Genomic DNA, 56,123 nt, shown 5'->3' with positions numbered 1-56,123 from the left:
CCGCGGCCGGGATGGAGGCGGCCGCCCCGCGTGGCTCCCGGATCCGGCGGGCCAACTCCCCCGCGTCGCAGGGCCGTTCCTCGGGCCGTTTGGCCAGCAGGTCGAGGATGATCCGCTCGAGGCGGCCGGGCAGCTCCGGGCGCACCTCGCGTGGGGGCCGGGGCGGGGTGTCGCGGTGGCCGACGAGGATCGCCCAGGCGTCCTCCAGGTCGAACGGCGGTGCGCCGGTGGCGATTTCGTACAGCACGCAGCCCAGCGAGTACAGGTCGCTGCGCCGGTCCACCGCATCGCCGCCGATCTGTTCCGGAGACATGTAGTGCGGGGTGCCCAGCGCGACCCCGGTGCCGGTCAGCCGGGTGGTGAAGCCGATGTCGTGGCCGAGGCGGGCGATACCGAAGTCGCAGATCTTCACCGTTCCGTCGGTGAGCCGGACGATGTTGGCCGGTTTCAAGTCGCGGTGGACTATGCCCTGTTGATGGGTGTAGGCGAGAGCGGCGGCGACCTGGGCGGCGATGTCCTCCACGTCGTCCACCGGCAGCGGATGACCCTTGTTGTCCTGCAGCAGCCGGCTCAGATCGCGGCCCTCGAGGAGTTCCATCACCAGATACGGGACCCCGTCGGACTCGCCGAAGTCGTGGACGACGGTCACCCCGCGGTGCGAGAGGCCGGCGGCCACCCGGGCCTCTCGGCGGAAGCGCTCGCGCAGGACCTGGGCGAGGGACGGGTCGTGGTGCGGGCCGAGCGGCTTGAGGCACTTGACCGCGACCTGCCGGCCCAGGGATTCGTCCCGGGCCCGCCACACCTCGCCCATACCGCCCCGCCCGATCAGGTCGAGCAGCCGGTACCGGCCCTGAACCAGCCTGTTCTCCCCCATAGCGATCCGCCGCCCCCGTCGCCGTCCGCCCCGCCGCCAGGAGGCCGGCCCCGAGCCGCGCCCCACGCACCGGCCCGATCCGCGCAACACCCCCCTGCTCGTCCAGTATGGCGGCCTATCGTCCGACTTTGTACGGTGCCGGACGCGCCGCCGGTCCGAGCCGCGCCATGGCCCGCAGGATGTGTTTGGGCGGCAGCTGCCAGCGCAGACGTGCGGGAATGCCGCGCAGCAGCGCGCCCATGGCCCGCAGCCGGCGGGTGACGACGGTGGGTGCGGGGGCCGGTCTGCCGTACAGCTCATGGGCGTACGGCGGCAGTGCGGCGTACGCCAGTTGGGCCACGCGCCGCCACAGCACCTCGCGCGCCGGGATGAGAAGGGGATGCGTCGGCGGCCGGAGGAGGAAGTCGTCCACCTCGCGTGCCTCGGGTCCCGCCGCCAGTTGTGGCCGCACCTTCTCGAAGTACGCGGCGAGTTCGGCCCGGCTCGCCGGTACGGTCTCCGGCTCGAGGCCCACCAGGCGGGCGCTGACCCGGTGTTCGGCCATGTACCGGTCGGCCTGGGCGTCGGTGAGCGGGAAGCCGGAGCGCCGCAGGACGTGCAGATAGGAGTCGATCTCCGCGCAGTGCACCCAGAGCAGCAGCCCGGGTTCGTCGACGCCGTACCGCTCGCCGGTCTCCGGGTCGGTCGCCGTCAGCATGCGGTGGATCTTCCGCACCCGTGCGCCGGCCCGTTCGGCGGCCTCTGTGGTGCCGTACGTCGTCGTCCCGACGAAGTTCGCGGTGCGCATCAGCCGGCCCCACGCGTCGCGCCGGAAGTCGGAGTTCTGCAGGACGCCGCGCACCGCGCGCGGGTGCAGGGCCTGGAGGTAGAGCGCGCGGATGCCGGCGACCCACATCATCGGGTCGCCGTGCATCTGCCAGGTCACCGAGTTCGGCGTGAACAGCCCGGGGTCGCCCATGCCCAAAGGTGTGATCACAGCCATTGGTTGTCACCTCGTGTCGCCGTCGACCTGAGTATCTGCCCGGTTTGCCAGTGGATCATTCACTCGCCGCGAAGGGTGAGACGGCAGGAGGGAAGAGCCCGGACGTGGCCTGCCCGGCGCCCACACGCAGACCAGCAGGCAGCGACCCGGCGGAGCGACAAGGGCGCCGGTCACGACCGTCTGCAAGGGCGCCGCGGTCCCGGTGACGGGCGCGGGCTCGTCTCCCGTGTGCGCCGAGCCGTCCGCGTCGGTCCGGCGAACGGCAGCCGGGACCCTCGCCGCTTGAACGGTGAGGACGGCGTGCACGGCGAGAACCCCTGGCGAGTAGAGCGATCACCCGGGGGACGAGCAGGATCCAGGCCTCGGCCACATCGCTGTGCCGCCGCAGCGGGTTCCGCCGGCGCACAGACGCACCGGGGTGACCGTCGCGGGACGTGTCCGTGTCATCGTCACCTCTCCTGACCTCTCGGCCGGGTCCGAGGAGCCGGCGCCCGACCTGCTGCCATGACTGGAGATGAGCCCCGTGCGCCGCGCGGTGGTTCTCGACGAGGGAGGTGTCATCGGCATCCTCGCCGTCGCCGGCGTCACCCGCGACCTGGCCTGGCCGGGGGCCCGCCGAGACCCCGCCGCGCCCCACCACCCCGCACCGCGCGAAGGAGCCCAACAGCCGCGCGTGGCGGCGGACTTCACGGTGGCCGACGACCGGCCTGCCCGCGCGGGCAGCCCGTCGGGTCACAACCGGGGACGGAGCACGTCGTAGGCCCAGGCCGCCAGCGTGGTGGGCGTGGTGGTGTACGGAGTTCGCGGCTGTTCCGGGACGAAGCCGTCCCGCAGGCCGGTCGACATCCCGATGACCGCCTCGACCAGGCCGTCGGTCATCCCGGATGCGCGCAGCAGGTTCCGCATCGCGTCGTCGCTGATCCGCTCGACGCGCAGCGGACGACCGATGGCGGCGGACACGATCTCGGCGGCCTGCGGCCAGGTGAGGTCGGCCGGACCGTGCACGGCCTGGACACAGCGTCCGGACCAGTCGGTCGACAGCAGCCGTGTCACGGCGACCTCCGCTATGTCGCGCGGCGCCACCCAGGCGAGAGGCTGGTCCAGGGGCAGGATCACGGGTATGACGCCGGAGCGTACGGCCTGGAGCTGGAGCTCCAGGTTGGTGAAGAAGTAGCCGCAGCGCAGGTGTGTGACGGTGGCACCGAGGGCGTCGAGGGCGAGCTCGGTGCCCGCGAGGCCGTCGATCTCGCCGGCTCCGTCGCGCTTTTCGGCGCCGACGCTGCTCTGGAAGACCGTCCGCTCGATGCCGTTCGTCCTGACGGCGCTCACCAGAGCCTCCGTGGCCAACTCGTAGTCCGCGAGCGGATCTTCGCCCGACGACGGGGGATCCACCCAGAACAGCGCGTCGACCCCGGCAGTGGCGGCGACGACCGCCTCGGCGTCGCGCTGGTCCACCTGGACCGCGTCGACCTCGTGGCGCATGTCGGGGGCGAGCCGGCCGGGTTCGCGCGCGAGTACCCGTGGGCGGACTCCGGCTCGCAGGAGCATGGCGACCACGTGCCGTCCCACGTTGCCGGTGGGCGTCGTGACTGCGATGCGCATGGCTTGGTCTCCTTTCGGCGGGTTCCGGCATCACGACGCTAGAGGCCAATCCGGACACCTCCTGTCTCCTTGGCTCACCGTGTGTGCGGCGGCCGCCGTACGTGCGGGGATCAGCCGGGCTCAGGTACGACCGCCACCGGGGAGGCCGCGTGGTGGAGCACGCCGTGGGCGACACGACCCAGTTGGAGCCCGAAGTGGCCCTGGCGCCGCCGGGCACCGACGACGAGCAGGTCGGCCTCATGGGACACGGCCGGCAGGACGTCGCGCGCGTGGCCCTCGACCGCACGCCGTGCCACCTGCAAGTCGGAGGGGGCGTCCCGCAGCGCCTCCTCCACCATTTCCACAGCCCGCTGCTCCTGCAAGTGGGCCGGCTCGCCGACCAACAGCGGCGGGCTCGTGCAGGGGCCGGCGCCAGGCCCGTACGGCCTCGATCGGGACCCCGCGCAGCAGGGCCTCTTCGCACGCGAACCGTGCCACGGCCGAACCCGGGGACCTCTCCCCCACACCCAGAACGATGCGACCGCGCGCCCCAGAGCCTGCCCGGTTGTCGTGGCTCCCGCGCAGCACGATCACGGGACAGTGCGCGTGCCCTGCTACAGCGACGCTGACCGAGCCGAGGAATGCCCCGGTCACGCCGCTGCGACCGCGCCGGCCCAGCACCATCACCACAGCGTTGCGGCTCTCCCGCACCAGTGCGTACCCCGGCTCCTCGGGCAGCACGTCGGTGGTCACCTCCACACCCGGCTGCCGGCGGCGAGCACGCCGCTCCGCAGTTCCGACGATGTCCTCGGCCATCACCTCCTCCGACGGCGCACCGAGGTCGGAGGCCACGGAAACGCCGACCGCGACCTCGCCGTCCGTGGCCTGGGAGGCGGCCTGGGCCCGAGGGCCCGGGCCGATGCCGTCATGTCGCCGCGCGTCGTCACGGTTGAGGCCGTCGACGACCTCCAGGTGGCCTACCGGACGTTCCGCCGCACCGGGGTCCGTCGCCTTCCGGTCCTGGACGCGGGCCGGGTGGTGGGCGTGCTGACGGTCGACGACCTGTTCCTCGATCTCTTCCGCCGGTTCGCCGACCTGCTGGGTCCGGTCGCCTGGAGCGTGCTGCAGGAGCCGCCGGGGCCGCCTCCTGAGGCCGGAGCCGAGCATGGGCCCTCAGCGGCATGGGGCAAAGCCCGGGGCAGCCGCCACGAGAGACACCGGAGGAGATCCTCGACCGCCGCTTCGCCTCGGGCGAGATCGACGCGGACACCTACACCGAGGCGCACGAACGGCTCGCCGCCCACAGGCCGAAACCCCGGTGACCGTGTCCTGCGACACAGTGGACTCACGGTGAGACGGCGTACCACGTCTGCCAGGACAGACGACTGCTCGCACCGGTGCCCGGACCTCACTCGCGGCGCAGAACGACTTTGAGGGCGCCCGTGGCGATGCCCTGTGCGAACACCACGGTGTGGAGATCGGGGACGGTGTCCCAGGAGGTCCCCCTCGTTCCCCCCACCTCCACGGTCGTCCTCGCCGTGCCCCTGGGCAACGCGGCCACCCGCACGCCTCAGTCCGGTCCCCTGTACGGGCGGCGGAAGACCGGTGCCTGACCGGTGCCCCACGGGCGTACGGCCGCCAGCGCCTGAGCGACGGCGGACTCCAGCGCACCGCTGGTGTCGACCGGTACGGCTTCGGGCCACGGCGGTTCCCTCGCGGCCATGGCGCTGACGATCTCGGGGCCGGCGTCGGACGGGCCGGGGGCGCGCGTGCGCAGCCGGGCCGCCGACACGTCGCCCGGCACGTGGCAGTGCAGCGCGACCAGGTCGGCGTCGGCGCGTTCGGCCGCGCGGACAGCGGCTTCGCGCTGTGCGGCATCGGACCAGGTGGCGTCGAGGACCACCGATTCGCCGGAGGCGAGCAGTACGGCTGCGCGGTCGAGCAGTGCGGCGTACGTCCGGGCCGTCCACTCGGGCGTGTACAGCCCCTCGCCGTAGCCCGCCGCGGCGGACTGCTCCGCCGGGATGCCCGCCAGCTCCTTGCGGACGCGGTCGCTGCTGAGCAGGGTGACCCCCAGCCGGTCGGCCAGGGCTCCCGAGAGCGTCGACTTCCCGCTGCCCGGCAGTCCGCCGACAAGGGTGAGGCCGACGGCGGAGGTACGCAGGTGGCGCAACGCCATGGAAGCGAGCCGCCGCGACGCCGTTTCGGAACCGGCGGCGCCCTGGCGCGTCTGGATCGCAGAGACCTTGGCACGGACGAAGGCGCGGTAGGCGACGTAGTGGTGCCACAGGGAAGGGGGCGCGGGATCCCCTGAGTACTCGCCGTACCGGGCAAGGAAAAACGTCGCCGCCTGAGGGGCTCCGAGCTGCTCCAGATCCATGGCGAGGAAGGCGGCGTCGTCCAGGCCGTCGACATAGCGGAGACGGTCGTCGAACTCCAGGCAGTCCAGGACGCGTGGACCGTCGTCGAGACAGAAGACGTCCTCGGCGAGCAGGTCGCCGTGACCGTCGACGACCCGTCCTTGCTCGATGCGGGTGTCGAACAGCCGCTCGCGACCGGCGAGATAGCGCCGCACCAGCTGTTCGGTCTCCGTCAGGCAGTCGAGCACGACGCCCTCCGCCGCCAGCGCGTGAACCTGCGCGAAACTCGCCTCCCAACGTGCCGACAGCGCATCGCGCGTGCCCTGTTCGTCCACGTCGCGGCCGCGGGGGGCAGCCGCGTGCCACGCGGCCAGCTGCCGGGCGACGGTGCGCAGGACGTCGTCGACGGCAACGCCCACCCGCACCAGGCGGGAGAGGCGGCGTTCCTCCGGCATGCGGCGCATCACCACGAGCGGTTCGGGTGTCTTCCCCTCAGGGCTGCGGAATTCGCCCAGACCCACGTAGACGTCGGGGGCGAACCGGCGGTTGAGGGCTATTTCCCGCTCGCACCCGGCCCGGCGTGCCTCGACCGTGGTGTAGTCCAGGAATCCCAGATCGACCGGCTTCTTCACCTTGTAGGCCCGGTCGCCCACGAAGAACAGCGTCGCGGTGTGGGTCTCACACACCCCGGCGCGCGACAGGGCCACGCCGTCGTCCCGGCCACCCGACGTGGGGGCGGGCGTGCCGGCCCGCGGCTGGTGGAGGCTTGGCTCAGTCATGAGCACCGACAGCGACCGGGCAGCGCCCGTGATGGACGGCGGCCCGCGCCAACCGGGCGAGTTCGCGCCTCTCGGCCTCGTCGGCGGTCCGAGGTGCGGCGGCCGGACTTTCGGGCGAGCCGTCGAGGCCCACGGTGACGACTGGTTGCATGGCGGCGGCCTCCGTCTCGTAAGAAGCTGGAGGGGACGGTGGACGAGTCCGACCGTGTGGATGGTCCGGACGTCGCCTGCATACCGGGCGCGACGCGTTCTCCCATTCGAGGATCCCCCTCGCTTGGCCACGGCGCATGTGGACCCGTGGAGAGGCGGGCCGCGGCCGTGGCAGGCGGCGGAGAGGAGGTGTCGCACGGTGACGCGGCGACCGCCCTTGGGCGACAGGGGGCTCGGAGGTCTTTCCGGACGTGACCGCATCGCGAAGGCAAGGAGAGGGCGATGTCGCACACAGGACAGTGGAAGGTACGTCTCGACCTCTTCGAGGACGACGACGGAACGACGAAGGCGCACCTGGTGCTGGACACCGGCACCACGGCGCTCACCGGCCGCGGAACCGCGCACTGCCATCCGGCGGACATGAACGTGCCGGAGATCGGCGACGAGCTGGCGGCGGGCAGGGCCATGGTCGATCTGGCTCACCAGCTGCTGGAGACCGCCGAGCGCGACATGCAAGGCGTGGCGGCACGCCGGCCCAACAGCCCTCGGACCGCTTGAGGTCCGGCCTCGGACGCCACACCCGACTCCCCCCTACGACGTGCCGGCCCCGGAGGAAACAGCAGGCCGGGCCCGGATGGCGCCCGGCTACCTGGCCCACCTGGAGGAAGGGCCTGCCGACCCGACCTCGGCGACGCTCAACAGGCCGGCGGACGCCCTGGGCACCTCGGTCGCCGGGCAGCAGCTGTTCGAGGCCGCGCACACTGTCCTCGTCATCGACGTGTGTGACCACAGACGCTAGGTGTCTCCGGAGCACTGCGCTGACCTGCACTTTTGCCAACCACATTCAGCAGTATGGGGAGCTGTCTGCCGAGGATTCTTGGCACATCGGTACAGATTCGAAGGCCTCCCTGCCTGCACTGACGACGCCCCTTCCTCCTCCGGTTGCCTCCAATGGCCCATCCCCAACCACGACGTCACGTCGGCATCCTTCCCAGAGGGCCGCTGGATCACTGAGCCTTTTCAACGTTGCCTCTCCAGGGTGAGGACTGCGGCGGCGATGTCCGTCATGCGGTTCGGGCTGCAGCGGCTGCGGCGGAAGATCCGCCAGGACTTCAGGCGGGCGACACCTCGTTCGACGGGAGCGCGGGCCTGGGCGAGTGCCCGGTTCAGCGTCCGCTCGGTCGGTGACAGTTCGCCGTTGGGCGGGCGGCGGATGGCGGTGGTGGCCCAGGAGCCGGCGCCGATGTAGGCGCGGTCGGCGACGATCGGGACGCCCTGGCGTTCGCAGATTCGGATGATGCGGTGGGTGCGTGCGGCGGTCAGATCGTGAGCACGGCCCGGCAAGGCCGGCGAGATCCACAGAAGCTGGCCTACGGGATCGGTGACGACCTGCACGTTCACGCCGTGGCGCCGGTGCTTGTGGGAGTAATCGGCGCGTCCGTCGCCCAGGCGGTCGCACTCGCTGAGGGTGCCGTCCAGGAGTACGTAGTCCGGGTCGTGCTCGCGCAGGGTCTTGAGCAGGCCCGGCGCCCGGTCGGCGAGGAGCCGCACGACGGCGGTGGTGTAGGCGTGGGCGGTGCCGACGGATATGCCGAACCCGGCGGCGATCTGCGCGAGAGTCTCGTGCTTGCGCAGGTAGGCGAGAGCGACGAGGGCGCGCTGGTGCGGCGGGAGCTTGCAGCGGCGGTCACCCTCGCGGGTGACGATAAGCATCGTGACCCACTCGACCAGCGCATGAGGCAGGTCGAGTGCGGCAGGATAGGGAACCAACAGGGCTCCTGGACCGGCAGGTTGAGACTTCGAACACCTCACCCAACGGCACGGGAGCCCTGTCCGTTGCGGGCACCAAGGTCATCACCCGATCGGTGGCCACGCTGAAAAGGCTCACTCCCTCGAAAACGGGGCGGCGGTCTTCTATCTGCCGACGACGCTGCTCGGGTGAGCGTGTCGCGGGGGCCTCCGCTCTTCCCCGCTCAGATCACTGCCATATGGCGACTCACCTCCGGCCTACGCGCCCCCTGGTTGGACCGTCAGCCTTTGCTGGACTTGATCAGTGGGGGGCTCAGCACCTCGGGACATCTCCCTGAGACCGCCCAGCAAGGGTGCTGCGTGATGACCGTGGGAGGCGCACCCCTGGTATCCCGGTGCGATGAGGCGGCGTTACGAAGATCCAGAGGCCCTTAAGATGATCTTCGTAATCCATCGCACTCTTGGCATGTAAGGCGGAGACGTGGCTCCCCAGCCCCCGCTGCTCGATCACTCGCCAGTTGGCGCATCGAGCGCTACTGTCCCCTGGTCGGACACATCGACATTGCGCGATCTCGCCCGAATGCATGCCATCTCAGCTGACGCCGTCAGTCAACTGGCCATGCCGTCGGACTGGACTGCCCGGTGGACTACGGCGTGGCGTTTCGGACGGACGCTCGTCGGTTGCACCGTCAGGAACCTGGGCGAGGTCGACGTGCTCTCAAGTGTTCCTGTGCGCCGCTTCACTTGGCGTACCGATCAGTGGCATCGCCCCGGCCTTGGATATCTGGTCAGTACCGACCGTCACCACGGTTTCGAGAGTTTCGAGGAGGAACTCCTCCTTCTGGCAGCTGACTTCTCAGGATCTCTTGTGGAGGCGCTGACTCAACCGTTCCGTCTGCGCTTCCAGAGCGTCAACGGCAGCGTCGAGCACATCCCGGACTATCTTCTGCTGACCGACGACACGCCGTGGCTCATCGATGTGCGGCCTTCAGCACGGATAGAACCTGAGGACGAGGTCAAGTTCGCCGCTGCGGCCGAGGTCGCCCTGGTTGCTGGGTGGAACTACGCGGTGGTTGCTGGTTGGCACGACCATGTAGTAGGCCTGATCGATACGCTGTCCGCCGGACGAAGGCACTTGACCGACCCACTGCGGCTACAGGAGCAGCTGCTTCTGGCGGCAGAAGACGGTCCACAGCCGTTCGGGACCCTGGTAAGGCGCTGCAGCCTGGAAGCCGTTGCCCGGGCTCATGCGATCCATCTGTTGTGGCATCGCCAATTGGGCCTGCAGATTTCTGGCCCTCTGACCGACGCGAGCACGATCCGCCTGTCCCTCTCTCGCCGCCCGGCGAGTGGGAGTTGGTGACAGTGACCGCTGCGGTTGCCTGGGACCTCTCGCCGGGAAACGAGTTCGTCGTGAACGGCGTGCCGTGGACAGTGGAGGCATTTCAACCCCAAGTCGGAAAGGTGGTGCTGGTCCGGCCCGAGCATGAGGCTTGGAAGACGTCGGTGCGGCAGTTGATGCACCATCCGAACATCAGGCCGTCGACACGAACGAGGAAGGACCTTCCGGCCGCCAGCCGCGGGCGGCAGCCAAAGGGCGTTCTCGATCTGCCGCCGAGCAAGCGGCCACTCGTGATGTTGCGGGTGGACCATTTGCGGGAGGTGGAGACCGGGTTTCGCAGCGGTGATCCGCTGAACGCGCTCCCCGGAGAGCCGAAGCCGCAATACGATCCGAACTCCACCACGTTGACCGAGCGCCGTCATGCCAAGGTGCGGGAGCTGCGGCAGGACACGATACGCAACCCGGATCTGGCCGCCGCCCACTGCTTGGACAAGGTCAGCTACCGCACTCTGATCCGCTGGGATCTGGACCGCCGCCGCTTCGGGCCGGTGGGATGTGCGGACGACCGGTGGCTGCGGGAGGCGACCGGCCGTCAGATCTCAGCCGCGGTACGTGAGGCGATCTTTGCGGTACGCCACGAGACCCTGCACCGCTCCAAGCTGACAGCAAAAGACCGTGAACGGCTGATCCATCAGTACGTACGCGAGGAGTTCGGGAAGGACGAGCCGGTACCCAGTTACGAAACCCTCCGGGTCGTGTGGAAGGAGTGGTTCGGATCAACCGGAGCCCGTCAGCGCTATGCCGTTTCAGCTGCACGGGCTCAAGCGGTGGCGACAGGTAGGCACGTGGTGGTCAGTCGGCCCGGGCAAGTAGTGGCGCTCGACACGACGGTACTCCCGGTCAAAGTCCGTGAGCAGGTCTTTGGCGACCCGGTGTCAGTGCATCTGACGCTGGCTCTGGACGTATACACGCATTCGATCGTGGCTTTCCGACTCACGTTGGTCTCGGACACCTCAGTAGACGTCGCCATGATCTTGCGGGACGTCATGATGCCGCTGCCCATGCGCCCGGACTGGGGCGAGGAGATGGCGTGGGCCTATCCCGGGGTCCTCGGCAGCGTGATCGCGGAATTCACTGATGGCAAGGTCGCTGGGCTACCGTTCTTCGCCCCGGAGACCGTGACCACCGACCACGGCTCGGTGTACAAGAATCACCACCTGATCGAGGTTCAGCGGGTGATCGGCGCGACGATCCGGCCGAGTCGGGTGCTGCGGCCGACCGACAAGCAGGCGGTGGAGCGAGCCTTCGGCGCGATCCAGTCCCTGCTGTTCCGGATTCTTCCGGGCTACCAGGGCGTCGACAGCTCAGATCGCGGCATCGATCCGGAAAGTGACGCATGCATCACCGTGGCGGAGATGGAGCACTTGATTGCCACCTGGGTCGTCAGGATCTGGCAGAACCGCAGGTTCGGTTCCTACGCACCCAGTTGGGATCCTGCTGGTGATCACAGTCCGAATACCCTGGTCGCGGCGTCCATGGCCCAGGGCGGCTTTGCACTGCAGATCCCGCCGGCGGAGTTGTACTACCAACTGCTTCCTACTCATCGGGTGATGATTCACGGCCGACGCGGCGTAAAAATCAGAAATCTCTGGTACGACGGGGAGGCACTGAACGAGTGGCGTTTCCGTCCGTCTGGCCGGGGCGGGGCGGCGAAGAACAAGTACGTGTTCCACCGGGATCCACGTGATCCATGTTTCGTTTTCTTCCAAGATCCGCTCACTCATGAATGGCATCAGTTGCGTTGGGTGGGCCTTCCGGACGAGGGCCGAATGCCCGCGTTCAGTGACGCCCGTGTACGGCAGGTAATGCGCGAGCTGCGCAATCAGGGGCTGAAGCCGAAGTCCGACAAAGATCTGCTGCCCCTGTTGCTGGACTTGATCGGGAGCAATGTCCCCGTGGACCAATGGCCCACCCGTATGACCAAGGCCCAGCGAACCGAGCACGCCCGCGAAGAGGCCCAGGCCACAGCGGCGGCAGCCGACCGACCGAAGCCCTCCCCTGCCCCTGCCTGCGCCGACGAGGTGGCACCGTTTGTGCCACGCCAAGGCGGTGAGGTCGACAATGTCGTCACGTTGCGATGGCGTGAGCGGGCCGAGCAGGGCCGGGCTGCGATCGACGGCGAGCGCCGACGCCGACGGGAGGCAGTCTCCGAGGAACCGGCTGCGACGTCCACCCTTGGCCAGCGGTTGCGGGGGCGCAGCCTGATGGACCTGCTCGACGATGAGGACGAATCCGCCGCTGAGCCTGGAGGCCAGCCGTGAGCGAGCCCACCAAGCCGCCCGCCCGGGCCGTCACTTCGTTCCTGCCTGGGCCGCCGATCGACCGGACCCGGGTGGAGGGCTGGCACCGGTGGGTCCGTACCCGCGAGCTTTTCGTGCCGGCGCCCATACTGAGCACGGAGCAATATCTGCAGTTGACGCCCCGCCGACGGCGAATTCACGACCTGCACCGTCTGGCCACCCACAGCAGCCTGCCAGTGCAGTCCACCCCAATGGGCGATGCCGTGGCGTGGCTGGTGAAAGCACGGATCGAGGACGCCGCCTACAGCCACAAGGCCGGAATCCGGACCGGGGTCATGGTCAACGGGGGTGGCGCCCAGGGAAAGACCGAAACGGTCTGCGCGGCGATCGCGGCCTTCGAGGAAGAATGGCTGGAGGTGAACGAGTACATGAATCCGGAGGCCATGGCCGGCACCAGGGATCTCCTCGCTCCTGTTGCGTATGTGCGCTGCCCGGTCAAGGCAACCCCCGTCTCCACCTGCCAGCGCATCCTCGACTTCTACGGCGAGGATTACAAGAACATGCGCCAGGAAGACTTGATCCGGACGGTGAACGCCGCCATCGCCGCGCACGCCACCAAGGCACTCGTGATCGACGACATCACGCGACTCAAACTGCATCGCGAGAGCGACCAGGACGTCTTGGACCTTCTCTTGGAGGTGATGAGCATGTCCGTCACCCTCATTCTGGTGGGTGTCGGTATCCCCACTTCCGGACTATTGCGCCGCGGCAGCTTCGATCCGGTTGCCAAGCAGTGGGTCATTCCTCCAGTGAAAGACCGCGGGCGCAGCCCAAATCCGGACGCTGCGACCCAGCATGAGCGGCGCTTCGAAATGGTCAATTTGCAGCCGTTCGACTACGACACTCCCGGGCAAATCAAGGCCTGGGTCGACCACCTGGCGGCGCTCGAGAAGAGCTTGCGGCTCCTGCACGACACCGAGGGCATGCTCACATCCGGATCCATGCCTGAGTATCTGTTCCAGCGAACGAATGGGGTCGTCGGGCTCCTGGAGAAGCTGGTGCAGCGAGGCTGCCGAGTCGCGATCGAGGACGGCAGCGAGCGGCTGAGCAAAGAGCTACTCAACCGCTGTGCCGTCCTCCCGACCGATTTGCCCGACCTGGACGCCGATTCCGGTGAACAGCCACTGATCCCGCCGGTCGAGTCTCGGCCCCGGAAGAAGCCGAAGGGCAGGAACACCGTGTTCGACGACTCGGGACCGGCAGCGGAGTCCGCCGGATGATCCAACCGACTCTTCGTCCGCTTGCACGCAGCCTCGATCCGCTGCCCGGTGAATCTTTGGCCGGTTTCGTCCTGCGCCTGTCCTATCGAATGGGATGCACCCCTCAGCGCGTGGCAACCCTGTGTGGCCTGACCTGCCGAAGCGACAGCATCCCCCAGGACCAACTTCGCGGACTGAACCCGGAAACCGCCGAACAACTGGCCCGGGCCGCGCACCTGACCATGTCCGAGGTTCAGGCCCTGACCTTGCAGGATCTCGCCACAACCTACACACCGCTTGCCAAGCTTCGCGCCGGCAAGGCAGACGTCGGATCCAAGTCCCACATCAACTGGGCCACGAATCCCGACAGCCGTTACTGCCCCCACTGCCTGCGAGGGGACGGCAGTCCCGTGCAGCAGGCCTTCGGCGGTGCCTGGCAACTGCGCTGGCATCTGCCCGTCACGTTCGCCTGCACGCAGCACTTGTGCCTCCTCGAAAACACCTGCCCCCGATGCACTCAGCCGCTCAGCGGACGCGTTATCCGGCGATACAGCCTTGTCCAGATTCCCCACGTCTCCGGACTACACCCGAGCCAGTGCCGCAACCGGGCTCCCAGACCACTGCCCAAACCGCGGGCCCGCGCCGTGCCGTGCGGCGCACGGCTGGACGCCCCGCGAGACGTTGCCGCCGTGCTGTCGCCACTGGACATGCAGCACATCCTTGACCTCCAGCACAACCTGAACCTGCGGCTGGATCCAGGTCAACTGGTGTGTACTGCCGACAGAAGGACACCGCACACCTACTTTCCCGACCTGATCACGACCGCGCGCCTGATCACGCTGAGCTGGCCGAAGGGCGCCTCGTTCCTCCCCTCCACAGCACTGGCGGACCTCGTGGACGAGTACGCCACGCCCTATCTGCACAATCCGTCTCAACGCGGACTTCAGATCCGGCGTAGCGCACCCCGCGGAACGGCCGAAACCTCGGCCCTTCTGCTCGCAGCCGCGACTGCGCTCGGCGATCGGGCTCTTGTCCCTCTGCGTGAGCGTATCGAGCCCCTCGCTCGCGAGGCGTACCGCCGGTCGGCCTCCATCGGCGACAAGCTCTTCAAGGACAGCAACGTCTCGGCTATCTTGCTGCGCGCCACCGCACAGCGCGTCTACGGATTCCAGAAGCGCTCCATATTGCGTGTCGCCCCGAATTTCTACCGTTTCAGCACTGCCGAAATCCCTCCTCTCCTCCCAAGAGAATGGTTCGACGCGTACTTCCAGCCTCTCGTGCATCGCCTGCCGAAGATGACCACGCTCTTGGAGCGCCATCTGCGTTGGGCTGCCTCATTGAGGCTCGCCGAGTTGGTCTGTGATCAGACATGGCCAGCGTGCGCGCAGGCTCTGGGGATCCCTCAGAATAGCGCTCGCCGGACGATGAATGTGCTGGGTAAGCAGCTGACAACTCCTGGCCTCTGGCCTGTATTTGAGGACGCGGTCGACCTGGTTGCACATCAACTGCATGAACAGGACCGCCGAGTCAACTACGCCCACCGCCGCCGTTCCACAGCCGACTGGTGTCTTTCGCTCGCAGATTGGAAAGCATTGTGCGAGGGCATACCCGGTCTTGAGCAGCGCCAGGCAACGGGGGACCCCCGAGTCGGCGAGGCCGTCGTTTGGTGCATGGTCAACCAGGCCAGCTACCTTCACAGCCCGACGGTGACCCATCGCCGCTCCGCTTCGTACTCTCCCCGCCGACTGACCGAAGAGGCAGCGCTATTCGCAAGCAGGACTCAGCGCAGGCCGTCCTACACGACGCTGAGTCGGTGGCTGGCATCCTACGCTGCCCAGCTCGCCCGAGCCTGCGACGAAGGAACTGACCTGCGAATCGAAGTGCCGAACCCCACCACCCCCACTGGCGCACGACAGCAGGGTCCGGTCCATTGACGACCCGTCCACTGGCACGAAGTCTCGCTCCGCTGCCGGAAGAGTCCCTGCCAGGCCTGCTCCTGCGTCTTGCCTACCGACTGGATCGCTCGCCGGCCAGGATCGCCGCGCTGTGCGGACTGAGCCGTCACCAACACCGATTGCCAGCCGAGTACTTGATCACCTTGTCCGCAGAAGCCACCGAGTCTCTCGAGGCAGCTGCATCCCTCCGCGAAGGCGAAGCCGACGCGCTCACCCTGTCAGCCATGGCCGCGGCCTATCCGCCACTGGCCAACATGCGTCTGGGCGGCAGTCGCAATATGGCCTCCGCCCGACGCACCTGGGCCTTCAGCTTGTCCAGCCGTTACTGCCCCGACTGCCTGGCTGGAGACGGAAGCGCGATTCAGAGCGCGTACGGAGGCCCGTGGAGACTGCGCTGGCATGTCCCGGTCTCCTTCGCGTGCACTGCCCACAGCCGCGTCCTGGAGAGCGGATGTCCACAGTGCGGAGGTCATCCGAACCGGTCCTCGAACACCGAACGGCAAGGGCTCATCACACAGCGCACGATCGGTGGACTACACCCCGCGCAGTGCCGCCATCGCCTCGCGCCCGGCCCTGTCGGTACCAGCGTCCGGATACCGCCGTGTGCAGCGCGACTCGACCAGACGGCCCGGGTAGCCGAGCAACCGGACAGTGACCTGGTCATGATGCTCGCCCTACAGCGACGTATCGACCGGCATTTGACGCCCACTGAACATCCGCCCGCGATCAGCAGCAACTACTCGAATCCAGAGCAGCACTTCTTTTCCGACCTGATAGCAGCCGCTCAACTCATCCGGCTCAGCTGGCCCGACAGTGCACGCTTTGCCCCCTCCAGCGCCGTCGCCGACCTGATTGCCCGCCACGTTGCCGCCTGGACCGCCCTCCGGGAAAACCGCAGCCCGGGCAGGCGCGTCCGTGATGCATGGGCGGCGCCCAAAGACCCGGCCGAGTGCGGAGCACTGCTGCTGGCCGCGGACACCCTGCTCGGCGGCCGGGGCCAGGACGACCTGGCCCTTCGCGAGCGGATCCAGCCGCTCGCGACCGCAGCGTTCACGCGAAACGAAGCGAACACCGGTGCCGCCTTCCGACGCATGGACGTCTCCCCAGACCTGTCAAGAGCCCTGGCCCAGCGGTCCCTTGGCTTCAACCGTGCGGGTGGCCATCACCACGCCAGACAGCACGTTCCCTCACGTCAGGTCCATTTCGGGATCGAGCATGTCCCCGCTCTCTTGCCCGAGGCATGGATCGGTGCGCACTTCGGTGATCTGACGTCCCTGTGGGACTCCGGTGATGTCTGGAAGCCACGGCATCTACGCCGAGTAGCCTCCCTCAAGCTCGTCGAAATGGCTGGCGGCGGAACCTGGCCACAATGCGCCGTCATCCTGGGAGTACCGTGGATCGCCGCCCAACGTAGCCTTGCCGTCCTCAAGCGAAGCCTGCTGCCCGGCGGTCTCTGGCCACTGCTCGACACTGCAGTCGAGACCCTCGCGCAGGAATTGGACGCTGATCCACTGAACGTGAATTTCGCTGCGCGTCGTCGAGCGCTGCGTACCTGGCAGATCCCTGTCAAGGACCTTGCTGCGCTCACGGAAGGCCTGGTCCGCCTTGCCAACGTGGAGTCCCCCTTGACCCGGGCTGCGGTAACCGCGCTCGTGTGGGCTCGAGTCACCCAGGGCGACCATCTGCACAGCCCATCGATCGAAGCACTTCGCAGAGCGAGGCAAAGTACCAAGCCCTTGGTCTCCGCCATCGGACAGTTGCAGACCCCCAGCAACCGCAGAGGCGCCAGACTCCGCATCCTTCAGCGCATCAGCGAATACGCCGATGACTTCGCCCAAGCGCTGAACGAGGGAGCCGATGGAGCTGAGGGACCAGCTACTCGCAAGCGTCCCTGACAACCGACCACCAAGCCTACCTTCAGCCCGGCTGTGCCTCTGCGCCCAGTGTGCGACATCCCGTGAGCTCCCCTATGCCTCGATGAGACCCTGCCCCCGGCCAGCAGACTCCTACAGCGTCGCCGTCACTGACTGCACGGACCCCACCGAAATACGCCCCTAAGGTCACGCGACCGAAGCGTATCTCGTCAAATATCGTCCAGTCGTACGACGCTGGGAAGCTGATCGTCCGGGACGCTTCCGGTTGTCGACGAAATCCGCTCCGCCACCACCGCACTGTTCAGCACCGGCAGTGCAAGGTCAAGGTCACCAGCCCTACGCACAGCCGACCGCTGGCGCAGTCGGCACGGGGCGCGTCGCCAGCCGCTGCAGGCTACTCAGAGGTGCTGCTCACCTTCTTGAAGCTCCTCAACAGACCGAGCAGGGGCCAATGCTGCCGTACGCCATTCGTCGCCCCTGGCGGGGAGGCCGCAGTCAAGGGTCACCGCGGCAACCGACACGCCCTTCATCTGTCGCTGCGTCTCCGCCTCCCTCTCCTGGTGCAACCTCACTTCGGCGAAACTGTGGGCGCGGGCCGGACACTTCCGCTGCTTTGAGTGACCCCCTGGCCATCGCCGAAGAGAGCGGCGCCACGCCCGCCCAGGTGTCGGTCGGCTGGGTCCGTGAGCGTGCTGCCCAGGCGTCCACCTCGTTCGTCCCGATCATCGGCCCGCGCAATCTCGCGCAACTCGACGACAACCTGGGTGCGCTGGACGTCCAACTCACCTCGAAGCAGTTCGCACACCTGTCCGACGTCAGCGCCCTCCCGTTCGGAGTGCCCCACGAAACCTCCGCCGGCATCCGAAACGTCGTACAGGGTGGTGACGCCTCCCTCGTCATCCAGCCCGCCGTGCCTGTGGCCTGAGCCGCGGATCCTGCCGCCGACGGCCCCTGCCGTCGACGCCATTCTCCGTTCCGCTTCGTGTGCCTGGTGCGCGACGGTGCCGTGTGGCGGTCCGTGGCAGATCCCACCCAGCCGTCACAGCCCCATCGTGTCGATCGTTGGCGAAGCAGAGGGACAACGCGCGTCTTCGACCTCCTGGGCAGGAACGGTTGGCCGAGTAGGTGAGGGACTGGGGTATCAGCATTGCTGAACCTAGTCGCCGGACAAAGCGTGAGGGCTCCCGACCACAGCACGCCCGGGTTGATGCACTCGGGGTGGAAACCCGTCATCCCCTCAAAGAACTCCATCGTTGTGGTGGAGTTCTTCGGTTGCCGGTCCGCAGCGTCGAGGTAGCGCCTCGTGCGGCCGATGTGGGCCGCGTCGTCCGGGCGGGCCGGGTCTTGGTGGCCGGCCACCACGAACTCCACTCCGAGCGCCTTCACTTGGCGGGGTGCCCTTCGCGCGTCGCGGCCACCACCCTCGGATTCCGCGAGCGAGAGGTGCACGCCGTTGTAGACGACGTCCCCCCTCGACGGGGACGAGCGCGTGCCCCTCCAGACTCAGTCTGCCGACCGGCGCACTTTTCGTGGAGCCCGGTCGCCCAACCCTCCGAGCCCACCACACAAACCGCTCGGCGAACGTGGTGACGAACCTGCCGGGAACGAACACCTCGATCACGGTCAGCGACTCGGGTGTTGCCCCATGCTCGACCCAATTGACGCATGGCCTACGAACAGGGCGCCCCCTGCCCACCACAACGAGTCCGCCGGAGACCGCCGGATGGCATACGGCCCGGCAAGCCGACTTCGCCAGAACCGGGGCATAGCGCTATACCCCGGGGCGATCCCCTAGAGCCGTTAAGCCCGTTTCCCACCGTTCTGCTCCCGGACGGTGTCGAACAGGGAGGTCAGAGCGGGACTTCCGGCGAGACTGTCCAGCAGGACGTGAAGCGACTGTCGGTCCGCGGTGCCCAGGTCTGCGAGGATTTCGGCGTCGAGATCGACGAGCGTGCGGTTGAGGCGGGCCAGGACCTTGCGCCCTTCGGCGGTGATGTCCACGGCGTAGCGGCGACGATCCTGCGGATCTCGTGTCCGCTCCGCGTATCCGGCGCGCTCCAGGTCGTCGAGACTCGTCACCATCGTCGCGGGGTCGATGCGCAGGAACGAGCCAAGTGCCAGTTGCGGCATGGCACCGTTGTCCGCCAAAGCCTGCAGGACGCTGTAATGCCGCACCCGCAAGCCGGTCCCGCCGATGCCGTCCTCGGCGATCCTGAACGCCACCTGCCCGAGTTTGACCAGCAGGCAGATGGTGTGTTCGGCCACTGTCCCCGGAACCAGCGGAGCCTCGGACATTGTTTATCCCGCCCATGGTTAGTCGTACGTATGGTCCTGTCCATCGTACGAGAACGCCCGAGGCACCAGGACCACTGCAGGCCGGCGGGATTCCCCACCTTCCGCCGGCTTACGGCCGGTGCGTCCTGGGTGGTCAGCCGACGATGGCCCGACCGAAGATCTGCCGGGCTATGACCCACTTCTGGATCTCGTTGGTGCCCTCATAGATTTCGCCGATCTTGCTGTCCCGGTAGATCGCCTCGACGGGTCCGGGGCTGCCGTCGGCACCCAGTTCGCGCGCGAAGCCGAGGCCTCCGAAGGCCTGGACGGCGTCGCGCGCCATGTCCACCGACAGCTTGGTGGCGTAGTACTTCGCCATCGCGGCCTCGGGCTCCGGGGACGGGTTGCCCGCGTCCAGGCGCAGGGCGGCCTTGGTGTAGAGGGTGCGGGCGTTCTCGATCTCGGTGGCCCGTTCGGCGAGCAGGAACTGCCAGTGCTGGTTGGCGGCCACCGGCTTGCCGAAGGCGTGTCGCGTCGACAGGTGGGCCACGGTGTGGTCGAAGGCGGCCTGCGCCATTCCGACCCCGGCAGCCGCGATACCGATCCGGCCGTAGGTCAGAGTGGACAGCGCATGGCGTAGTCCGTGTCCCTCGGCGCCACCGAGAAGGTCGTCGTCGGTCAGGTGCACATCCGTGAAGCGGATGTCCGCGGTGAGCTGGCCGCGGTTGCCCATCTTGCGGTCTGGAAGGCCGACTTCCACTCCGGGAAGTGCCGTGTCGACGATGAACATGCTCAGCCGGGTGCCGGTGCGGGCGAGAACCACCACGAACCCGGCGACGGGCGAGTTGGAGATCCACCGCTTGTGGCCGTTCAGCACCCAGCCGGCCTCGGTGCGTATCGCCTCGGTCTGAACCGCCTGCGGGGACAGGTCACTTGAGGCGTTCGGCTCGGTGGTGGCGAACGCGCCGACCACTGAGCCCTCCGCGACCTTTCGCAGCCATCGCTGCTGCTGCTCCTCGGTGCCCTGCCGCAGGGCGTTGCCCGCCAGGATGCAGTGCACGTCGAAGACGGCCGCGACGCTGCTGGAGTAGTAGGCCAGTTCCTCGATGGCCGCGGCGGTGGCGCTCGCCGGATGGGTCAGACCGTCGCCGCCGACCTCGCTGGGGAAGGGGATCCGGAAGACGCCCGCCGACGCAAGCGCGTCAAACACATGCCGGGGAAAGCCGTCCGTGCGCTCGTCGCCCCCCGCGATCGCCACGGCGTGGGGAGCCACTTCGTGCTCTGCGATCCGGCGCACGGCAGCGCGAACGGACTGTGTCTCTTTGGGGGCGAGGAGCTCGTGGTAGAGCCGGTCGATCTGGCGTGTGGGAGTGGAAGTCATACGGGGAAGATACCATTAGTACCACGTACCATTAGTTCGACAATCTATTTTGGAGGTTCGACCATGACACAGACGCTGGCCGACAAGACCATCCTGATGTCGGGAGGCAGCCGCGGCATCGGACTCGCCATCGCTCTGCGCGCGGCTCGCGACGGTGCGAACGTGGTGATGCTCGCCAAGACCGCCGTGCCGCATCCGAAGCTCGAAGGCACGGTCCACACCGCCGTTGACGAGATTGAGCGCGCGGGCGGCAAGGGGCTGGCCGTCGTCGGTGACGTCCGCGACGAGGACGATGTGCGCACCGCTGTCAACGCGGCGGTCAGCGCCTTCGGTGGCATAGACATCGTGGTGAACAACGCCAGCGCCATCGACCTGTCGTCGTCGGAGCAGCTGGAGATGAAGCGGTACGACCTGATGCAGGACATCAACACGCGCGGCACGTTCCTGCTGAGCAAGGCCGCTATCCCGCACCTGCGCAAAGCGGGCAACCCGCATATCCTCACGCTCTCCCCGCCGTTGAACCTCGCGCCGCACTGGGTGGGGAAGCACCTCGGTTACACGCTGTCGAAGTACGGCATGAGTCTGTGCACCATCGGGCTCGCCGAGGAGCTCGCCGCCGACGGCATCGCCGCCAACTCGTTGTGGCCGCGGACCCTGATCGACACGGCCGCCGTGCGCAACGTGGTCGGCGGCGCCGGACAAGCCCGTAGTCCGCGGATCATGGCGGACGCCGCGTACGCCATCCTCACGCGTGACGCGCGGAAGTGCACCGCCAACCTGTTCATCGACGACGAGGTCCTGTCGGACGAGGGCGTCACCGACCTGTCCGTCTACAGCCCTGCCGACTTCGAAGGCGATCTCGCGCTCGACATATTCGTCGATCCGGCCTGATCCCACACTGCTCAGTCGATGAACGCGAGGGCGTTCTCGATGCCCTTCGCAATGCCCTTCTCGAGGACCTCATCGGCGAGCTTCGAGTCGAAGGCGGCGCGGGACAGCTGCAGCGACCTGGGCCTTCGCAGCGGTCGAACTAGTCGAGCAGGGCCCGGAGGGACATCCGAGGCCGCACTGGTCCCGGTGCTCGGGCGACAGATAGCCGAGAACGAGATCCTCGAAGCTGGGCAGCCGGGCCGCAGAGTGCCGCGCCGCGCCGCCTGCATGCGTAGCTCCTCTACGACGACGTTGGCGACGAGGTCGGCCCCTGATGCCACAGGATCCTCTGACGCCACAGGATCCTCCGTTCATTCCGCAGGGCCATTGCCTTGCACGTCATCCCGAGCCTATGGTCTGTCGAATGTAATGTTATGACTCACATTTGATGGCGCCGTCAGAGTCAGAGATGAGGCATGCCGTGAGTGACGTCCCCTTCCAGCCCGCAGTGGAGCAGTCACGCGCGCTGGCCGCGGGTGAGATCTCGAGCCGAGAACTCGTCGAGCTCTATCTTGAGCGGATCGCCACCCATAGCACCGTGTTGAACGCGGTGGTGACCCTTGACCCCGAGCGGGCCCGTCGCGAGGCCGGGGAAGCGGACGCCGCGCGGGCGGCCGGGCGAGACCTCGGTCCTCTGCACGGTGTGCCCATCACGGTCAAGGACAGCTTCGAGACAGCCGGGATGCGCACCGTCTGCGGGCGAACAGACCTCAAGGACTACGTGCCCGACCAGGACGCCGAGGCGGTCAAGCGGCTGCGTTCGGCCGGTGCCGTGATCATGGGGAAGAGCAACATGCCTCCGGGTAACCAGGACGTCCAGGCCGACAACCCGGTGTTCGGTCCTTCATCGAACCCGTGGGACACGACCCGTACCTCGGGCGGATCCGCCGGGGGCGGCGCCGTCGCCACCGCCGCGGGCCTAACGGCGTTCGACTTCGGCTCGGAAATCGGCGGATCGACCAGGATCCCGTCCCACTTCAACGGCCTGTACGGGCACAAGTCGACCTGGCGGTCCATACCCCTCATCGGGCATGTGCCCTACGGCCCGGGCCCGGGACGATGGACCGAGGCCGACATGGGCTGCGGCGGCGCGCAGGTCCGCGACGCCCGTGACCTCGTCCCGATCTTGCGGGCAACGGTCGGGCCCGCCGACTACGACGGCGGTTTCAGCTACACACTCGCACCGCCGCGCGCGACCAAGCTCGCCGACTTCCGGGTCGCCGTCTGGAGTGAGGATCCCGCGTGTCCCGTCGACAGCGACGTCGCGGCAGCCGTGGACGATGCAGTCACTGTGCTGCGGGCGGCCGGCGCGAAGATCACGGTCCAGCCCGCCGGCCTCCCTGTCGACATCGCGACGAATCACGAGAAGGCCTTCCAGCCCCTGCTCTTCGGCGCGGGCGACCGCACCGGCCTCGCTCCTGCCTCCAGCGCCGCGGTGCTGGCCCGGTTCGTCCAGCACCCGCGGGGTGACGCCGGTCCCGCCCTGCTCGGAACCTTCCAGTCCCACTATCACTGGCTGCAGGCCCACATGGTGCGCAATGAGATCCGGCAGCGATGGTTCGAGTTCTTCCAGGACTTCGACATCGTGCTCATGCCGGTCACCCCGACGGCCGCCCCCGCCCACCACAACAAGCTGATCGACTGGTTCGGGCGGCCATTCGAAGTCGAAGGTGTGCGACGCCCTTACTGGGACCAGGTCAAGTGGAGCGCCGTCGCCAACGTCTCCGGGGGGCCGGCGACGACCATCCCGGTGCGCCGAGGCAGGAGCGGACTGCCCATCGGTCTGCAGGCCATGGGCCCGAGCGGGGGCGATCTCACCACCATCGAGTTCGCCGCCCTGCTGGGCCGGGAAGTAGACGGCTTCGTGCCGCCTCCGGCCTTCGTCCAGACCCCCACCACTGGACCCTGACCACCCGCCCGAAGACCCCGAAGAACGACGATGCACGGCTTGAGCCGCAACGCGTCACGACTGCTGACGGATTCCGCGTCCCGCTACCCGGAACGCACCGCGATCGTCTTCGGCGACGACCGCATCACGTACGAGGCCCTCGACGCCGCGGCCAACCGGGGGGCGAACCTGCTCGTCTCGCGCGGGATCCAGCCCGGGGACAAGGTCGCGCTGTCCTGCCCCGATTCTCCGGCATCTACTTCGGCATCCTCAAGGCCGGCACCGCGGTCGTGCCGCTGAACGCGCTGTTGCAGGGCCGCGAGGTCGCCTACCACCTCACCGACTCCGACGCGAAGGGCGTACTTCGCCTTCGAGGGCACCCCGGAGCTGCCGATCGGAAAGGCCGCCTGGAAGGGATTCCGCGAGAGGGCGGACTGCACCCAGTTCTTCCTGATCGAGAGCGGCGGCGCGCCGTAGTCCGGGAACGAGACGCCGGAGTCCTACACCTCGGTCGTAGCCGAGCAGCCCCTGACGTTCCGGACGGTCGAACGCGACGAAGACGACACAGCGGTAGTCCCCTACACGTCCGGCACCACCGGCCACCCCAAGCGCAGAGCTGCGTCACCGCAACGTGTATGACAACGCGCTCGCCGGCATCGACCTGTTCGTTTTGAGGGGGCAGCGCCCTGTTACATGTTGATCATGTGGCCCGCGAGGCCGTGGACGGCTTCCTTGACCGCCTCGCCCAGGGTGGGGTGGGCGTGGACGTTGCGGGCGACCTCATGGACGGTGAGGTCCCACTGCTGGGCCAGGGTCAGCTCGGGAAGGAGTTCGGTGACGTCGGGGCCGATGAGGTGGCCGCCGAGGAGTTCGCCGTACTTGCCGTCGCTGATCAGCTTCACGAAGCCGCCCGCGTCGCCCAGGCCGTGGGCCTTGGCGTTCGCGGTGAACGGGAACTTGGCGACCTGGACGTCGTACCCCTTCTCCCTCGCCTGCGCCTCGGTGTAGCCGAAGCTGGCGATCTGCGGCTGGCAGAAGGTGGATCGCGGGATCATCACGTAGTCCAGCTCCATGGTCTCCGCGTCCGCGATCGTCTCGGCGGCGACCACGCCCATCGCCTCGGCGGCGTGCGCGAGCATCAGCTTCGCGGTGACGTCGCCGATGGCGTAGATGTGCGGTACGGAGGTGCGGCAGCGGCCGTCCACGTCGATCGCGCCGCGCTCGGTGACGCGGACGCCGGTGTTCTCCAGGCCGTATCCGGTGACGTTCGGGGCGAAGCCGATGGCCTGCAGGACCTTGTCGGCCTCCAGCACCTGCTGGGTGCCGTCCTTGCCGGTGACGGTGACTCGGACCTGCGGGCCGGACTCGTCAATCGACTCGACGCGGGTCGAGGTGAGCACGTCGATGCCCAACTTCCGGTACTGCTTGGCCAGTTCGGCGGAGACCTCGGCGTCCTCCAGCGGGGCGATACGGTCCAGGAACTCGACGACAGTGACCTTGACGCCGTAGTTGTGCAGCACATAGGCGAACTCGACGCCGATGGCCCCGGCGCCGGCGATCACGATCGACTGCGGCAGGTCCTCGGCGAGGATCTGCTCCTCGTACGTCACCACGCGCGCGCTGCGCTTGGTGCCGGGCAGCAGCTTGGGGGTCGCCCCGGCGGCGATGATGCAGTTCTCGAAGCCGATGGTGCGGGTGTTGCCGTCGTAGTCGGCCACCTGGAGTGTGTGCGGGTCGAGGAACGAGCCGCGTCCGCTGATTTCGGTGATCTTGTTCTTTTTCATCAGGTAGTGGACGCCCTTGACCCGGCCGTCCGCGACCTTCCGACTACGGCGGAATGCCTCCCCGTAGTCGAAGGAGACCTCACCATCGACCTTGATGCCAAAGGTCTCCGCCTCGCGCGTGAAGACGTGCGCCAGTTCGGCGTTGCGCAGCAGGGCCTTGGTGGGGATGCAGCCCACGTTCAGGCATACGCCGCCCCAGTACCTCTCCTCGACGACCGCTACGCGCTTGCCCAGTTGGGCGGCCCTGACGGCGGCTACGTACCCGCCCGGGCCCGCGCCGAGTACGACGACGTCGAAGTGCTCACCCTGCTCGTCCATGGACCATTCCTTTCCACTGGGACGGTCGACTCCACGTCGGTGGCCGACTCGCTCCCGATCGCACAACCTGTTCGTCAACTCAGTCGCTGTGATTCAACGCCCCGATGCCGTGATCCATGCCCGCGCAGCGATCACCGACGTGCCGAGGCCCCGTCGACTTCGTGTACTCCCGCCTCGGCGGCGCCGAGCCTGAGGGTGTCGAGCCCGAAGGCCGCGACCGGACCGTGCACACCGGGCTTGAGGACGGCATCCGGCGCCGCCGCATGGACTGCACCCCACGCCAGGAGGGAGCCCGTCATCTCGTAGGGATCGGGTCCGGTGAGGGCCGTCGTGGCCAGGGGACGACCGTGGCCGTCGCGGGCGACCGCGATCACCAGGGAACGGCCGTCGGTGTCCGGCTCACGATGTGCTCCCGGGAGCCTCCCGGACCACCGCGTCAGAGCAGCCCGCACCTTCGCCGACCTCAGCAAGGGCGCCTGGAGCATGGCGGCGATCTGTACCGGACGCGTCCACCGCCCGAGCCAGCCCATCCCCACCTCGACGCTCTCCAGCCGAGGGAAGACCTCGGGCAGGCCGAGATGCTCCGTGCCCGGGACGGTCATGGCCGGGCGTCGCACACCGGCGTAGCGGAAGGTGAGGACACGCTTGGCGGCCCGCTCGTCGACCAGTCGGGAAGAGGCTCCAGGACCTGGGGAGCGGTAGGCGAACCCGTCCTCGGCCACCGCGGCGACCAGCGTCTGGCGCGTGCCACCCGTGGTCAGGTCCCAGGAGTCGCGCAGGGTGCTCCGGTAATGCAGCTCACTCCCGCGCCCCGAACGGGTGATGAAGTAGCCGATCTCGACATGGCATGCGCGCTCGCCCGCCTGTTCCAGGGCCAGGGCGCCGGCGAGGTTGCCGGGCACGTAGTCGTAGCCGAACGCGGGCACGAGAGTCGCTCCCCGGGCGGCCGCGACGGAGTCCAGTTCAAGGAGGACCCGGCGGGCGAAGGGGCCCTCCCCCGTGGAGTCGAAGTAGCGCGCTCCCGCCCGCGCGGCGGCCGTGACCGTGGCCATGCCCAGTTGCATGAACGGCCCGACCGTGGAGACGACCACATCGCTGGGGCCCAGAAGGCGCGTGAGGCGGGCGGAAGAGGTGACGTCCACTTCCGCCACCGGCAGTTCCGCCTCGAAGCGGTCGGCCAGGGTCAGCATCTTCGTTCGGCTTCGCCCGACCAAGGTCGGCTTCTCACCTCGTGCGAGCAGTTCCCTGAGAACTCGCCGCCCGGTGTACCCCGTCGCACCCAGCAACAGGATTCTGCGCTTTTCCACGGCTACGTCTGCCTTCCGGAGGGCACTGTCACGACGACCACTGACCGACCACGAGTCATTCACTGACTTCAGGTCATTGAATATACGATGGTCAACATGAGAGGGCCAAACCGACGACAGTTGTATGCGGAGCAGACCCGGGCGGACCTGGTGGCGGCCGCGCGCAAACTCTTCGTCGACAACGGGTTCGCGGACACGTCGGTGGAGGCCATCACCGCGGCGGCGCAAGTGAGCAAGGGCACCTTCTACCACCACTTCCCGGACAAGAAGGCGATGTTCGCCGAGCTCTACACGCAGTTGCTCCAGCCGGTCGGAGCGCTCGCCGACGCGGCGTCCGAGGCGATCCGTGCGACACCGGGCAAGCCTGCCTTGACCGCCGTGTCGAACCTCACGCACGCCTTCTTGCGGCGGACCATCGACGATCCCCTGCATCGAGAGCTCATGGCCCAGGCGCCCTCGGTGCTGGTGGAGCAGTACCGGCACATCAACGACACGGTGGCCCAGCCGCCGATCGAACGGCTCTTGACTGTCCTGGCCGAACGCGGTGACGTGGAATCGGATGTTCCGGTCGCCACCGTCGCCCGCCTGCTGTTGGCCGTCCTGTGCGAGGGTAACCAGATCATCGCCGCCGCGGCGGACCGGGAGGACGCCCTGGCCAGGACGTTCCACACGATCACCCTGCTGATGTCGGGCCTGGCGGCGGACGGCGTCAGCGCGCCCGGTTGACGTCGACCAACGCCTGCAACAGCACTCCTCGACCGCACCCGGCCGTGCCGCTACCGTGCCGCCTCGTTCTCGATGTCACGGACCAGGTCGATGGCCCGGCCGATAGTGGTGAGCCGAGCGTCGAGGGTCTCTCCGGCCGGATAGAAACGTACGGTGTCCACACCGGCGTCGCGCCACACGCGCAGCCGTTGGCGCACCATGCCCTCGGTTCCGATCAGAGTGGTCGCCAGCACCATTTCGTCGGTGACCAGGCCGGCCGCGCCGTCCCGGTCACCGGCCTGCCAACGTGTGACGACTTCGGCCGCCACCTCGGCCCAACCCTGGCGGCTGTAGGCGTTGTTGTAGAAGTTCGTGGTCGCGGAACCCATGCCGCCGAGGCTGAAGGCAAGTTCCTTCTTGCGTCCGGCCACCATCGCGCTCAGCGCGTCCTCGTCGTCCGCGAAGGCGACCTCGGCGCCTTGGCAGATGTCGAGGTCGGCACGGGCGCGACCGGCGGCGGCAAGGCCCTGGTCCAGGTGGTCGAAGTACGCCTCCTTGGCGCCCTCGGGCACGAAACTGGTGCCCAGCCACCCATCGGCGATCTCACCGGTCAGGTGCAGCATCTTCGGCGAGAGAGTGGCGAGGTAGACCGGAATGTCATGCTCGGCACGCATCGACAGACGCATGGGCTTCGCCTGCCCGCCCGGCAGCGGAATCCGGAACTCCTTTCCTGAGTAGGAGACTTTGCCGCCCGCGGCGGCCTCCCGCACGATCTCGACGGTCTCCCGCATCCGCACCAGCGGCCGGGCGAAGGGCACGCCGTGCAGCCCCTCGATCACCTGCGGCCCGGAGGGGCCCAGGCCGAGAAGGAAGCGCCCCTCGGAGATCTGCGACAGTGTGATCGCGGCGCGGGCGATGGCCATCGGCGTGCGGGTGCCGAGTTGGATGATTCCGGATCCGAGGAGCATGCGCTCGGTCTTCGCCGCGAGGTAGCCCAACGGCGAGGGGGCCTCGGAGCCCCACGCCTCCGCCACCCAGCAGATGTCAAGACCGAGCTTCTCCGCCTCGGTGACATAGGCGACGATCTCCCGCCAGTCGCCCCCGGAAGCCTCGATCGTGGTGGAGGTACGCATCAGAGCCTCGCCTCGCCCGCGGGCCGGGCCCTCTCGGCCAGCTTCTTGATCTCTTCGAGGGTGATGGTCATGTTGGCCTCGAACTCCCGCATGCGCACGAAGACGATCTTCTGCTCCTTCTCCGGCATGCGATCGATGGCGAAGGAGAGGCCCGAACGGGCCGGCCCCATCTGCATCCATTCGCTCAGCAGAGTGCCACCGCCCTGCGGCTCCAACGTGAACCGCCAGATCGCCGTCGGGTTCTGCGGGTTCTCGACGGCCCAGGCAAGCAGCCTCGGCGGCTCGCACTCGACGATGTGGGAGGTGGTGGCCCACTCCCCGAGTGCCTCGTGCTTGCTCCGGCCGATGAACCGGGCTCCCAGGGCAGGGGCGGTCCTGCCGTCCAGCCATTCGACGGACTGCAGTTCGGAGCTCATACGCGGCATCAACTCGATGTCGGACACGAGCGTCCACACCTGTTCGGGCGGGGCCGCGATCCAGGTGCGGACCTCCACCGTCGGCTTGTCCGCATAGCGCGCGCCTGTCCACTCCATGTTTCCTGCAGCCTCCATGCCGATCCGAGAACTCCCATGACCTGACGTGACCAGTAAAGTTGCGTAGATGGACTCACCTGTCAAGGGAAAGCGCAGCCCCGGCAGAGCCGCTGAGTCAGCCGGCGAAACGCTCCCGCACATCCGGCCGTTCGGCCAGGTGTGGCGGATAGCCGGGGCCCATCCGAGGACTGGTGTTCTCCGCGGTCATCTGCTCACCGCAGGAAGAACACACCACCTCGGCGTGGGCTTCCTGTCCGCAGGCCTCGTGACGCATGACTACCGGCGGGCCCTGTTCACCGGACAGCCAGCGGTCCCCCCACCGGTTCATCACCAGCAGCACACCGTAGAAGTCGCGCCCCTTCTCCGTGAGCACGTAGTCGTACCGAACCGGCTCCGTCTGGTACGGCCGTTTCTCCAGCAGCCCCTCGTCCACCAGCCGGCGCAACCGGTCCGTCAATGTGTTGCGCGCGATCCCCAGTGACACCTGGAACGCGTCGAACCGCCGGATTCCGTAGAACGCCTCACGCAGCACCAACGGCGTCCACCAGTCCCCGAGCAGGTCCATGGTGCGTGCGATCGAGCAGGGCCAGTGCGCAAAGGATGTCCGCCTCATGACCGTCAGCTTAGGTTCGTCCAGTCGTAGGACCCAGCAGGTGGAGCGTTGACAATTCATCCGCGCGACATCTTGCGCTCGAAAAATAACGAAGTTATGTTGCGGCCATGAAACGTGACTTGCTGGGCAGAAAGCTGGTTGTCACCGGAGCGGCGCGCGGCATCGGCGAGAAGGTGGCCCGCCTGGCCATCGCCCGAGGCGCTCAGGTGGCCTTGATCGGACTGGAGCCCGATCGGCTCCGTGACCTCGCCCGCGAGCTGGGCCCCGCCGCTTCCTGGCGGGAGGCCGATGTGCGCGACGGCGCCGTCCTGCGGTCAGCGATCGACGAGGCTGCGGGGGTCATGGGCGGCATCGATCTGGTCGTCGCCAATGCCGGCGTCGTGGCGTACGGGACCGTGCGACAGACGGACGAGGCGTCGTTCGAGCGGGTCCTGGACATCAATCTGAACGGTGTCTTCCGGACCCTCAAGTACGTGACGCCCCATCTGGAGCGCAGCCGGGGACACGTGCTGGTCGTGGCGTCCGCGCTGTCCTTCATGCCGCTGGCGGCGATGGCCTCCTACGGCGCCAGCAAGGCTGCGGCCGAGCTGCTCGCCCTGACCTACCGCCAGGAGGTGGCGCACCTCGGCGTCACGGTCGGCCTGGTGCACCCCTCTTGGATCGACACGGATCTCGTCCGGGGCGCCGAGGCGGACCTCCCCTCGTTCCAGGGCCTGCGCAACCGACTTCCCTACCCGGGCAATGTCACCACGAGTGCCGACCGGGCGGCTGCCGCGATCGTCGACGGGCTCGTGCGCCGCCGCAGCCGTGTGTACGTCCCGCGCGCGGTCGTCGTGGCCAACTGGGCCAAGGCAGCGCTGAATTCGCCACTGGCCTGGCCATGGGCGAGGCGCTTCGCGGCCCGTGCCGTTCCGTCCCTCGAACGGGAGGTCGCGGCGCTGGGGAGGCATGACCAACTCACGCCGGGCACCGGTACCTCTGCCGCGGAGACCAAGTCGCCCTAGCCGCACATAAGCAGTCCCGCGCGGGACCGCGACCTGCCCTGCCCTGCCGACTCTCACCGACCTTGAACGATCGAGTCGTAAAGGCGCGCGCCCGCCTCGTGCGAGGCTTCGGCCCGTTCCCGCTCGTCGCCCAGACCGACAGAGAAGTTCACGCCCATCGGCCGCATCACCTGCGCCACGGGGTCCTCGAACTCGCCGAAGTGCTCGGCCAGCTCAAGGGTGATGTACCCGTGGACCAGACTCCACAACTGGGCGGCTATGACTTCAGGTTTCTGCCGCTCGGCCCTGCCCGAGTCCACGAGCCGTTGACATGCCGCGGCGATATGGACGTGGGCATCCCTGAAGGCCGGCGAATGGCCGCTCAAGCGAAGGTCCGCGTCCGACAGCGGCCGGTACGTCGCACGAGTGGACAGGCCGAACATCAGGTCATACAGGTGAGGGTTCTCGTGGGCCACTCGGCGGCAGGTCAAAGCCATGGCGAAGAGATCCGCGATCGGATCATCCGTCACCGGCACCTGGGCGAACGCCCCGGCGAGCTCCCTGAAGCCGTGGTCGGCGACGGCGCGCATCAGCTCGGGGATCCCACCGAAGTGGCCGTAGACGACCATCGTCGACAGCCCGCTCGCGGACGCCACCGTACGCGCCTTGATGGCCGACGGCCCCTGTTCGGCCAGCAGACCGACAGCGGCTCGCACCAGCCGCTCCGGTGCGTCATCGAGCTTCGGCCGCCCTGCCATGCCTCTCGCGCCTCCACCATTGACACTCTTGAAATAACTTGGTTATGTAACTCGTCACGGCAATAGTACACATCTCGAGCGACGTGCCGTTTCGGACACGGGGCGCGCCTCCCCGGACGGGCTTTCACGCACTGTCCCAGATTCCTGGCGCCGGCAGCCCCTCCCTCACTCGCTTTGCACTCCCCCATGAACCCAGCACGGGAGCAGAATCCATGCCATACAAAGACAAGGGTCATCTGGAGATCGAGGACCGCGGAGCCGTCCTTGTCGTCCGGGTCGACGGCGGCCCGCACCAGTTGTTCGGCCTCGACATCGCCCGGCAGCTGGACAAGCTGGTGACCCGGGTCGACCGCGATCCGAGCGTCCGTGCCGTCGTCTTCACCGGGGCACATCCCGAGCGGTTCGTCAGCCATGCCGCGGTCCAGTGGCTGCAGGAAGAGGGCGCCACGAGCCCTACGGTCGGCCGGCGCGGTGCCGCCGCCGTCGTACGCATGGCCAAGCACGTGGACCGGTCCCGTCTCCTCGGGCCCGTGATGCGCAGGACCCCGATGCGCGGAGCCCTCCAGCTGGAGCGCCTGCACACGACCTACCTCCGGATGAACGCCAGCGGTGTCCTCTTCGTCGCCGCCCTCAACGGTTCGGCTCTCGGCCTCGGCGCCGAGTTCGCCTGGGCCTGCGATTTGCGGGTCATGGCCGACGGGGACTTCTTCATCGGCCAGCCCGAAATCCTCCTCGGCATCATCCCGGGCGGAGGCGGCACCCAGCGGCTGACCCGCCTGATCGGCACCCACCGGTCCCTGGCCGCGATCCTCGAAGGCAAGCCGTTCACGCCCGCGGAGGCGCTCGCCAACGGGGCGGTCGACAAGGTCGTACCCCAGGACAAGGTCGTCGCGCAGGCGGTCGAACTCGCGGAGCACTTCGGCCGACGGTCGAAGGGGTCGGTCGCGGCCGCCAAGAGGTCGGTGTACTTCGGCGGCTCGATGTCCCTGGAGGACGGACTCCACGTCGAACGCGCCGAGTTCTTCACCAGAGTCATGTCGAAGGACGGTCAGGAACTGATGCTCGACTACATGAAGACGACGGACGCCACCGGCGAGCTCCCGCTCTACGCCCCGGACACCTACGCCCAGGCGCTCGCCTCGGGCAGCGTGCCCGGGCAGCGCTCGACGAAGTCGACGCGGCGGTGAGCCGACGATGACCACTGCGCACTCCTTCACCCGTCACGACATCACCTTCCCCTCCGGCGACAGCACCTGTGCCGGATGGCTCTACCTCCCGACCGGCGTCACCTCCCCGCCCGTCGTCATCCTCGGGCACGGCCTCGGCGCCACCCGCGAGATGCGCCTGGACGCCTTCGCCGAGCGTTTCGCCCAGGCCGGCATCGCCGCCGTGGCCTTCACCTACCGGCACTTCGGCGACAGCGGCGGCCACCCGCGCCAGCTCCTGTCGATCAAGCGTCAGCTCGCCGACTGGGACGCCGCCATCGCCTACGTCAAGGGCCGCCCCGACGTCGACCGCTCCCGCGTCGCGGTGTGGGGCAGCTCCTTCGGCGGAGGCCATGCCATCACCGTCGCCTCTCGGCATCCCGAACTGCGCGCGGCCGTGTCCCAGTGCCCGTTCACCGATGGTCTCGCCTCCGCGCTCGCGCTCGGCCCGGTCGCCTCGCTCAGGATGACCCCCGTGGTCGCTCGGGACATGGCGGCCAGACTGCGCGGCAAGGCACCCGCGATGGTTCCCATCGCCTCCGCCCCCGGTTCGCCGGCCCTCATGAACGCTCCGGACGCCCTGCCCGGATATCAGGCGCTGCAACCGGCGGGGACGACGTTCCGCAACGAGGTGGCGGCACGGGTCATTCCGACCATCGCCACCTACCGGCCCGGGCGTGCGGCGAAGAAGGTCGCCATGCCGATCCTCTTCTGCGTCAGCAACACCGACTCCGTCACGCCTCCCGCCCAGACCCTCAGGTACGCGCGCACCGCACCCCGGGGAGAGATCAAGAGGTACGACGCCGGCCACTTCGACTTCTACACCGGCGAGACCTTCGAGGCCCTGGTCCGCGACCAGGTCGAGTTCCTCACTCGGCAGTTGCACCCCGCGTCGGCATCGACTCCTTGACCGGACCGCACAACACCGAGACAGGTACGCCCGCCATGAACTTCGCTTCACTGCCCGACCGCCGCGCCGCTCACGACCCCGATGGGGCAGCGGTCTCGGACGGGCGCCAGTCACTCACCAACGCCCAGTTGCTGGACCGCGTCCGTGCCGCAGCGCTTCAGCTCCAGGACCTCGGCATCGGTCCCGGCGATGTCGTGGCCCTCAAGCTGACGAACCGCATCGAGTTCGTGCTGCTGTTGTTCGCCGCCTGGCGGATCGGCGCCACCATCACGCCGGTCAACCCGAGCATGACCGACGTCGAGGTGGACCGACAGGTCAAGGACTCCGGTGCGCGTCTGCTGGTGGTCGAAGACCACGCGGCACCCGTCACAGACGGTACTGCCGTACTCGCCGTCGGCGCACTGTATAAGGAAGGGGCGAGTTCGGATCACGCACCGCATGTGGACTCGTCCGCGCTGGCTCTTCTCATATACACCAGCGGCACCACCGGGACGCCCAAGGGCGTGATGCTGGACCACGCCAACATCGACGCCATGACGGAGATGGGCCGCCTGTCCCTGGACATCGGGCCCGCCGACCGGTGCCTGCTGATCCTGCCGCTCTTCCACGTCAACGGCATCGTGGTCAGCATTCTCACGCCTCTTCTCGCGGGGGCGAGCGTCGTCATCGCGGGCGGCCGGTTCGACCCACACAGCTTCTTCGACCTCGTCGAGCAGGAGCGCCCCACCTTCTTCAGCGCCGTGCCGACGATCTACGGCATGCTCGCTGCGCTCCCGGACGACGTGCGGCCCGACACATCGTCGCTGAGGTTCGGAGTCTGTGGCGCCGCACCTGCCTCCGCCGAACTGCTGAACCGGTTCGAAGCCCGCTACGGGTTCCCTCTTGTCGAGGGGTACGGCCTGTCCGAAGGAACCTGCGGGTCCACCGTCAACCCCGTCGCGGGCCCGCGACGTGCCGGCACCGTGGGACTTCCCTTCCCCGGCCAGCAGATTCGGATCGTCGACGCCGAAGGTACCGAGGTGGGGCCGGGCACGGACGGTGAGGTCCTCGTGAAGGGCCCCAACGTCATGCGTGGCTACCTCGGCCGCCCTGAGGAAACGGCCAGAGTCATCGTCGACGGCTGGTTGCACACGGGCGATGTGGGTCACCTCGACGCCGAGGGCTATCTGACCCTGGTCGGGCGCTCGAAAGACATGATCATCCGCGGCGGGGAGAACATCTACCCCAAGGAAATCGAGGACGTCCTCACAGGCGACCCATCGGTGCTCGAAGCTGCCGTGATCGGCGTACCCGACGAGAAGTGGGGAGAGGTGGTCGTGGCCTACATACAGCCGCGACCAGGCATGACCGTGGATCCGACGGCCCTGCGGGAGCTCTGTGCGCGCAACCTCACCGGCTTCAAGCGTCCGACCGAGTTCTTCGTGGTGGAGGCCATAGCGAAGAACGCGGTCGGGAAGATCGACAAAGCCTCCTTGCGCGCTGCCCACGTCGCGGCTTCCTGAGATTCACCGCGCGCCGAGCCTGGATGCCCAGGCAGCACACATCCGACAGCGCGGCCGCGGGGGACGCTTCGGCGGGTGTCCCGGTCTCGGCCCGGATCTGACTGCGTGGCGGCCCGACCGGAAGCAACTGGGCCGCCCCTCGGTCCGGGAGGCGGCTCGGACGACTTGCCCCGGCCGGCCAGTGAGACTGTGGAACCGCAGGGGCGCCGCTCTCGTCGTGGTGGCTGGGTCACCGACTCGCCTCGTGGGCCAGGAACGACCGCAAATGGCCCAGCAGTGCATCTGGTTGCTCTTCCGGGATGAAGTGGCCGCACTCCGGGATTTCTGCTCCGGTGACGTCGTCCGCGTAGGCGCGCCAGATCTCCAGCGTCGGCAGGCGGGAGGGCAGCCCTGTGGAACCCCAGAGCGCCAGTACCGGCATGGTGAGGCGGCGGCCCTCGGCGGCGTCGATGTCGTCGAGGGCGACGTCCTGCTCCATGGCGCGGTAGTCGTCGAAACTCGCGCGCATGGCACCAGGGCGGGAGAAGGCTCGGACATATCTGTCGACCGCTTCGGGTGTCAGCCCGTGCCGGTTATAGGTCCACCGCTCGAAGAAGTACTCGAGATACCCGCGTACGTCGTGCCCCACGAGCCGCTCGGGAAGGTCCGGCTGCATCTGGAACAGCCAGTGCCAGTACCCGGAGGCGAGCGAGGCGTCCAGCCGGCGGAACATCTCCCGGGTCGGCACGATGTCGAGCACAGCCAGCCGCTCCACCTGATCGGGGCGGTCCAGCGCCCAGCGGTGCCCCACGCGAGCGCCCCGGTCGTGACCCACGACGGCGGTCGTCTCGAAACCGAGTGCTTCGACGAGGCTCGCCATGTCGGCGGCCATCCGCCGCTTGTCGTATCCGGTCGAGGGCTTGTCGCTCAGGCCGTAGCCACGCAGGTCGGGTGCCACAACGGTGTGGTCTGCGGCAAGATCCGCCAGCACCGGCTGCCAGCAGTCGGAGGTCTGCGGCCAGCCGTGGAGCAGGACGAGCAGAGGACCGGATCCCGCTCGGAGGTAGTGCAGGCGGACCCCGTCCACCTGCGTCACGCCTGTGGTCACAGTGGGCTGTCCCATGGATGCGCCTCCCCGGCATGAACTAACCCTCTTAGGGGGTTAAACCTAACGTGCAGAATGAAGGCGTGACAACGGACGACAGGTGGATCTGGGACGGCGGGCGGGTCTGTCTGGACTTCACCAACACCCTCCGCCACCGGTGGCGGCCCACGCCGGGGGAGACGCTCCGGAACCCGGGTGATCTCACCCTCTGGCTTCAGCGGGCCGGACTGCTCACACCGGGCATCCCGGATCCCGTGGATGCCGCCGTCCTGGCATCGGGCCGACGGCTGCGCGAGGCGGTCGACCGGGCCGTACTCGCGGTCTCCGACGGCCGACTGCCCTCCTCCAGCGACGTCGTGCTGCTCAACGAATCGGCAGCACAGGTGCCCCGGCCGGCGCCGCAAATCACCATCAAGGGCGGCCACTTGGAGCCCGCCGGCACCACGACCATGGCACCTGATTCCGCGACCGCGCTGGCACTGATCGCGCAGGACGCCGTAGACCTGCTCCTGTCGACCGAGATCCGGCGCGTACGCGTGTGCGGCGCGGACACGTGCGCCCTACGCTTCCTGGACCGCTCGCCCGCCCACAACCGCCGCTGGTGCTCGATGTCCCGCTGCGGCAACCGCACCAAAGTCCGCCTCCACCAGGCCCGAGCCAGACGGAGTGAGCGCACCCCGGCGGACTGAGCCCACCCGGACTCCTGCCGCCACCGCGCTCAGCTCACTCCGCGGGCCTCAGACGAAATGCGGGGCCGGGGACACTCTCGATGTCCTCCGCCTGCACGGCGTGGCCGCGTTCGCAGCGGATCTGGGCATCGACGTGCGCACCGCATCCGCGGTGTCGCGTCAGTACGGCCGGGCCCTCCGGGTCGGCGCGGTAGCGGTCGCCCCACTGCAGGAGCCCCATCACGGCCGGGACCAGATCCACGCCCTTGGGTGTGATCACGTACTTCGGCCGACTCCGCGAACCCGGCTCCTTGTAGGTCTCGGTGGCCAGGATCCCTTCCTCGACAAGCATCCGGAGCCGGGCAGCGAGAAGGTTGCGGGGACAGCCCAGGACCCGTTCGAAGTCACTGAAGCGGGACGAGCCGTACCAGACCTCGCGCAGGATCAGGATCGTCCACTTCTCCCCCACGACCTCAAGGGTCCGGGCGATCGAGCAGTTCGACATGTCCCGGTCGAGTCGGGTGTCCATGCCGGCGTCCTGAAGAGCTTCCGTCCTCGCATCCATGGGGGTGATTCTAACCCGACCTGAGTTTACTTTTCCATACTCAACAAGTAGCGTCATGACCACACGCAGACGACCGAGAAGATCACATGGAAAGGCGGCCGACATGAAGGCATTCGTCGTCGAAAAGTACGGCAAGGACGGCGTGCGCGCCGCCGAGGTACCCGAGCCCAGCGTCGGTGACCGCGATGTTCTGGTCAGGGTGAGCGCCGCGAGCATCAACCCGCTGGACAAGATGGTCCGCAACGGGGAGTTCAAACAGCTGTTGAAGTACAAGCCTCCGTTCGTGCTCGGTCATGACGTGGCCGGCGTCGTGACGCGGGTCGGTTCCGCCGTGCGCGGCTTCGAAGTCGGCGACGAGGTCTACGCCCGTCCGCGCGACCTGCGGATCGGAGGCTTCGCGGAGTACATCGCGATCGACATGGACGACGTCGCGCCCAAGCCGGTCTCGCTCACCCCGCAGGAGGCGGCCGCGGTGCCGCTGGTGGCCCTGGCCGCCTGGCAGGTCCTCGTGGACCAGGCCCATGTGAAGCCGGGTCAGAAGGTGCTCGTCCACGCCGGTGCCGGCGGACTCGGATCGACGGTCATCCAGCTCGCCAAACACCTCGGTGCCACCGTGGCGACGACCGCGAGCACTGATTCCGAGAAGCTGGTCCGAAGCCTGGGTGCCGACGTCGTCGTCGACTACACCAAAGAGGACTTCTCCAAGGTGCTGTCCGGCTACGACCTGGTGCTGGACGCCGTGGGCGGGGCGAACCTGGAGAAGTCGCTGACCGTGCTGAAGCCCGGCGGCCTGGCTGTGAGCGTCGTGGGCCCGCCGGACGCCGGGTTCGCCAGGCAGCTCGGCGCTCCCTCCTTCCTGGGGCTGGTCATGAACGTGCTCAGTCGCAAGATCCGCAAGCAGGCGAAGGCCCTGGGCGTTCGCTACCAGTTCTTCTTCATGCAGGCCAATGGCTCCCAGTTGCGCGAGCTCGGCGCCCTCTACGACAGCGGGAAGCTCCGCCCGGTCATCGACAGCACCTTCCCGTTCGATCAGACGCTCGAGGCGATGGCTTACGTCGAGCAGGGTCGCACCACGGCCGGCAAGGTCGTGGTCTCGATGACGCCCGACAGCAACTGAGATCAGGCCGGTCACACGGCATCCTCCTGGCATGATCACGCGGGGCCGACGACGCGACGGCAGGGGCGAGAGGCGCTCGCCGCGTCGGGAGGAACACCATCGACGGCTCGCGTGTCCCGACGCTCATGACGGACACGGGAGTTGTCCAACGGCGTCCTCTGCTCCGGCCCCGAATCCGAGGGCTGCCGGCGGCCGCAACAGTCTGCGGAGCCCCGTGCCCCGAGTGCCTTGGATTGCATCCAGGGAAGTGGTGTACGGGTTCGACCTGATCCGGGGTTTGCTCCGGCATCGGGTCGGTGCCCGCATAGATGAACGGCCATCGGCTGATCTTCGAGTTGTCGAAGCCCGAAGGACGTCAGCACGATGACCGCACCTGCCAGTGCGCCCGCACGCCCTCGCCGAGGACAACCTCGCCGCGCCGAGTCCCGATCTGCTGCGCGCGACGGGCTGAACGTTCGCCGACACGCTCATGCCCGGGACCTGCGCACATACGTGGCCTTCCTGTGGTTCACGCGACGCAGGCGGGACCGGCGTGACGCGTCCATGGACCACCGAGCGGCGTTCGAGTGGCGGCGGCGTCGTGATGAGCGTGGCCCTCGTTCGGAAAGGCGAGTTGGGACCGGGAGGTGTCCACGGTCAACGACTTCTACCTGTGGGCAGGACGTCGTCAGGGCCGATCCCATCCGTCAGCGCGCGGGCTTCGGTGTGGTCGCCGTGGCGGGACGGGGCTGGCGGCACGATGGTGCGGCAAGTGCCGGCCGCGGCACTACGCCGCCCTGGTCGACGTGCGCTTCCGGCCCCGCATCCCGGCGCCGGCCCGGCCTGCGACGCCGACGGAACCCTCCGGATCCGACGTACGTACGGAAGCCAACCTGAGCCGGCCACGGAAGGAGAACACCGACCTGCGCGCACTCTGGCTCTGTACGAGGAGGCCATCCGCCGGCCGGCTCTCGAAATCGGCGCACTGCACAGCGGCGGCACCGTTCTTCCACTGCCAACCGCAGCAGGCCCGCGCCGCCCGGGCCCTCCTGAATCCGACACCCCCCAGGCGCCTGGCGTGCGAAAGGACGTCGGGCGTGGCGCGCAGCCGACTACCGATGATCAAGGAATCACCTCCTGGACGGCGGACGAGATCCAGAGGCGTTGCGCTGATGACCGAGCTCGGGCAGTTCGGCGGCGGCGGTCAGGCCCTGTACGACCCCGTCTCGGCGAGCGGAGCCTCAGGGACCGGTCCGGCGACTATCCCCGCCGCCCCCGGGCCGACTCGCCCAGCGGACCGGCCCGGGGCACGCTGGAAGGAGCGGCGTCGCCCACGTCGTCAAGGCCAGCAGCGAGGGCGTCGAGTGGCTCTGCCCGGATACCACGATCGAGCGGATCGCCGCCCAGTGGCTGGACCTCAGGCGCTCCTCGTCGTGGTCACCGACGGCGCGGCCGGCGCCCACGTCTTCGACGCCCGTGCGGCACGTATCAGCCGTCCCGGCCGGAGGGTCGCGGCGGTGGACACCGTGGGAGCGGGCAGGGCAGCCGGGCGACGGCGCACCCCGCCTCGCTCACGGAGGATGCGCCTACCTCGGCCAGCCGCTCCGGCGGCCGGGGTCCGGCCTGCCGGATTCTCGCGCACGGACCAGGCGTCAGCGACTGCACCGAAGCCTTGCAGGCGTTACTCGTCGAGGAACTGAATGGCGTGCTTCAGAAACCGCTCGGGATACTGGAACTGCGCTCCATGCCCGGCATCGGGGTAGATCAGCAGCTGAGCGTTGGGGATGTTCTGGGCGAGGTGCCAGGAGTTGATCGAAGCGATCATCACGTCGTTCTCGCCGTTGAGGACCAGCGTCGGCTGGGTGATCGCGTTCAGGTGGGCGTAGGGGTTCTCGCCCGGCAGCGGTTCCGCGTAGGCCATAGTCGCTTCGAACTGCGCCTGTGCGACCGCGGGCGAGCTCGGCGGGTCCTGGTCGACCCGCTGGTGACGGCGCTCCCAGAAGGCCTTGCCCGCTTGCTTCGCGGCTTCCGAGCGGCCGAAGAACAGGAAGAGGAAGTCCTCCAGGGTGGGGACCGGGTTCAGGGCGTACTGAGGCACCTGGGGGTCACTTGTCGGGTCCCCGCCTCGGAGGCCGGTGCCGAGCAGGAGGAGCTTGCGCACCAGCTGGGGGTGGCGCAGCGTGACTTCCTGCGCCTGGAAACCGCCGAGCGAGAAGCCGAGCAGGTCGACCTGCTCCAGCCCCAGTGCCCGGATGACCGCGGCGATGTCGTCGGCCATGTCCTCGATCCGATTACGGGGCGTGCCCGATGACGAGGCGACGCCGCGGCCGTTGAACAGGACGACCTCACGGCCTTCCGCCAAGCCGTCGGTGAGCAGCGGGTCCCAGTTGTCCATCCCTCCACGGAAGTGCTGGACCAGGAAGATCGGGACGCCCGAGGGCTTGCCCCAGCGCCGGTAGGCGAACCGGTCGCCGTCAACCTCGATGTACTGAGTCGGTGCGGTCACATGCGTGTCACTCATGGCCTGAGCCTTTCTGGAGGGGGTGAGCAATACGATGACGATCGTAATCTAAAAAGTCAACCTCTTCGATGTCGATCGACATCTATGTATGCTGGACCGTCGAGCGCCGATCGACGAAGGGACGGCTGGACATGCGGGTCACCAAGGCACAGGCAGAGCAGAACCGTGCCCACATCGTCGCGACAGCCTCCAGGCTGTTCCGTGAGCGCGGCTATGACGGTGTCGGTGTGGCAGAGCTGATGGCGGCCGCCGGGTTCACCCACGGCGGGTTCTACAAGCACTTCCGCTCCAAGGCCGACCTGATGGCCGAAGCGTCCGCGAGCGGGCTCTCGCAGACCGTGGCACGGGCACAAGGTCTGGACCCCGCCGAGTTCGTCGAGCGCTACGTCTCGCGGGAGCATCGCGACGGGCGCAGCGACGGCTGCACCATCGCGGCCCTCGGCGGCGACGCCGCACGTCAGCCGGCGGACATCAGAACAGAGTTCGCAGCCGGGATCGAGAACCTGCTGACGGCCCTTCAGCCCCAAGGCGATACACCGGGAGATGCGGACCAGCGCGCGGCCCGCATGATGGTGATCGACATGCTCGCCCATTCGGTCGGCGCGATCATGTTGTCGCGGGCATGCCCGGACGGCTCTCCGCTGGCGGACGAGATCCTCGATGTCTGCCGCAAGGAGATTCTCGCGTCACTGGCACAGGTCAACAGCGACCAGCTGGCGGCAAGCAGTCCGGAGACCTGACCGCAGCCGACCGACGCAAGCCCAGCCCAATACCTTGAACAGCACGAGGCCAGCTCCCAATTACCTCAGCACTAACACCGGCAGCACCACCCCGCCGCCCTTTCGGGCGACCATTTTCAACGCGGTCCAGGCGCGGGGTGGGAGTGTGACCCGACGCCGTACAGGTGGGCAATCTCGGGAATCCCAGCAGCACGCGGTGGCGGTAGCCCTCCGGCCGGCCGCCCCAGCCGTCCAGTCGTACCGGTATGGGCAGCAACGTCCGGATGACCTGCCATTCGGGGATTCGGGCCATACCGCAACCGAGGACTGCCCGGATGGTCACCCGGGCCGGAGACCGGGCCGCACTTCAGCGAGGCAGCAGGACCTCGACCTGCCCCCGGATGTCCTGCACGATCTCCTCCACGCTCAAGGCGATGTTCACGCTCACCGCCATGCTGAGGAACATCACGGCGGACACGATGTGTGCCAGCGTCGCGGCGTCGCCCTCGGTGACCCGCTCGTCTCGGCGCAGCACGGCGGCGACGGCCTCCTCGGTCTGCGCGACGATGGCGAGTGCCGCGCCGTGCCGGGGCTCCTCGGGGTCACCGAAGACCATCTCTCGCAGGTAGGTGCGTCCGTTGTCGATCTGGACGCGGTTGCACTCGACGATCGGCCGGACGATCGCCAGCACCGCGTCCAGCACGCCTGGGACGGTCTCGGCGTCCGCCCGGCCCCGCTCAAGTGCTTCGACGTACTTGGCGTTCTGGACAAGGAGGAGGAGTTCGCCCTTGGTCTTGGCATAAAGGAACAGGGTCCCGGTGCCGATGTCGGCCTTGTCCGCGATCTGCTGGGTCGTGACCTCATCGACGCCGTGCTCGGCGAACAGATCACTGGCGGCAGCGACAATGCGGTCGAGTTTCTCCTGCTTGTTCCGCTCGCGCCGTCCGAGAGGCATGGCGGTGTCCTCCAGGAATAGATTCTGACTGTAATCAGTTATGATTGTACTCAATGTCATGTGGGCTCGAATGTGGCTCCGCTCATTCTCCCATCGCGGGGCGATGTGTCCTTGCCCCATCCGTGCGCAGCCACGTACTTCACATCCCCCTCGGAAAGAAGGAACCCATGCCCTCCCTCGATGGAGCAGTCGTCCTCGTCACCGGCGCCAATGGCGGTATCGGCACCCACTTCGTCCACGACGCCCTGGCGCGCGGCGCCGTCAAGGTCTACGCCACCGCCCGCTCCCCCCGCGCCTGGGACGACGACCGCATCGTCCCCCTGACCCTTGACGTGACCGACCGCACGTCGATCGACGCGGCCGTGGCCGCCGCGGCGGATGTCACCGTGCTCGTCAACAACGCGGGCGCCACCCCGCCGAGCGCGAGCCTGCTGGACGTCACCGAGGCAGACATCCGGGCGAACATGGAGACGAACTTCTTCGGACCGGTCTTCCTCGCCCGCGCCTTCGCACCGATCCTCGCCGCCAACAAGGGGTCAGTCCTCATCGACGTGCACTCCGTTGCCAGCTGGTATGCCTTCGGCGGCGCCTACAGCGCCTCCAAGGCCGCACTGTGGTCGGCCACCAACTCGCTGCGCATCGAGTTCGCACCCATGGGCGTCCACGTGACGGGGGTGCACATGGGCTACGTCGACACCGATATGGCCGCGCACGCCGACGGCCCCAAGATGCTGCCGACACAGCTGGTGACGACCGTCTACGACGCCGTCGAGGCCGGAGAATACGAGGTCCTGGCCGACGACTTGACCAAGGGGGTCAAGGCGGCTCTGAGCGGCCCGGTCGAGGCGCTTTACCCGGACCTGCACAGCACGGAAGCCTGAGCTTGTTGTTCGGTCCCGACGCGATCTCTTCACGTCGGGGACCCAGTGATCCATGGCGTGCGAACGGTCGGCCGACCAGTGTCCAGAAGCGGTGCACCGTCGCGGCCATCGAGCGGTGGAGGACATCGGCGGTCGATCCGGCAGCAGCCCGATCCGACCATCGTGCCGAAGACGTCGGAAATCAGGTGGGCCCCGCGGCAAATGAGGACGGACGCAGCATCCGCTGCATCCGTGCTCACTTTCTGATGGGTGTCAGCTTTGCTGGTTGGCGATGCCGATGTAGTGCCCGAGACGGTACTCGAAGTCGATGCCGGCCTGTTCGACGACGGCCTGCGTGCCTGCGGCCCGGGTGAGGAAACCGGGAAGCGTGAGGGAGTGGGCGAACTCGCCGTACGCGGCGACCAGGTCCCCGTCCGGGGGCAGGGTTGCCCGGTTGATCTGGGCTTTGGCCGAGGCGAGTGAGGCGCGGTCGAAGGAGGCGAGTCGGGCGGCGACGGTGCCGACGAAGGCGTCGAGTTCGCTGTCGGGGAGGGCGCGGGTGATCCAGCCCCAGCGTTCGGCGGTGTCGGCGTCGTAGTCGTCGCTGGTGAGGATGGCTTCCAGGGCGCGGTCGCGTCCGATGGCCCGGGGCAGGCGTTCGCTGCCACCACCGCCGGGCAGCAGTCCGCTGCCGACCTCGGGCTGTCCGAAGATCGCCTTCTCACGACTGGCGTAGCGCAGATCGAGAGCGAGGGCGAGCTCGTTCCCGCCGCCGCGGGTGCGTCCACGGATGACCGCGATCGTGATGTACGGCGCTTTGGAGAGTTCCAGGACCAGATTCGTCCAGGCCGGCACCGCGTCCGGGTCCTCGGGGGCGGGGAAGTCGGCAGCGGCGGCCAGGTCGAAGTGGTTGTAGAAGAAGTCGGGGGTGGCGCTGTCGAACAGCACGACCTGGATGTCCGGGTCAGTGGCCAGTTCGGTGACGATCTCGATGAGGCGCAGGACGGTCTCGCCGACGATGAGGTTGACGGGCGGGTTGGCGAAGGTGATCTTCGCGATCTGCGGTGAGGTGCGCTCGTAGTGGATGGTGCTCTGCTGCTCGCTCATGGCTGGCTCCGGATGCGTGGTGGGTATCAGACGGCGATTGGGGTGCGAGGAGGGCAAGGAAGCCGGGGCGGATGGATGTGCCGAGCAGATCCGGCGGTCCCGTTTCCCGTCTGCGCTGCTCACTCCTGGTAGTGCGGGAGGATCTCGCCGTTCTTGACGTAGGTGAGGGCGGCGGCGACGTCGTAGGCGTGGATCGCGGAGACCTGCGGTGCCAGCCGGTCGGACAGGTCCTCGATCGCGTTGCCGCTGAAGAAGGCGTCCCGTGCCGCGGTGTCGGTGAACCCGAGGCTGACCGAGGCGTGGAAGCGCTGGTCGTGGGGGTTGTCGTGGGCGACGTCCGGGGTGTCCCAGAGCTTTTTCGTCCAGGGCAGGAACGTCTGCGTGCGCAGTTCCTTCAGCACTCCGGTGCCGGCGAGCGCGGGGGCGAGCTCCTCGTTGACGAACTTCCGCAAGGCGCCGGCGCCGACCCCGTCCCTGCGGCGCAGGTAGATCAGCGCGCGGGCACCGACCGTCTCTCCGGGGCCCGCGACGTCGTACCACCGGGAGGAGTTCGGCGGGCCGGCGTAGAGCAGGGTGCGGCGGAACACGTTGATCTCGTCGGCGTAGGCCAGCTTCTTCTGCTTGCGCCCTTTCAGGGGTGCAAGCGCCGATTGGAAGGTGACTTCCGCGACGCCGTCGATCTTCCGGTCGGCGGGGATCGCGGTCTGGACCCCGTCGATGGCCGGCCACAGGCCCGTGTTCTGCTCGGCGAGGTGGATCTGCCGGTACTCCTCCAGCCCCGGGGTGGCGGAGATGATCCCTGAGTGCGGGCCCTTCCAGTGGTCCATGCCGGTCTGGCGGGGCTGGTCGGTGCGCACCCACAGCAGGATCGAGGAGGTGAGAGGCTTCTTCACTTCCGGGGGCGCGGCGACCGGCGACGTGCTCATGATGTTGCCCTTTTCCTGGCCAGATGGCGGTCATCGGGCCAGGAACTCGACCGCCACGGGGGCGAACCGGTCGTGGTACTGGAAGATGCCGCCGTGCCCGGAGTCGGGGTAGATGATCAGCTCACTGCCCTTGATGCGCCGGTGCAGGTCCTCCGACAGGACCGACGGCACCATGCGGTCGTTGTCGCCGTTGGCGATCAGGGTGGGCTGCGTGATCGACGACAGGTCGTCGGGGGCGGAGCGCCCCCACTTCTTGATCGCCTTCAGCTGCGTCTGGAACGCCTTGGTCTTGATGTCCGCGTCGCGGTCGACGGTGCGCTCCTTGAGCCGGTTGACGAACGCGCGTGCGGCGGGCTTGCCGGTGGCATTGCGGTTGAAGAACAGGAACTCCTTGGGGTCCGAACGGGTCAACGTGGCACGCAGGATGTCCCAGTAGGTGACTCTGGCGACCTTGTCCATGTCCTTGCCGCCCTTGGGCCCGGTGCCGGTGAGGACCAGCTTGCGGACGAGCTCGGGGTGCTTCACCACCAGGGCCTGGGCGACCATGCCGCCGAGGGAGAACGAGAAGACGTCGATCTTGTCGAACCCGAGGGCCCTGATGAAGGTGTAGGCGTCGTCGGCCATCGCCTCGACACTGTCCGGCACCTGGCCGGTGGACGCCCCGACACCGCGGTTGTCGAAGGCGATGACGTGACGTCCCTTCGCGATGGGGTCGATGATGCGGGGGTCCCAGTTGTCCAGGGTCGCGGCGAGGTGGACGAAGAAGACGACGGGGATGCCGCCCTTCGGTCCCAGCTCGCGGTAGGCGTAGGTGACGCCGCCTGCGCGGACGGTGCGGGCCGGGGCCTTCGCGTAGGAGGTGATGACGGGTTCGTTCGGGGCGTCTGTGCTGCTCATGACCGATTCTCCTTGGGTGTTCTGTGTCGCTGTGTGTTTCGTGTCGCCCGTCGCGGTTGCGGCGGGTCAGCTGTTGCCGATGACGGCCTTGCCGCGGATGCCGCCCTGGGACAGGGACTGCAGCGCGTGCGGGGTCTGGTCGAAGGGGAACACCTTTCCCACGACCGGGCGCACCGCGCCCTGGTCGATGAGGGTGGTGATCTGGCGGAGCTGGTCGCCGCTGGCGTGCATGAACAGGAACTCGTACGTCACGCCGAGCTTCTTCGCCTGCTTGCGGATCTTGCGACTCAGGGCTGTGACCGCGAGGCGCAGCAGCGGGTTCAGGCCGGCCTGGCGGGCGAACGCGGGGTCCGGGGGACCGGCGATCCCGATGGCCTTGCCGCCGGGCTTGAGCACCCGCAGGGACTTCTCGAGGGTCTCTCCACCGAGGCTGTCCAACACCAGGTCGTAGCCGGTCAGGAGCTGCTCGAAGTCCTGGGTGCGGTAATCGATCACCGTGTCCGCGCCGAGCGCGCGCACGTAGGCCGCGTTGGAACCGCTGGCAGTGGTGGCGACACTCGCGCCGAGGTGCGCGGCGAGCTGGATCGCGATCGAACCGACCCCGCCGGCGCCGGCGTGGATGAGCACCTTCTGCCCGGGCCGCAGCTTCCCGCGCTCCACCAGCGCCTGCCATGCCGTGAGCGCCGCCAGCGGCAGCGAGCCGGCCTCTTCCATGCTGATCGAAGCGGGCTTGAGCGCCAAGTCGCCCTCCGCTACGGCGATGCGCTCGGCGAACGTGCCGATGCGGTCCTGGTGGGGCCGGGCGTAGACCTCGTCTCCGGGCTTGAAGCCGCGAACCGCCTTCCCGACGCGGACGACGGTGCCCGCGACGTCGTTGCCCAGGATCAGCGGCAGCTTGTAGGGCAGGATCTGCTTGAACTCACCGGCGCGGATCTTCTCATCCAGCGGGTTCAGCCCGGCGGCCTCCACTCGCACAAGCACGTCGTGCTCCCCCACGGTGGGCTCGGGGACCTCCGCCTCCTGCAGCGGCTCCTTGTACTTGGTGACGACGAACGCTCGCATGGGGCGCCACTCCTGATACTTGTCCTATTTATCCAGTTCTGAGACTGGATCGGTAAACGCGGCGCGACATCCGGGGGCCTCACAACCTCGCCCCATCCGGTCAATCCGAGTACACTCAACTATGAGTCCACTCATAATTATTGTCAAGGGGGTCCCCATGGGAAGCGATCACATGCCGATCGGGCGCCGCGAGAGGGCCAAACAGGACAAGCGCGAGCGCATCATGACCGCCGCCCGCGAGCTGTTCGCCGAACACGGCGTGGACAGGGTCACGACGCAGCAGGTCGCCCGCCGGGCCGATGTCGCCATCGGGACGCTCTACCTGTACGCGTCCACGAAGGCCGAGCTGCTGATCATGGTGCAGAACGAGAAGTTCGCCGCCGCCGTCGATTCCGGCCTCGCCGCCGCCGACGCCGCCGTAGGACAGGGCGCGCTGGAGCGGGTCATCGCTCTCATCCGCCCCCTGGTGGAGTGCGTGCGGGAGCACATCGAGAACGGCCGCACCTATCTGCGCGAACTTGTCTTCGGCGACCCGGCCGAGCCATACCGGCAAGTGGGTCTGACCCTTGCCGGCCGCGTCGAGGACGGCATCACCGGCCTGCTCACGCGCAACGAGGACATCGGCGCCGCCGACGCGGCAACGCTGGCGCGGGTGATCACCGCAATCATCCACATCAGCACCACCGCCACCGTGTGCCCGCACCGCAGCGACGAGGCCGTGCTCGCCGACATCCGCGACCAGGTCCACGCCACCCTTGCGCAGCACATCCGCGCCGCATGACCGCTCGCTCCACGAGCCGACCATGTCCCCGGAACGGGGGCACTTCGTGAGCACGCGCTACGGCGTGGTCACCATCGGCGGCGGAAGCGCGGGCACGTCACCGCGATCCGCGCCGCGCAACTCGGCAAGAACATCCTGTCCGGCAGTGCGGCAGTCCGGTTCGGCAGTCCGGACAACGGACAGCCGCAAACCCTGTCCCTAACCCTGCACTCCCGGTCAGGCCGGCGGCGTCTGTCCGCCCTGCGCCTCACGTTCCCAGATGGGACTGCGGTCCTTGTCGACCAAGGCCGCTCGGACGCCCTCCAGGAAGTCCGGCGTGCGGATGGTCGTGCGCGTGAGAGTGAGCTCGGCGTCAAGGCACTCGCGCAACGTCTGCTGTCTGCCCCGGGCCAGCAGGTTGTGAGTGATCTCCAAGCTCTGCGGCGAGGCGGACTCCAAGGCGATCAACGCGTCTGACGCCCAGGCGGTGTCGAGGTGACGCAGGCGTTTCTCGATCTCACCGAGAGTTGGCGCGCCGAACGCCCAGTCCATCTCCCCGCGTACCTCCGCCAGCCTGCTCGCCCCCACCGGCGAACGGTCGGCAAGGCGGTTCAGGACGACGTCCACCGGGGCGCCTGGGCTGTCCGCCAGGGCGTCTCCGACCGCACCGAGCCCGTCCGTGGGGACGAAGTGCGTGGCCAGCCCCGTGTACAGGGCGTCGGCAGCGTCGAGACGGTGCCCGGTCAGTCCCAGGTACATGCCTATCGCGCCGGGCAGCCGCGGCAGAAAGTAGCTGGCCCCGATGTCGGGGAAGAAACCGATCCCGGTCTCGGGCATCGCCAGCACCGCACGCTCGGTGACGACGCGGAAGGTGCCGTGGACCGACAGACCGAGACCACCGCCCATGCACATGCCGTCGATGAGCGACACGACCGGCACGGGATACTCAGCGATCCGGGCGTTGAGCCGGTACTCGGAGGCGAAGAACCGCTCACTGGCCTCGACATCCCCAGCGAGGCTGTGCTCGCGGATCGTGCGGATGTCGCCGCCGGCGCAGAAGGCCTTCACGCTGGTGCTGGCGATCACCACAGCAGCCAGCGGTGTGTCCTCCCAGGCGGCGAGCGCACCGTCAATGGCCGCGACCATGCCTGTCGTCAGGGCGTTGAGCGCCTTGGGTCGGTTCAGAAGGATCCGGCCGACGCCCCGGTGCACATCGGTGAGAACCTCGCCCTCAGCAATGTCAGTCATGCGTCTCATCTCGTACTCCGCGCGGACCTGGCTGTTGTGCCATCACCGTTCCTCCGTCGCCGAATGTCGCCCCTCATGGCTGAGCAGGCGCTCGTGTCCGGATCCCCCGCCAACAACCCCGTTGTGCCCACCGTGGACGAGATCCAGGACCTCTACCCGCAGATCTACGGCTGAAGGTCAAGATCCTCGCACAGGTCGCGGAGCGCCTCCACGAACCTCCCGGCCGCCAGGGCATCGCCGTCGCCGTCGGCGGCGACTCCGAACGCGCGGGCGCAGTCGGCGTACCGGCTCTCGGCGGCCGGTACGGAGAACGCCGTCACCGCGGGGAAGAGCATCGCGTTCGACAGACCATGAGCGACGTGGAAGTGCGCGCCGATCGGGCGGCTCATGCCGTGCCATGGTCGACTCGCCCCACGCCATCTGCCCCGGCGCGGACGAGAGCGTTCAGCGCAAGGCCGTCGGAGAACGGATTGGCCTTGCGGCTCACGTACGCCTCGACGGCATGAGTGAGCGCGTCAACAACGGCGGCGACCGGCAGGAACGCCGGTCCCGAACAGAGTTGTCTTCTCGTCCGCATCGCTGTCGTGATGCTGAGGTTCGTGCAGAGCCTTGTAGTCCCGCATCCGGCCGCCCTGTACGCCCCACAGGCAGGCCGGCGCCAAGCGAATCGGTCGTCGGATCCGGGACGGTCCCGGCAGACAGACACGGCTGCAGTCCGGCGTCCTCACGCATCACCATCAGGCGTTCCGCCGCACCGGTCCAGGCGACGGGGGGATTACTCCTCCCAGACAGTCGGACCTCAGACCGCTGATCCGCAACGATTCTGGAGCGTTGATCACCCTCGGCCGCCCGCACTGCGCCGCCGCGCCCGCAGCCAGAGGTGCCCCTTACTCTTCTGAGTTTACTTTCTTATACTCAGCCAGTAGCGTCTGGACCAGCACATCAACCTGGCTGCACGCGGGACGTGGGCGTGGCAGCAACCTGCGAAGGAGCACCACCATGGGCGTAAGCCGAGAGGCACACGAGTTCGCGGAGTTCCTCGCGAGCGTGAGCGCGAAGTCGTCGACACCCGGTCTCGACCTGGCCGTCATCCGCGACATCGTGGACTCGAACCACAAGGCGTCGACCGAGCCGGAAGGCGTCACGTACGCCGAGGTGGACGCGGGCGGCGTTCCCGCCCTCTGGGCCATCCCCGAGGGCGCCGACCCCGACAAGGCACTGCTCCACTTCCACTTCGGCGGATCCGTCACCGCCTCCATGCACTCGGACCGCAAGGCCGCCGGCCACATCGCCAAGGCAGCCGGAGCCCGCTCCCTCGTCGTGGACTTCCGCCTGGCGCCCGAACACCCCTACCCGGCGCAGCTCGACGACGCCGAGACGGCGTACCGGTGGCTGCTCTCGCAGGGCTACGAGCCGCGGAACATCGGCAGCACGGGCCACTCGATCGGCGGCACCCTCGCGGTGATGCTCCCGCTGCGCCTGCTCGCGAAGGGCGAGGCGACGCCGGGCGCGATCGTCAGCGTCTCGCCGTGGACCGACCTCACCATCCAGAACGCGTCGGTGGACGAGAACGAGGACAACGACAAGATGCTCAGCAGGAGCACCCTCGAACTCTTCCGAGGAGCCTGGCTGCAGGATCCCGCCGTGGACTTCACCGACCCCGCGATCAGCATCGCAAACGCCGATCTGACCGGCCTGCCGCCCACGACCGTCCACTACGGCGAGTACGAGACCCTCGCCGACGACGGCGCCGAACTCGGCCGACGCCTCGCGGACTTCAAGGTCACCTCAGAGGTCCACCCGATGCCCGAAGGGCAGCACTCGTTCATTTTGGGCGCCGGGCGCGTACCCGAGGTGGACCAGGCGATCCAGCAGATGGGCCAATGGCTGCGCAAGCACCTCGGCGCGTGAGCTGAAGGCACACTGGGCGGAGCGGCCCTTCGGCCGGACCGCCGCACCACCGCGATGCCGGTGACCGGTTCCCGCCGGTCGTCGGCATCCTGCCAGACCATGTCGGCCGGCATGCGGTGCCTGTGTCCGACACAGTTCCCCACCCAGCCACATCACCGTCCCTTGATGCCACAAAGGAGTGCGCGATGGGAACATACGAAGATGTCTTCCGCGCCAGTACCGAGGACCCGGAGAGCTTCTGGCTGAAGGCGGCGGAGGGCATCGACTGGGATGTCGCTCCGCGACGCGCTCTGGACTCCTCGGGCGCACCCTTCTACCGCTGGTTTCCCGACGGACGGCTCAACGTCTGCTTCAACGCGCTCGACCGGCACATCGAAGCCGGCCGGGGCGAGCAACCCGCGCTCGTCCACGACTCCCCCGTGACGGGCACCCGGCGCACCTACACCTACGAACAGCTGAGGGACGAGGTGGCGGCCTTCGCCGGAGCCCTCGCACAGCTCGGCGTGGGACACGGCGACCGCGTGGTCATCTACATGCCAATGGTCCCCGAGGCCGTTGTCGCGATGCTGGCCTGCGCACGCATCGGCGCGGTCCACTCGGTCGTCTTCGGCGGGTTCGCCCCTCGTGAACTCGCCCTTCGCATCGACGACGCCGCCCCCAAAGTGGTCGTCTCCGCCTCCTGCGGCATCGAGGGCAAGCGGGTCATCGCGTACAAGCCCCTGCTCGACGAGGCGATCGAGCTCGCGGGCCACAAGCCGGAGAAGAGCGTGATCCTGCAACGCCCACAGGAGGCGGCCGGGTTGGGGCCTCACGATCTCGACTGGGCCGACCTGGTGGCTACCGCGCCACCGGCCGACTGTGTTCCCGTCCCCGCAACCGACCCCCTCTACATCCTCTACACCTCCGGAACCACCGGAAAGCCCAAGGGAGTCGTGCGTGACTGCGGCGGCTACGCGGTCGCCCTCCACTGGTCGATGGGGGCCGTGTACGACGTGGGCCCGGGCGAGACCATGTTCACCGGCTCCGATGTCGGCTGGGTCGTCGGGCACTCGTACATCGTCTACGCGCCCTTGCTGGTCGGCGCGACCACGGTGCTGTACGAGGGCAAGCCGGTCGGCACCCCGGACGCGGGCCAGTTCTGGCGGGTGGCCGCCGAGTACCGGGTCAAGACCATGTTCACGGCGCCCACCGCCTTCCGGGCGATCAGGAAGGAGGACCCGAAGGGGGCGCTCACCGCCGGCTACGACCTCTCCCACCTGCGCTATCTCTTCCTGGCCGGTGAACGCCTCGACCCCGAGACCTATCACTGGGCGAGCGACCTGCTGGGCGTCCCGGTGATCGACCACTGGTGGCAGACCGAGACCGGCTGGCCCATCGTCGCCAACCCTGTGGGTATCGAAGCCGCTCCCCTCAAGCCCGGCTCCCCGACCCGCCCGCTGCCGGGCTGGGACGTCCGCGTCCTCGACGCTTCGGGCAAGCCGGTGCCCGCGGGCGTCGACGGCGCGATCGTCGTGAGGCTTCCCCTGCCGCCCGGCGCGCTCCCCACGCTCTGGAAGGACGACGACCGCTACGTCGCCTCCTACCTCTCCGCCTACGACGGCTACTACCTCACCGGCGACAGCGGCCACCTCGACGACGACGGCTACGTCTTCGTCATGGGCCGCACCGACGATGTCATCAATGTCGCCGGACACCGGCTGTCCACCGGCAGCATGGAAGAAGCCCTGGCCGCCCACCCCGACGTCGCCGAATGCGCCGTCATCGGCGTCGCCGACGAACTCAAGGGACAGATCCCGCGCGGCTTCGTCGTCCTGAAAGCCGGCAGCGACCGCGAACCGGGCGAGGTCGAGGCCGAACTCGTCCAGCTCGTACGCGAGCGCATCGGCGCCGTCGCCTCCCTCAAGGACGTCACGGTCGTGGCCGCCCTGCCCAAGACTCGCTCGGGGAAAATTCTGCGCAGGACCATGCGCGGCATCGCCGACGGCCGCGACGAACCCATCCCGTCCACGGTGGACGACCCGGGTGTCATCGAGGTCCTGCGCCCCGCTCTCCGCCGCCCCGGTCACACCCCGTGATCGATTGTCGCCTCCCCTGGCTTACGGTGGGGCGGTCGCGCCCGGCGAACTGCCCCACCGGAGCCTTGGACGCCGATCATGTCGCGACCTGGGTCTCCCCGGCGCCCCGGCAGTCGTCTTCACGGCCCGCGTCCCAGCATCCGATCATCTGACCGCCTGAGGGCTGGAAGAACTGACCTTCACCACCGAACTCGTAGTCAGCGAACCGGTGACGACCGCCATCCGCTACGGCAAGCACCCCATCATTTGCGGATGATCCTTCAGTCCGCCCTGACGTGCGAAGTCTCCGACACCAGCAGCACCGCTCCGCACCTGCGCCGTGCCCGGGTCTTCGACGAGGGCGGCCGCGGCCTGCTCCTCGTCGCCCACCCCACCGAACACCGGGGCACACGGCACAACCGCGAGGGCAAGGTCATCTGGGCGGAGCAGGCGATTCCAGCTTGCGTTGCGGAACTCCTATCCGCTCTGGCGTGAGGTTCTTGTGCCAAATGCGCCGGGCGACTTCGTGCCCCTGCCGGGGCCCACTTGCCACAGCCCACCCGACCACATAGCATTACGATCGTAATTTGATAGGCTGGCGCCGACTCCGACTCGGCCGGCGTGCGCAGGGCGGGTGCGTCTTCGGCCCCGGAAGCAGAAGAGCCCGGTGCCCACGTCCACGCGGTGTCCGCCCCCGCCCTTTCGAAACCACCACCCATCACCTGAGGAATCACCCATGCTCAACGCCCTGTGGAACCCGACCGTCGTCGGAAAGATCGCCCTGCCGCACCGGCTGGCCATGGCACCCCTGACCCGCAGCCGGGCCACCCCCGAAGGGGTGCCGACCGAGCTGAATGCCGAGTACTACGCCCAGCGCGCCTCACACGCCCTCATCATCACCGAGGGCACCCAGCCCTCCGCCGACGGCCAGGGCTACCCGATGACCCCGGGCATCTACACCGAGGAACACATCGCCGGCTGGCGCAAGGTCACCGACGCCGTACACAAGGCCGACGGACGCATCGTCATCCAGCTGATGCACGCCGGGCGCATCTCCCACCCGGACAACACCCCCCACCACCGGCAGCCGGTGGCACCCTCCGCTATCAAGCCGGCCGGCCAGACGTTCACCCCGTCCGGGCTCCAGGAGATGCCGGAGCCGCGCGAACTGTCCACCGAGGAGGTCGCCGCGACGGTCGACGACTTCCGGCGCGCCGCCGCGGCCGCCATCGCGGCCGGCGCCGACGGCGTCGAGATCCACGGGGCCAACGGCTACCTGGTCAACCAGTTCCTCTTCCCCAGCGCCAACCAGCGCACGGATCAGTACGGGGGCTCCCTCGACAACCGCATCCGTTTCGCGGTGGAGGTCGCCACGGCTGTGGCCGACGAGATCGGCGCCGGCCGCACCGGCATCCGGATCTCTCCCGGCAACCCCTTCAAGCTCAACGACCTCGCGGAGAGCGACCCGCACGAGCTCTACCCGCACCTCCTGCGCGCCCTCGCCCCCCTCAACCTCGCCTACCTGCACATCGGTCACGGCGGCGACGATGAACTCCTCTCCACCCTCCGCAAGTTGTGGCCGACCACGCTGATCCTCAACCGGGCCGGTGCCGACATCGCCGCCCGCGCCAAGGACGTCGAAGACGGTCTGGCCGACGTCGTCACCGTCGGCACCATGGCCCTCGCCAATCCCGACCTCGTCGAGCGCGTACGCGCCGGCGCCCCCCTGAACACCCCCGACCCCGCCACCTTCTACGGCGGCGGCGCGGCCGGCTACACCGACTACCCCACCCACGCCGCCTGACGAAGAGCAGCCCGGCGACCGAGGGAACCACCACCTTCGCCGCCTCGACACAGCTGCGGCGCACGGAGGCCGACGACTCGAGGAGTTACGGGCCGCGACCGACCTGCGCCGCAGCGGTTTCACCTCACACACCGGCGGTCTGCGCCGCGATCGAGGCAGTGCGACGTCACGGCCCGGACCGATACCGGTCGCCGCCGAGGCTCACCCCTGCGAGGGTGACACCGGGAAGAGCATGCAGCTGCTGGTGGCGTGGGCGAGCAGACGGTCCGAGCCGTCGACCAACTGCGCCTGGGCCAGGGCGGTTTGACGGCCCTTGCTGACCACCGTGCCGATGGCGCGTACCCTGCCCGTGTCCACGGTGATCCGTCGCAGAAACTTCACCGTGAGGTCGAGCGAGGTGTACGCAACGCCCTGCGGAAGGGTCGACTGGACCGCGCAGCCGGCCGCCGAGTCGAGC

The 56,123-nt window shown here is 68.3% G+C and carries 52 protein-coding genes and 5 pseudogenes (2 of these 57 cut by a window edge); 30 read left to right on the top strand and 27 right to left on the bottom strand.

From position 1 onward, the window contains the following. Together FB563_RS40420 and FB563_RS40415 are read right to left on the bottom strand one after the other, a co-directional pair. Positions 1-874, bottom strand: the 5' portion of a protein-coding gene (locus FB563_RS40420) for a serine/threonine-protein kinase (RefSeq protein ID WP_055704596.1). Its footprint begins 1,352 nt before the window's first position; 874 of the gene's 2,226 nt are visible here — the first part of the coding sequence; the start codon lies at positions 872-874; its stop codon lies beyond the left edge, outside the window. A 115-nt stretch (positions 875-989) separates the two neighbouring features. Beyond that, positions 990-1,856, bottom strand: a complete 867-nt coding sequence (locus FB563_RS40415) for an oxygenase MpaB family protein (protein ID WP_244329064.1) — start codon at positions 1,854-1,856, stop codon at positions 990-992. 514 nt (positions 1,857-2,370) lie between these two features. On the opposite strand from FB563_RS40415, the gene FB563_RS40410 reads away from it, so the two are divergent. Further along, on the top strand, positions 2,371-2,616 hold the full coding sequence (locus tag FB563_RS40410; RefSeq protein ID WP_142219158.1) for a hypothetical protein: 246 nt from the start codon (positions 2,371-2,373) through the stop codon (positions 2,614-2,616). On the opposite strand, the gene FB563_RS40405 is transcribed toward FB563_RS40410, so the two are convergent. Beyond that, the gene (locus FB563_RS40405; protein WP_142219159.1) at positions 2,589-3,458 is read right to left on the bottom strand and encodes an NmrA family NAD(P)-binding protein; all 870 of its coding nucleotides are present in this window, start codon (positions 3,456-3,458) and stop codon (positions 2,589-2,591) included. The two genes, FB563_RS40410 and FB563_RS40405, sit on opposite strands and share 28 nt — an antisense overlap. A 110-nt stretch (positions 3,459-3,568) precedes the next feature. Further along, positions 3,569-4,298: pseudogene (locus tag FB563_RS44760) on the bottom strand (universal stress protein); the annotation flags it as partial. A 66-nt stretch (positions 4,299-4,364) separates the two neighbouring features. Here FB563_RS44760 and FB563_RS45060 point away from each other — a divergent pair. Continuing rightward, positions 4,365-4,493, top strand: a pseudogene (locus FB563_RS45060) (CBS domain-containing protein); the annotation flags it as partial. Between the two features lie 125 nt (positions 4,494-4,618). Next, a complete protein-coding gene (locus FB563_RS43380) occupies positions 4,619-4,759 on the top strand; it encodes an SHOCT domain-containing protein (protein WP_167528544.1) in 141 nt (46 codons plus the stop codon). Between the two features lie 248 nt (positions 4,760-5,007). On the opposite strand, the gene FB563_RS40390 is transcribed toward FB563_RS43380, so the two are convergent. Together FB563_RS40390 and FB563_RS40385 are read right to left on the bottom strand one after the other, a co-directional pair. Continuing rightward, positions 5,008-6,483 carry a bifunctional aminoglycoside phosphotransferase/ATP-binding protein gene (locus FB563_RS40390; protein WP_142219169.1) on the bottom strand — a complete coding sequence of 492 codons (1,476 nt, stop codon included), beginning with the start codon at positions 6,481-6,483 and terminating at the stop codon, positions 5,008-5,010. Positions 6,484-6,634: 151 nt separating this feature from the next. Continuing rightward, a pseudogene (locus FB563_RS40385) lies at positions 6,635-6,727 on the bottom strand (universal stress protein); the annotation flags it as partial. Positions 6,728-7,008: 281 nt separating this feature from the next. Between FB563_RS40385 and FB563_RS40380 the strand changes: the two are divergent. Beyond that, on the top strand, positions 7,009-7,284 hold the full coding sequence (locus FB563_RS40380; protein ID WP_142219160.1) for a DUF1876 domain-containing protein: 276 nt from the start codon (positions 7,009-7,011) through the stop codon (positions 7,282-7,284). A gap of 40 nt (positions 7,285-7,324) precedes the next feature. After that, a complete protein-coding gene (locus tag FB563_RS45350; RefSeq protein WP_341874448.1) occupies positions 7,325-7,525 on the top strand; it encodes a helix-turn-helix domain-containing protein in 201 nt (66 codons plus the stop codon). Positions 7,526-7,746: 221 nt separating this feature from the next. Here the strand turns inward: FB563_RS45350 and FB563_RS40370 are convergent, their stop codons facing one another. Next, entirely contained in the window at positions 7,747-8,496 is a 750-nt protein-coding gene (locus FB563_RS40370; protein WP_142218408.1) for a transposase family protein, read from the bottom strand. 460 nt (positions 8,497-8,956) lie between these two features. Between FB563_RS40370 and FB563_RS40365 the strand changes: the two genes are divergently transcribed. The 7 genes and pseudogenes from FB563_RS40365 to FB563_RS40340 all read left to right on the top strand — a co-directional run bounded on the left by FB563_RS40365 (position 8,957) and on the right by FB563_RS40340 (position 18,130). Next, positions 8,957-9,838 (top strand): TnsA-like heteromeric transposase endonuclease subunit, encoded by an 882-nt coding sequence (locus FB563_RS40365; RefSeq protein ID WP_142219250.1) that lies wholly within the window; start codon positions 8,957-8,959, stop codon positions 9,836-9,838. A 2-nt stretch (positions 9,839-9,840) separates the two neighbouring features. Then, positions 9,841-12,138, top strand: coding sequence for a DDE-type integrase/transposase/recombinase (locus FB563_RS40360; RefSeq protein WP_055705451.1), 2,298 nt, complete (start codon positions 9,841-9,843; stop codon positions 12,136-12,138). After that, complete coding sequence (locus tag FB563_RS40355) at positions 12,135-13,397, top strand: AAA family ATPase (protein ID WP_055705452.1); 1,263 nt, start codon at positions 12,135-12,137, stop codon at positions 13,395-13,397. The genes FB563_RS40360 and FB563_RS40355 overlap by 4 nt, the downstream gene beginning before the upstream one ends. Further along, entirely contained in the window at positions 13,394-15,310 is a 1,917-nt protein-coding gene (locus FB563_RS40350; RefSeq protein WP_079048688.1) for a TniQ family protein, read from the top strand. Before FB563_RS40355 ends, FB563_RS40350 begins: the two co-directional genes overlap by 4 nt. Then, positions 15,307-15,762: pseudogene (locus tag FB563_RS45685) on the top strand (TniQ family protein); the annotation flags it as partial. The gene FB563_RS40350 and the pseudogene FB563_RS45685, both read left to right, overlap by 4 nt. A gap of 231 nt (positions 15,763-15,993) precedes the next feature. Beyond that, positions 15,994-17,226: a hypothetical protein gene (locus FB563_RS44745; protein WP_234357680.1), complete on the top strand. Its 1,233-nt coding sequence runs from the start codon at positions 15,994-15,996 to the stop codon at positions 17,224-17,226. A 430-nt stretch (positions 17,227-17,656) separates the two neighbouring features. Next, positions 17,657-18,130, top strand: a complete 474-nt coding sequence (locus tag FB563_RS40340; RefSeq protein ID WP_079048690.1) for an aldo/keto reductase — start codon at positions 17,657-17,659, stop codon at positions 18,128-18,130. An 875-nt stretch (positions 18,131-19,005) separates the two neighbouring features. On the opposite strand, the gene FB563_RS40335 is transcribed toward FB563_RS40340, so the two are convergent. Together FB563_RS40335 and FB563_RS40330 are read right to left on the bottom strand one after the other, a co-directional pair. Beyond that, positions 19,006-19,500, bottom strand: coding sequence for a MarR family winged helix-turn-helix transcriptional regulator (locus FB563_RS40335; RefSeq protein WP_055705456.1), 495 nt, complete (start codon positions 19,498-19,500; stop codon positions 19,006-19,008). 133 nt (positions 19,501-19,633) lie between these two features. Beyond that, entirely contained in the window at positions 19,634-20,860 is a 1,227-nt protein-coding gene (locus FB563_RS40330) for an acyl-CoA dehydrogenase family protein (protein ID WP_055705457.1), read from the bottom strand. Between the two features lie 63 nt (positions 20,861-20,923). Between FB563_RS40330 and FB563_RS40325 the strand changes: the two genes are divergently transcribed. The 4 genes from FB563_RS40325 (at position 20,924) to FB563_RS45345 (ending at position 24,317) form a co-directional block, all read left to right on the top strand. Beyond that, positions 20,924-21,751 (top strand): SDR family oxidoreductase, encoded by an 828-nt coding sequence (locus FB563_RS40325; protein WP_055705458.1) that lies wholly within the window; start codon positions 20,924-20,926, stop codon positions 21,749-21,751. A 460-nt stretch (positions 21,752-22,211) separates the two neighbouring features. After that, a complete protein-coding gene (locus FB563_RS40320) occupies positions 22,212-23,699 on the top strand; it encodes an amidase (protein WP_199832774.1) in 1,488 nt (495 codons plus the stop codon). Positions 23,700-23,738: 39 nt separating this feature from the next. Beyond that, a complete protein-coding gene (locus tag FB563_RS43655; protein ID WP_199832775.1) occupies positions 23,739-23,978 on the top strand; it encodes an AMP-binding protein in 240 nt (79 codons plus the stop codon). 228 nt (positions 23,979-24,206) lie between these two features. Beyond that, complete coding sequence (locus FB563_RS45345) at positions 24,207-24,317, top strand: AMP-binding protein (RefSeq protein WP_324613857.1); 111 nt, start codon at positions 24,207-24,209, stop codon at positions 24,315-24,317. A gap of 50 nt (positions 24,318-24,367) precedes the next feature. Here the strand turns inward: FB563_RS45345 and lpdA are convergent, their stop codons facing one another. Together lpdA and FB563_RS40305 are read right to left on the bottom strand one after the other, a co-directional pair. After that, entirely contained in the window at positions 24,368-25,780 is a 1,413-nt protein-coding gene (gene lpdA / locus FB563_RS40310; RefSeq protein ID WP_055705462.1) for a dihydrolipoyl dehydrogenase, read from the bottom strand. Positions 25,781-25,911: 131 nt separating this feature from the next. Then, entirely contained in the window at positions 25,912-27,087 is a 1,176-nt protein-coding gene (locus FB563_RS40305) for a saccharopine dehydrogenase NADP-binding domain-containing protein (RefSeq protein ID WP_063797050.1), read from the bottom strand. 96 nt (positions 27,088-27,183) lie between these two features. Here FB563_RS40305 and FB563_RS40300 point away from each other — a divergent pair, with 96 nt between their 5' ends. Further along, positions 27,184-27,813: a TetR/AcrR family transcriptional regulator gene (locus tag FB563_RS40300; RefSeq protein WP_159045478.1), complete on the top strand. Its 630-nt coding sequence runs from the start codon at positions 27,184-27,186 to the stop codon at positions 27,811-27,813. A 50-nt stretch (positions 27,814-27,863) separates the two neighbouring features. Here the strand turns inward: FB563_RS40300 and FB563_RS40295 are convergent, their stop codons facing one another. From FB563_RS40295 to FB563_RS40285, 3 genes are all read right to left on the bottom strand, one after another. After that, entirely contained in the window at positions 27,864-28,925 is a 1,062-nt protein-coding gene (locus FB563_RS40295) for an LLM class flavin-dependent oxidoreductase (RefSeq protein WP_055705464.1), read from the bottom strand. Next, positions 28,925-29,458 (bottom strand): SRPBCC family protein, encoded by a 534-nt coding sequence (locus tag FB563_RS40290; protein WP_055705465.1) that lies wholly within the window; start codon positions 29,456-29,458, stop codon positions 28,925-28,927. Before FB563_RS40290 ends, FB563_RS40295 begins: the two co-directional genes overlap by 1 nt. 115 nt (positions 29,459-29,573) lie before the next feature. Beyond that, positions 29,574-30,071 carry a winged helix-turn-helix transcriptional regulator gene (locus tag FB563_RS40285; protein ID WP_055705466.1) on the bottom strand — a complete coding sequence of 166 codons (498 nt, stop codon included), beginning with the start codon at positions 30,069-30,071 and terminating at the stop codon, positions 29,574-29,576. Positions 30,072-30,178: 107 nt separating this feature from the next. On the opposite strand from FB563_RS40285, the gene FB563_RS40280 reads away from it, so the two are divergent. Further along, positions 30,179-31,075: an SDR family oxidoreductase gene (locus FB563_RS40280; protein ID WP_055705467.1), complete on the top strand. Its 897-nt coding sequence runs from the start codon at positions 30,179-30,181 to the stop codon at positions 31,073-31,075. A gap of 53 nt (positions 31,076-31,128) precedes the next feature. Here FB563_RS40280 and FB563_RS40275 read toward each other — a convergent pair whose 3' ends face one another. Further along, a complete protein-coding gene (locus FB563_RS40275) occupies positions 31,129-31,812 on the bottom strand; it encodes a TetR/AcrR family transcriptional regulator (protein WP_055705468.1) in 684 nt (227 codons plus the stop codon). 212 nt (positions 31,813-32,024) lie between these two features. Here FB563_RS40275 and FB563_RS45055 point away from each other — a divergent pair, with 212 nt between their 5' ends. Genes FB563_RS45055 through FB563_RS40260 form a run of 3 tightly spaced genes read left to right on the top strand, consistent with a single transcriptional unit; the run spans position 32,025 to position 35,429 of the window. Further along, positions 32,025-32,999, top strand: coding sequence for an enoyl-CoA hydratase/isomerase family protein (locus FB563_RS45055; protein WP_055705469.1), 975 nt, complete (start codon positions 32,025-32,027; stop codon positions 32,997-32,999). A 7-nt stretch (positions 33,000-33,006) separates the two neighbouring features. Next, positions 33,007-33,927, top strand: coding sequence for an alpha/beta hydrolase (locus FB563_RS40265; protein ID WP_055705470.1), 921 nt, complete (start codon positions 33,007-33,009; stop codon positions 33,925-33,927). A 35-nt stretch (positions 33,928-33,962) separates the two neighbouring features. Next, on the top strand, positions 33,963-35,429 hold the full coding sequence (locus FB563_RS40260) for a class I adenylate-forming enzyme family protein (RefSeq protein WP_055705471.1): 1,467 nt from the start codon (positions 33,963-33,965) through the stop codon (positions 35,427-35,429). A 229-nt stretch (positions 35,430-35,658) separates the two neighbouring features. Here the strand turns inward: FB563_RS40260 and FB563_RS40255 are convergent, their stop codons facing one another. Continuing rightward, complete coding sequence (locus tag FB563_RS40255) at positions 35,659-36,531, bottom strand: alpha/beta fold hydrolase (protein ID WP_055705472.1); 873 nt, start codon at positions 36,529-36,531, stop codon at positions 35,659-35,661. Between the two features lie 65 nt (positions 36,532-36,596). Here FB563_RS40255 and FB563_RS40250 point away from each other — a divergent pair, with 65 nt between their 5' ends. Then, the gene (locus tag FB563_RS40250) at positions 36,597-37,202 is read left to right on the top strand and encodes a CGNR zinc finger domain-containing protein (protein WP_055705473.1); all 606 of its coding nucleotides are present in this window, start codon (positions 36,597-36,599) and stop codon (positions 37,200-37,202) included. A 34-nt stretch (positions 37,203-37,236) separates the two neighbouring features. On the opposite strand, the gene FB563_RS40245 is transcribed toward FB563_RS40250, so the two are convergent. Next, positions 37,237-37,710: a winged helix-turn-helix transcriptional regulator gene (locus tag FB563_RS40245; RefSeq protein WP_031143657.1), complete on the bottom strand. Its 474-nt coding sequence runs from the start codon at positions 37,708-37,710 to the stop codon at positions 37,237-37,239. 139 nt (positions 37,711-37,849) lie between these two features. Here FB563_RS40245 and FB563_RS40240 point away from each other — a divergent pair, with 139 nt between their 5' ends. Then, the gene (locus FB563_RS40240; RefSeq protein ID WP_055705474.1) at positions 37,850-38,863 is read left to right on the top strand and encodes an NADP-dependent oxidoreductase; all 1,014 of its coding nucleotides are present in this window, start codon (positions 37,850-37,852) and stop codon (positions 38,861-38,863) included. A 1,660-nt stretch (positions 38,864-40,523) separates the two neighbouring features. On the opposite strand, the gene FB563_RS40235 is transcribed toward FB563_RS40240, so the two are convergent. After that, positions 40,524-41,363: an alpha/beta fold hydrolase gene (locus FB563_RS40235; protein ID WP_055705476.1), complete on the bottom strand. Its 840-nt coding sequence runs from the start codon at positions 41,361-41,363 to the stop codon at positions 40,524-40,526. A gap of 68 nt (positions 41,364-41,431) precedes the next feature. Here FB563_RS40235 and FB563_RS40230 point away from each other — a divergent pair, with 68 nt between their 5' ends. After that, positions 41,432-42,103 (top strand): TetR/AcrR family transcriptional regulator, encoded by a 672-nt coding sequence (locus tag FB563_RS40230; RefSeq protein ID WP_234357682.1) that lies wholly within the window; start codon positions 41,432-41,434, stop codon positions 42,101-42,103. A gap of 346 nt (positions 42,104-42,449) precedes the next feature. Here the strand turns inward: FB563_RS40230 and FB563_RS40225 are convergent, their stop codons facing one another. Continuing rightward, entirely contained in the window at positions 42,450-43,037 is a 588-nt protein-coding gene (locus FB563_RS40225; protein ID WP_055705477.1) for a TetR/AcrR family transcriptional regulator, read from the bottom strand. 167 nt (positions 43,038-43,204) lie between these two features. Between FB563_RS40225 and FB563_RS40220 the strand changes: the two genes are divergently transcribed. Continuing rightward, positions 43,205-43,918: an SDR family oxidoreductase gene (locus FB563_RS40220; protein WP_055705478.1), complete on the top strand. Its 714-nt coding sequence runs from the start codon at positions 43,205-43,207 to the stop codon at positions 43,916-43,918. A 252-nt stretch (positions 43,919-44,170) separates the two neighbouring features. Here the strand turns inward: FB563_RS40220 and FB563_RS40215 are convergent, their stop codons facing one another. From FB563_RS40215 to FB563_RS40200, 4 genes are all read right to left on the bottom strand, one after another. Further along, the gene (locus tag FB563_RS40215) at positions 44,171-45,004 is read right to left on the bottom strand and encodes an enoyl-CoA hydratase/isomerase family protein (protein ID WP_055705479.1); all 834 of its coding nucleotides are present in this window, start codon (positions 45,002-45,004) and stop codon (positions 44,171-44,173) included. Between the two features lie 119 nt (positions 45,005-45,123). After that, positions 45,124-45,930, bottom strand: coding sequence for a hypothetical protein (locus FB563_RS40210; RefSeq protein ID WP_055705480.1), 807 nt, complete (start codon positions 45,928-45,930; stop codon positions 45,124-45,126). A 30-nt stretch (positions 45,931-45,960) separates the two neighbouring features. Then, on the bottom strand, positions 45,961-46,827 hold the full coding sequence (locus FB563_RS40205) for an alpha/beta fold hydrolase (protein ID WP_055705481.1): 867 nt from the start codon (positions 46,825-46,827) through the stop codon (positions 45,961-45,963). Between the two features lie 66 nt (positions 46,828-46,893). Further along, positions 46,894-47,889 (bottom strand): NADP-dependent oxidoreductase, encoded by a 996-nt coding sequence (locus FB563_RS40200; RefSeq protein WP_055705482.1) that lies wholly within the window; start codon positions 47,887-47,889, stop codon positions 46,894-46,896. 157 nt (positions 47,890-48,046) lie between these two features. Between FB563_RS40200 and FB563_RS40195 the strand changes: the two genes are divergently transcribed. Then, entirely contained in the window at positions 48,047-48,670 is a 624-nt protein-coding gene (locus FB563_RS40195) for a TetR/AcrR family transcriptional regulator (protein WP_055705483.1), read from the top strand. A gap of 216 nt (positions 48,671-48,886) precedes the next feature. Here FB563_RS40195 and FB563_RS40190 read toward each other — a convergent pair whose 3' ends face one another. The 3 genes from FB563_RS40190 to FB563_RS45720 form a co-directional block, all read right to left on the bottom strand. Then, complete coding sequence (locus tag FB563_RS40190) at positions 48,887-49,897, bottom strand: enoyl-CoA hydratase/isomerase family protein (RefSeq protein ID WP_055705484.1); 1,011 nt, start codon at positions 49,895-49,897, stop codon at positions 48,887-48,889. A 164-nt stretch (positions 49,898-50,061) separates the two neighbouring features. After that, a complete protein-coding gene (locus tag FB563_RS45050) occupies positions 50,062-50,286 on the bottom strand; it encodes an iron-containing alcohol dehydrogenase (RefSeq protein WP_055705485.1) in 225 nt (74 codons plus the stop codon). Beyond that, a complete protein-coding gene (locus FB563_RS45720; RefSeq protein WP_199832776.1) occupies positions 50,283-50,474 on the bottom strand; it encodes an iron-containing alcohol dehydrogenase in 192 nt (63 codons plus the stop codon). The genes FB563_RS45050 and FB563_RS45720 overlap by 4 nt, the downstream gene beginning before the upstream one ends. 422 nt (positions 50,475-50,896) lie before the next feature. Here FB563_RS45720 and FB563_RS40175 point away from each other — a divergent pair, with 422 nt between their 5' ends. The 4 genes and pseudogenes from FB563_RS40175 to FB563_RS40160 all read left to right on the top strand — a co-directional run bounded on the left by FB563_RS40175 (position 50,897) and on the right by FB563_RS40160 (position 55,666). Then, on the top strand, positions 50,897-51,808 hold the full coding sequence (locus FB563_RS40175) for an alpha/beta hydrolase (protein ID WP_055705486.1): 912 nt from the start codon (positions 50,897-50,899) through the stop codon (positions 51,806-51,808). 185 nt (positions 51,809-51,993) lie between these two features. Beyond that, on the top strand, positions 51,994-53,883 hold the full coding sequence (locus tag FB563_RS40170) for a propionyl-CoA synthetase (protein WP_055705487.1): 1,890 nt from the start codon (positions 51,994-51,996) through the stop codon (positions 53,881-53,883). Between the two features lie 56 nt (positions 53,884-53,939). Further along, positions 53,940-54,357: pseudogene (locus tag FB563_RS40165) on the top strand (ATP-binding protein); the annotation flags it as partial. Between the two features lie 241 nt (positions 54,358-54,598). Then, positions 54,599-55,666 (top strand): alkene reductase, encoded by a 1,068-nt coding sequence (locus FB563_RS40160; RefSeq protein WP_055705489.1) that lies wholly within the window; start codon positions 54,599-54,601, stop codon positions 55,664-55,666. A gap of 201 nt (positions 55,667-55,867) precedes the next feature. Here the strand turns inward: FB563_RS40160 and FB563_RS40155 are convergent, their stop codons facing one another. Beyond that, a protein-coding gene (locus FB563_RS40155) for a PaaI family thioesterase (RefSeq protein WP_055705490.1) crosses the window boundary here: on the bottom strand, positions 55,868-56,123 show its 3' portion. Its footprint extends 245 nt past the window's final position; only the last 256 of its 501 coding nucleotides appear in the window; its start codon lies beyond the right edge, outside the window — the gene reads right to left on this strand; its stop codon occupies positions 55,868-55,870.

The organism is Streptomyces puniciscabiei, assembly GCF_006715785.1.
In the GTDB taxonomy this organism is placed as follows: Bacteria; Actinomycetota; Actinomycetes; order Streptomycetales; family Streptomycetaceae; genus Streptomyces; species Streptomyces puniciscabiei.
Note: the sequence above shows the minus strand (reverse complement) of the source record. Positions and strands in the feature narration are given on the sequence as shown.

Excerpts from the sequence above, each read along its gene's own strand:
- FB563_RS40415 (WP_244329064.1), bottom strand. The coding sequence starts at position 1,856 with ATGGCTGTGATCACACCTTTGGGCATGGGCGACCCCGGGCTGTTCACG.
- FB563_RS40410 (WP_142219158.1), top strand. The coding sequence starts at position 2,371 with ATGAGCCCCGTGCGCCGCGCGGTGGTTCTCGACGAGGGAGGTGTCATC.
- FB563_RS40405 (WP_142219159.1), bottom strand. The coding sequence starts at position 3,458 with ATGCGCATCGCAGTCACGACGCCCACCGGCAACGTGGGACGGCACGTG.
- FB563_RS43380 (WP_167528544.1), top strand. The coding sequence starts at position 4,619 with ATGGGGCAAAGCCCGGGGCAGCCGCCACGAGAGACACCGGAGGAGATC.
- FB563_RS40380 (WP_142219160.1), top strand. The coding sequence starts at position 7,009 with ATGTCGCACACAGGACAGTGGAAGGTACGTCTCGACCTCTTCGAGGAC.
- FB563_RS40350 (WP_079048688.1), top strand. The coding sequence starts at position 13,394 with ATGATCCAACCGACTCTTCGTCCGCTTGCACGCAGCCTCGATCCGCTG.
- FB563_RS44745 (WP_234357680.1), top strand. The coding sequence starts at position 15,994 with ATGATGCTCGCCCTACAGCGACGTATCGACCGGCATTTGACGCCCACT.
- FB563_RS40340 (WP_079048690.1), top strand. The coding sequence starts at position 17,657 with ATGCTGCCGTACGCCATTCGTCGCCCCTGGCGGGGAGGCCGCAGTCAA.
- FB563_RS40335 (WP_055705456.1), bottom strand. The coding sequence starts at position 19,500 with ATGTCCGAGGCTCCGCTGGTTCCGGGGACAGTGGCCGAACACACCATC.
- FB563_RS40330 (WP_055705457.1), bottom strand. The coding sequence starts at position 20,860 with ATGACTTCCACTCCCACACGCCAGATCGACCGGCTCTACCACGAGCTC.
- FB563_RS40325 (WP_055705458.1), top strand. The coding sequence starts at position 20,924 with ATGACACAGACGCTGGCCGACAAGACCATCCTGATGTCGGGAGGCAGC.
- lpdA (WP_055705462.1), bottom strand. The coding sequence starts at position 25,780 with ATGGACGAGCAGGGTGAGCACTTCGACGTCGTCGTACTCGGCGCGGGC.
- FB563_RS40300 (WP_159045478.1), top strand. The coding sequence starts at position 27,184 with ATGAGAGGGCCAAACCGACGACAGTTGTATGCGGAGCAGACCCGGGCG.
- FB563_RS40295 (WP_055705464.1), bottom strand. The coding sequence starts at position 28,925 with ATGCGTACCTCCACCACGATCGAGGCTTCCGGGGGCGACTGGCGGGAG.
- FB563_RS40290 (WP_055705465.1), bottom strand. The coding sequence starts at position 29,458 with ATGGAGTGGACAGGCGCGCGCTATGCGGACAAGCCGACGGTGGAGGTC.
- FB563_RS40285 (WP_055705466.1), bottom strand. The coding sequence starts at position 30,071 with ATGAGGCGGACATCCTTTGCGCACTGGCCCTGCTCGATCGCACGCACC.
- FB563_RS40280 (WP_055705467.1), top strand. The coding sequence starts at position 30,179 with ATGAAACGTGACTTGCTGGGCAGAAAGCTGGTTGTCACCGGAGCGGCG.
- FB563_RS40275 (WP_055705468.1), bottom strand. The coding sequence starts at position 31,812 with ATGGCAGGGCGGCCGAAGCTCGATGACGCACCGGAGCGGCTGGTGCGA.
- FB563_RS45055 (WP_055705469.1), top strand. The coding sequence starts at position 32,025 with ATGCCATACAAAGACAAGGGTCATCTGGAGATCGAGGACCGCGGAGCC.
- FB563_RS40265 (WP_055705470.1), top strand. The coding sequence starts at position 33,007 with ATGACCACTGCGCACTCCTTCACCCGTCACGACATCACCTTCCCCTCC.
- FB563_RS40260 (WP_055705471.1), top strand. The coding sequence starts at position 33,963 with ATGAACTTCGCTTCACTGCCCGACCGCCGCGCCGCTCACGACCCCGAT.
- FB563_RS40255 (WP_055705472.1), bottom strand. The coding sequence starts at position 36,531 with ATGGGACAGCCCACTGTGACCACAGGCGTGACGCAGGTGGACGGGGTC.
- FB563_RS40245 (WP_031143657.1), bottom strand. The coding sequence starts at position 37,710 with ATGGACACCCGACTCGACCGGGACATGTCGAACTGCTCGATCGCCCGG.
- FB563_RS40240 (WP_055705474.1), top strand. The coding sequence starts at position 37,850 with ATGAAGGCATTCGTCGTCGAAAAGTACGGCAAGGACGGCGTGCGCGCC.
- FB563_RS40235 (WP_055705476.1), bottom strand. The coding sequence starts at position 41,363 with ATGAGTGACACGCATGTGACCGCACCGACTCAGTACATCGAGGTTGAC.
- FB563_RS40230 (WP_234357682.1), top strand. The coding sequence starts at position 41,432 with ATGTCGATCGACATCTATGTATGCTGGACCGTCGAGCGCCGATCGACG.
- FB563_RS40225 (WP_055705477.1), bottom strand. The coding sequence starts at position 43,037 with ATGCCTCTCGGACGGCGCGAGCGGAACAAGCAGGAGAAACTCGACCGC.
- FB563_RS40220 (WP_055705478.1), top strand. The coding sequence starts at position 43,205 with ATGCCCTCCCTCGATGGAGCAGTCGTCCTCGTCACCGGCGCCAATGGC.
- FB563_RS40215 (WP_055705479.1), bottom strand. The coding sequence starts at position 45,004 with ATGAGCGAGCAGCAGAGCACCATCCACTACGAGCGCACCTCACCGCAG.
- FB563_RS40210 (WP_055705480.1), bottom strand. The coding sequence starts at position 45,930 with ATGAGCACGTCGCCGGTCGCCGCGCCCCCGGAAGTGAAGAAGCCTCTC.
- FB563_RS40205 (WP_055705481.1), bottom strand. The coding sequence starts at position 46,827 with ATGAGCAGCACAGACGCCCCGAACGAACCCGTCATCACCTCCTACGCG.
- FB563_RS40200 (WP_055705482.1), bottom strand. The coding sequence starts at position 47,889 with ATGCGAGCGTTCGTCGTCACCAAGTACAAGGAGCCGCTGCAGGAGGCG.
- FB563_RS40195 (WP_055705483.1), top strand. The coding sequence starts at position 48,047 with ATGGGAAGCGATCACATGCCGATCGGGCGCCGCGAGAGGGCCAAACAG.
- FB563_RS40190 (WP_055705484.1), bottom strand. The coding sequence starts at position 49,897 with ATGACTGACATTGCTGAGGGCGAGGTTCTCACCGATGTGCACCGGGGC.
- FB563_RS45050 (WP_055705485.1), bottom strand. The coding sequence starts at position 50,286 with ATGAGCCGCCCGATCGGCGCGCACTTCCACGTCGCTCATGGTCTGTCG.
- FB563_RS45720 (WP_199832776.1), bottom strand. The coding sequence starts at position 50,474 with ATGCGGACGAGAAGACAACTCTGTTCGGGACCGGCGTTCCTGCCGGTC.
- FB563_RS40175 (WP_055705486.1), top strand. The coding sequence starts at position 50,897 with ATGGGCGTAAGCCGAGAGGCACACGAGTTCGCGGAGTTCCTCGCGAGC.
- FB563_RS40170 (WP_055705487.1), top strand. The coding sequence starts at position 51,994 with ATGGGAACATACGAAGATGTCTTCCGCGCCAGTACCGAGGACCCGGAG.
- FB563_RS40160 (WP_055705489.1), top strand. The coding sequence starts at position 54,599 with ATGCTCAACGCCCTGTGGAACCCGACCGTCGTCGGAAAGATCGCCCTG.